Source organism: Chitinophaga sp. GbtcB8 (assembly GCF_019091455.1).
In the GTDB taxonomy this organism is placed as follows: domain Bacteria; phylum Bacteroidota; class Bacteroidia; order Chitinophagales; family Chitinophagaceae; genus Chitinophaga.
Map to the genome: position 1 here is coordinate 1 of NZ_JAGXJN010000047.1, position 51689 is coordinate 51689.

The following is a 51689-nucleotide window of genomic DNA, read 5'->3' on the forward strand; positions in this document are numbered from 1 at the left end:
ACAAACACTACTATCAGCGCGCCTTCCAGAAGGTTGCGCTCTACAGTGCCGATGGCGTTCTCCACCATTTTGGTACGGTCCAGGAAAGGATCTATGATCACACCTTCCGGTAAGGTTTGCTGGATCTGTTTAACCCGCTCTTTGATGTTGCGGATCACGGCATTACTATTGGCGCCTTTTAACATCATTACCACGGCGCCGGCAACCTCACGTTCACCATTATACGTCATAGCGCCGTAACGGGTAGCATGGCCCAAACGTACTTCTGCCACATCCCTTACCAGCAGCGGCGTACCGTTGACGGTATGTTTGATCACGATCTTACTGATATCGTCCGGGCTTCCTACCAGGCCTTCACTGCGGATGTACAGGGCAACAGGCCCTTTTTCAATATAGGCGCCGCCGGTGTTCTGGTTATTGTTTTCCACGGCGGTAAACACATCATTGATGGTAATACCCTGTGCACTGAGCTTTTCCGGCACTACTGCTATTTCATATTGTTTCAGGTAACCGCCAAAGCTGCTCACATCCGCCACACCTTTTACGCCCAGCAATTGCCGGCGTACTATCCAGTCCTGTATGGTACGCAGCTGCATGGGATCATATTTATCCTCATATCCTTTTTTGGCCCGTACCGTGTACTGGTATATTTCTCCCAGGCCGGTTGTAACGGGCGCCAGCTCCGGCATGCCCAGCCCCTGCGGGATCTGCGCCTGTACATGCTGCAGGCGCTCTGTTACCTGCTGGCGTACCCAGTAAATATCTACATCATCCTCAAATACAATGGTTACTACGGATAAGCCGAAGCGGGAAAAGCTGCGCATTTTTTTCAGGCCGGGAATGTTGCTGGTGGCCTGCTCTATGGGAAATGAGATGAGGCGTTCCACATCCGGCGCGCCCAGCGAAGGGCTTACCGTAATTACCTGTACCTGATTATCTGTAATATCCGGCACCGCATCAATGGGCAGCCGGGTTACTTCATAAACGCCATACCCAATAAGGGCCAGCATACAAATACCCACGATCAGTTTATGACGGATCGAAAAACGAATAATATGGTTAAGCATGATTGTTCGATATGCAAATATGCAGATATGCAACTGTGCAAATGAGTATACTGTAGCGCTCATTTGCGGTTTGCAAATTCAGTAATAGAAAATGGATACAATGGGAATGTGCTAACAGCTATGTGCGTACAGCGTGTATTACACCTGCACATTTGCCTATTTGCACATTAGCACACTGGCTTCGGAGGCTGGAAAATATCAGGATGGTAAATAAGCGGGTGAAAGCGGTTGATATAAGCGGGATATACCACTACTACCTGGCGGTGTGTGGCTATTGTTAATTGTGGTTGTGAGGGGGGCGGCGGTACCGGGCTGGCATTGGTTACATGCTCATGTGATTTGAAGGGCAGCTCCATATCACGCTCCCAGTCTTTGTCTTTAACATCGCCGCTGAAATAGTGCTCTACTACAAAGCCCCATACGGAAGTGCCGGGTTTTTCGGCCCGGTGCTCATTTAAGTGTGCAAAGAACACAGGGATCTTGACGAGCTCGATCAATTCCGTCGTGTTACACAAGTAAATGGTGAGTAGTAATATGCTGATAGCGCGATGCACCGGGCAAAAGTAAGTAAAAAAGCAGAAAGCGGAAAGGATAAAGCAGAAAGCCGGGGAGTACTGAGTAGCTTAAAGCGCAAAGCAGAAAGCAGAAAGCCAGGGAGTACTGCACCTGGGAAAGCGAACAGGTTAAGGAAAAGGTGAAAGCGGAAAGCATAAAGCTTAAAGCGAAATTTTGCGCGGGGATAATGACTAATTAAAAAGCAAAAAGCATTGAGGCAGCTGGGCTTTCTCCCTTCTCCTTTATGCTTTATGCTTTATGCTTTGCGCTTTATGCTTTGCGCTTTAATCTTATTTAACAGCTTCCCTCCACGCGGTAGCCATTAAGCTGGCGCCGGCTACGCTGGGGTGTACGCCGTCGCCGGTCCAGTAGGAACCGGGGGCTACTTTCTGTGCTTTATCAAAAATGCTTTGATAAGGTATGAATACGGCGCCAAAGCTGTCGGCTATTTCGCGGGCGGCCTTACGGTAATCATTAAATGCCGGGAACCATTTATCATCAACAGCTTTTACACCATTTACGGCAAAGGGCTCACCGATCACGAACTTCACATTGGGCAGCTTTTCCCGGGTGCGGGTCAGCAATGCTTTATAATCATCGCTATATTTCTGTACGGTGCCGGTATAACCGCCGGTAAGGGTATGCCAGTAATCATTTACGCCTATCAGGATGCTCAGCACATCGGGTTTAAGGTCCAGGCAATCAGCATCCCAGCGTTCTGCCAGCTGGTATACCTTATTACCGCTGATCCCTTTATTATAGATCTGCAGGGTTTTATCCGCATGTTTTTCCAGTAAAGCGCCGGCTGCCAGGAAAGCGTACCCATGGCCCAAAGCGCCGGCATCATTTGCATTCGTGCTATCGCGCTTACGGCCTACATCGGTAATAGAATCACCCTGGAAAAGAATAACGGCATTTTTCTTCAGCTCAATTTTAGCGGCAGCAGGTGCATTACGGCGTTCCGCAGCCATTGCGGATGTTACAATTTCCTGTAAGCTCATGGCCATTACACTGCCTAAAGCGGCTTTCTTCAAAAAATTTCTGCGATCAGATTGTGGAATCATATGATTTCGGATTTACGATTTTACAGTTTAGATTTGGATCGTGGCGAATGCGTATCCCGGTTATAAATCTAAAATCTAAAATCGTAAATCTAAAATTAATGGGCGCTTTTCTCAAAAACTACGGCAATATTATATGGCTATTGGCGGGTATTATTGCCGGCAGTGTACTGGGATTGGTGCTGGGGCCGCGGGTAACCGTGCTAAAGCCTATTGGCGATATTTTCCTGAACCTGTTATTCACCGCGGTGATACCGCTGGTGTTCTTTGCCATTTCATCGGCCATTGCCAATGTAGACCGTACCCAGAAACTGGGCCGCGTAATGTCCGTGATGGTAATGGTGTTTGTGGGTACGGTGCTGGTAGCGGCTTTCCTGACCATTGTGGCCATCTGGATCTTTCCTATTCACCAGCAGGTAAGCGCGCAGCCAGGTGTTACGGAAAATATACAGGCGTTAAGCTTAGGGGAGCAGATCACCGCCCTGTTAACCACCAACGAATTCTTTGAGCTGCTATCGCGCAAAAGCATGCTGCCACTGATCATATTTTCTGTAATGATAGGTTTTGCCGTGTTAAGGGCCGGCGATGCGGGTGAACCTTTCCGCCGTTTCCTGAACAGCGGTAACGAGGTAATGAAAAGCCTTATTATTCTTATCATGAAGCTGGGACCTATTGGCCTGGGCGCTTATTTTGCCTACCAGGTGGGCATCCTGGGTCCGCAGCTTTTTGGATTATATGCGCGGTCTATGGCGCTGTATTACGGCTTTTGCCTGTTCTATTTTGTGGTGCTGTTCAGCGTATATGCGTTTATTGCAGGTGGTATAGGGGGTATTAAAAGATACTGGAAAAATAACGTGGTGCCTTCCCTTACAGCGGTGGGCACCTGCAGCAGCATAGCCACCATTCCGGCTAACCTGGATGCTGCTAAAAAAATGGGAGTGCCGGACCATATCAGCAATATTGTGATACCGCTGGGCGGCACGCTTCATAAGGATGGATCCAGCGTTTCCTCCATTGTAAAAATCGCAGTGGTGTTTGCCATGTTCGGCCGCTCACTGAACGGAGCAGATACTATACTTTTAGCATTAGGTATTACCGTTATAGTAAGCATGGTAGAAGGCGGCGTACCTAACGGCGCATATATTGGCGAGCTGTTAATGGTATCTGTTTACGGATTTCCACCGGAAGCCTTACCCCCGGCCATGATCATAGGCACGCTGGTAGACCCGATGGCCACCTTGCTGAATGCTACCGGCGATACGGTGGCGGCTATGATGGTGACGCGCTTTGTGAAGCGAAAAGCAGAAAGCGGAAAGCAGAAAGCTATCGAAGCGGTTGTTTGACCCGCTGCATTGCATTGAGCGTTCAGCGTTAGGCATTGAGCGTTTCGCTTACTTAGCCAGCTTCTTCCCTCCCCTCCATACTTCCACTATTTTACGGGTATTGCGGATGTCCTGCGATGGGTCGCCGCTGAGTACAATGAAGTCGGCCTTTTTGCCGGGCTGCAGGGTACCATAGTCGCTGTCAATGTGCAGCATTTGCGCACCATTACGGGTGGCGGCGGTAAGCACTTTCAAAGGAGTCATGCCCGCTTCTGTCATGAGCTGCAGCTCCAGGTGTTCGGAAAAGCCCTGGGCGCGCACAGGTTGTGCGCCGGAGTCGGTACCCATTACGATCTTTACGCCTGCGCTGTCCAGCTTGTGCAGGTTACGCTGCGCAGTATGAAAGGCATTTATTTTCTTTTGCCGGTTAGGATCATCCTGCTGCTGTTTTTTATAATCGGCGCTAATCAGCATTTCCCACACGCCGGGTTCCAGGGAGGCTTTAAACAAAGAATCGTTTAGCCATTCGGGTTGGTCGGCATACGCGAAGTTAAAATCATCAATGCAGAGGGTGGGTATGTAATAAGTGCCTTTGGCCTTAATATCGTTTATGATAGCTGCGTCTACTTCCTTGTCGCGGATGCTGTGTGCCAGCACGTCCACACCAGCTGCTACCAGGCGGCGGGCATCTTCCAGATAATATACGTGTGCGGCTACACGTAAACCTTGCTTATGCGCTTCTGCAATGGCAGCTTCATATACAGCGGGCTGCAGCCTGGGCTGGGTGCTGTCCCCATCTACCCACATCTTCACAAAATCCACCTTCAGGGCGGCCAGCTGCTGAATGGCTTTTACTGCTTCTTCCGGCGTTTGCGGGCGTAAAGCTTTGTCGGCAAAAGCGGCGGGCGGGGTACCGTCTTTAGCGGCTAAGCCATAACCTGCGGTATAAAAAGTAGCGCCGGGCAGCTGTCCATGCTGTGAGGCATTACGCAGCGGAAAAATGATCTCCCTGTCTGTACCCAGGCTTAATACCTGGCTAATGCCAAAGGATTCATATTTCTTTAGCTGGCGGATAATATTGCTCTGTGAATAATTCTCCGGCCCTGCCTTGTTGCCTTTAAGCAGGCCCAGGTGCCCATGCCCGTTCACCATAGACGGCATCACCGTTTTACCGGTGCCATCTATTACCCGCGCATTGGCCGGGGCCGGGGCGCCGGGAGCTAAGATCTTTTTTATACGGTCGCCTTCCAGCACCAGGCTTACCTTCTTTTTAGGAGCAGCGCCGGTGCCATCTATTAATGTAATGTTCTTCAGCACTATACTGCGTGTGGTGGCAGCAGGCGCCTGCTGCGCATTCACATGGTATACAATAACTAACAGGAGTATCAATACTAAATAGCGGCGTAGGTTCATAAGATGTTACTTGTTGATAACACCGAAGGTAGCTTTTTCTCTGCGCTTTTAAAAGCCTGCTCAAGGTCGGTTATAAGGTCATCTGATTCTTCCAGGCCTACGGACAGGCGGATCAGGCTATCCGCTACACCGGCGGCGCGGCGTTTTTCGTCCGGGATGGATTTATGCGTCATGCTGGCGGGATGGCATAACAGGCTTTTAATACCGCCCAGGCTTTCGGCCAGCTTAAAGTAATGAGTGCTGGTTACAAAGGCCTGTGCCGCTTCGTCCGTATCTTCTTTTAACGTAAAGGATACAATGCCGCCAAAACCTTTCTGTTGTTTTTTTGCCAGCGCATGGCCGGGGTGGGATGAAAGGCCGGGGTAAAATACTTTATCTACCGCAGGGTGCTGCTCCAGGTACTGCGCTATGGCCAGGGCATTGGCGCAATGCTGTTTTACGCGCAGGTGAAGGGTTTCAATACCCCGTATCAGCAGGAAGCTGTCGAACGGTGAAAGGATGGCTCCGCAGGCATTCTGATAGAACTTAATTTCTGCACCCAGGGTTTTATTACGCGTTACCACCACACCGGCAATCAGGTCGCTATGTCCGCCTAAATATTTGGTGGCGCTGTGCACTACTATATCTGCACCCTGTAACAGCGGTTGCTGCAGCACTGGTGAGGCAAAGGTATTATCCACACATAACCAGCATTGATGCGCTTTTGCGATGGCGGCTATGGCGCTGATGTCGGAGATCTTTAATGTTGGATTGGTGGGCGTTTCCAGCCATATTAAACGGGTGGCGGGTGTAATGGCATTTACTACGGCCTGTAGATCAGCGGTATCTACATAATGCACCTTAATACCAAACTTCTCATACACCTTGCTGAATAAACGGAAAGCACCGCCGTAAATATCGTCTACCGCTACAATCTCGTCGCCTGCCTGCAGCAGCTTTAAGATAGCGTCAATGGCTGCCAGGCCGCTGGAAAATGCAATACCGGTTTCCCCGCCTTCCAGCTGTGCTACAATGTTTTCCAGTGTTTGGCGCGTAGGGTTGTTGGTACGGGCGTAGTCAAAGCCTTTGTTCACGCCGGGTGCTTCCTGCACGAAGGTGGAGGTTTGGTAGATAGGTACGGCGATAGCGCCGGTTAATTCGTCTACGGGGATTGAGTGGATTAGTTGTGTGATTGTGCTCATATTCTTTTTTTAGTTTAAAATTTTCTTTTGTTCCTTTTTCTTTGTTCCTTTTTGCTTCCCCAAAAAGGAACGCAAAAAGGGGACCGCAACCGGTTACCGCCCGGTTGCGGGGTGGTACGTTGATTGGGCTGTGTGCTACTGTGGTGCCAAGCGTTTGTGCCTTGATACCAACGCGGATCAGGCGAAGACCATAAGATATCAACGCGATGGGCAGGCAATGCTATACGCTGAGCTATAGCGGTGCCGGGCATTTGTGCCTTGATAGCAATGCAATGGATCAGGCAAAGGCCATACGCTGTTCGGTAGCACAGAACGTAGCTAATACTTTTTAATACTTATTTAATCCTTATCAGAAAGGTGAGCAAGACAGGTGGGTGCCAGTTTACGGGAGGCCGGTTTATGGATTGCCATAAAACAAAAAAACTCACCTGATAGCCAGGTGAGTTTCTCTTTATTGTACAAAACCTTAAAGTAAACTTAGTACTGGGCTTATCTTTCCCGGTATTACCGGGATGGATGTAGCACCTTGCTCACCGCGTAAACGGTGGCTGGTTGCTAAGGCTTCGCAGGGCCATTTCCCTCTGCCTTTCTTGATAAGTGATCGTAAAGAACTGGTGCAAAGATACAGGCGGGATTGAAATCTCCAAAAAAAATTTTGGCCACTCCCCTCCCGTTAACATCTGATTAGGGCCTTAATACCGCTAACAATCGTAATCTTGCGCCACAACAAATTGTAGTGTAAATTCTAGGCAAAGTTATAAAACCGCCCATTCCTGGGTGGTTTTTTTATTATTGCTTGGCTGCGGCGATAGTAGCTTCAATCCCTTTTTCGTAGGTGCTTGGCTGATAGTTAAAATAAGCATTGAACTTGGTTGAATCAAAGATGTACGGGTGATTATTCTGGTACAGCATTTCATGCAGCTCGCCAATAGTAGTATTAAAAAGGCCGGCCATCTTCACCATAAAGCCACCCAGTTTTGAATAAGCCGGTTTTACCTGCAGCTGCTCCGCTATCAGCGCGGCATACTGTTTACCGGTAAGGGCGGGATTATAAGTGGGCAAATGCCATACCTGGTTATCGCTGGCCAGTGTTTGTCCCAGCAGGTACATGCCTTTGCCGGCATCCGGCGTGTAGGTGTAACTGTGAGGCAGCTCGTCATTACCCAGCCACATTCCTTTTTTACCTTTTAGCATATTGTTGATGAGCAGGTTGTTAAGAATGCCCGTGGTATCAGCGCCAGGGCCATAAAAATCCGCTGATCTTGCAATGCTGGCCTGCAGGTTGCCTGCTTTTACTTCGTTCATTAAGCGGGTGGCTATCTGCGCGCGGATCTCGCCCTTTTTGCTGATGGGGTTATACGGTGTATCCTCTGTCATAGGCCCGTTCACCAGGCCATACATATATACATTATCAAAGAAGATGAGGCGGGCATTGGCAGCTTTGCAGGCGTCTATGGCATTCTGCATCACCTTAGGCCAGGAGGCGGCCCACACCTTGCGGTCATACACCAGACCGGCGCACAGGTACACCACGTTTGATCCGCTTATGGCAGCTTTGGTTTGTTCATAATTGGTAAGGTCTGCTGCGGCTATATCTGTTTTTGCAGAAAGGGCTTTGGGCTGACGGCTTACCAGCTTTACTGATTGTCCGTTCTTTAGCAGCTCTTTTGTTAACTCTGTGGCAATGACGCCGCCGGCGCCCAGGATGGTGTGTGTCATAGTGGTTAGTTTCCTTTATTATTGATAGTTGAATGGCCTGACGGTTTAAAGACGAATGAAGATAAATATTATTGTATGAAAATTTATTTGGATTACTGAACACTGTTCAGTAAGTTTGCATCGTAAACAAATTAACATGGGCATCGCAGACAGAAAGGAAAGGGAAAAGCTGGAAATGAAACGGCTGATCATGGAGGCATCTATGCGCATGTTCCTGGAAGTAGGTTATGAAAAAACCTCCATCCGCAACATTGCTGAAAAAATAGAGTATAGTCCTGCTACCATATACCTGTATTATAAAGATAAGGACGAGCTGTTGTACGATCTGCAGGCACAGGCTTTTGAACAGCTGTTTGAGGTATTCAAGGAAAAAGCCACCAGCAGAAGCCCGATGAAAAAACTAGAGCAGATTGCCAAGGCATATGTGCAGTTCGGCCTGGAAAAGCCGGACCTGTATGACCTGATGTTCATTATCCGCTCACCCATGAAAAAATTGGAAAGGGAAGATGGCAGTGAAGCCTGGGATAACGGAGCTAGTTGTTTCAACTTTTTACTGGAGGTGATACAGCAGGCCATTGACCAGAAACTGCTGAAATTTAAGGATAGATCTGTGGCTGCGCTGTCTATATGGGCTATGGTACATGGCCTGGTATCGCTGAATGTGCGCTGCCGTTTGAAAGTGATGGACATGGAAGAGGATGGGATTGTTGGTGCAATTGATGTTACCATTGATGAATATTTAAAAATGATAAAAATCTAAAGGGGAATTGGCTTCCCTTTTTTTTGCCCAAATACTAAACAGTGTTCATTATGTCAACGAAGGTAAAAAGATTATTAACAGTCATATTAATTGTGCTGGTTAGTGTGGCTGCTTCTCCCGCGAAAGCCCAATCAGGGCCGCTGGAGCAGTATATCCAGGATGCTTTTGCTCATAACCAGGCCTTACAGCAACGGAACTTTCAGCTGGAAAGATCATTGTACGCCCTGCAGGAAGCCAGGGGCATGTACCTGCCGCAGGTAAGCCTGCTGGGTACTTACACCAAAGCCAGTGGCGGCCGTACCATTGACATTCCTACCGGCGACCTGATGAACCCTGTGTATGCCACGCTGAACCAGCTTACCAATTCGCAGAAATTTCCCAACATCGAAAACACATCCGTACAGCTAAGCCCGGATAACTTTTACGATGCCAAACTGCGCACCTCCCTCCCACTGATCAACTCAGAAATATGGTATGCCAATAAGATCCGGCAGGAGGATATTACCCGGCAGCAGGCAGCAGTAAATGTGTACAAACGCCAGCTGGTGAAAGACATTAAATCAGCTTACTATCAATACTTCCAGGCAGTACGCGCGGTGGACATTTATAACAATGCATTGCTGCTGGTACAGGAAAACATCCGCGTAAATCAGAGCATGTTACGCAACGGTGTACGTAACAGCACAGCGCTTACCCGCTCGCAAACAGAACAGGAGAAAACCCTGGCCGCCATTACCGCTGCCCGTAACAACCAGCAGAATGCACGCGCTTATTTTAACTTTTTACTGAACCGGCCCTTAACAGATAGTGTAGTAATAGACAGCGCGGCGCTGGCCGTAACAGAACGTGCATCCGTTAACGTGAATACTGATATCAGCGGCCGGGAAGAGCTGCTGCAAATAGATAAAACCCGCAGCATGGCCCTGTTACAGCAAAAAATGCAGCAAAGCACTTTAGTGCCCAAGCTCAGCACCTTTCTGGACCTGGGCTCACAGGCTTATAACTTTAACTTCAACAGCGCATCGCGCTATTATATCTGGGGGCTTGACCTGCAGTGGAACATTTTTACCGGCGGGCAACGGCGTAACCGCGCCAAACAATCGGCCATGGACGCCGCTACTGCCAAGGCTGCGTATGATGAAACTGCACAGTCGTTACAGCTGGAGCTGAACACTGCCTCCAATAACTACCGCACTGCACAAAGCAATTATAACAGCGCACAGATCCAGCTGCAATTAGCTGAAAAATATTACCGCGATCAGCTGAAGGTGTATAAAGAAGGACAGCTCCTGTACATAGAGCTGCTGGATGCGCAGCAGCAGCTAACCAATTCCCGCCTGGAATCTTTACAGGCATATGCAGGGGTGCAGGTGGCGCAGGCGGAGATTGAGAGAGCGGAGGCCAGTTACCCGTTGAGGAATTAATAATGAATGATTAAGCATTAATAACGATACCATTCTAACAATAAACTTTACTGATATGAAACCGCTCCATGCCATACTGCTGCTGATAACCGGTGCTGCACTGTTCAGCTCCTGTGGCAGTCCAACTACTGCTTCTGAAATACCTAACACCACGGTGATACCGGTGGAGCTGCAGCCACTGAATGCAGAGGCTCGCGCCATTAACATCCCGGTATCCGGGCAGTTCACTACAGATGATGAAGTGCTGCTATCTTTTAAAACCGACGGTATTATACAACGCATCCTGGTAAAAGAAGGAGATGCCATCCGCCAGGGGCAAACCGTAGCTACGCTGAATCCTACTGAAATTGATGCACAGGTACAACAGGCGCAGCTGGCATATGAAAAGGCCCAGCGCGATCACCAACGCGCCAATAACCTGTACAAGGACAGTGTAGCCACCCTGGAACAATTGCAGAATGCCAAAACAGCTTTGGACATTGCACAGCAACAGCTGCGCACAGCACAGTTCAACCGCAGCCATTCAGTAATTACCGCACCGCGTAATGGTTATGTGCTGCGCAAGCTGGCCAGTGAAGGACAACAGGTAAAATCCGGCACCGCAGTGCTGCAAACCAACGGCGCACAATCCGGTAACTGGATGCTGCGGGTATCTGTAAGCAATAAGGAATGGGCGGCTATCCATTTACAGGACAGCGCTGCTGTAGAAGTAGAATCCGTACCCGGTAAAACCTTTCATGGTATGGTATCCCGTAAGGGCGAAGGTATAGACCCTGCCACCAGCTCGTTCCAGATAGATATTCATTTAACGGGCGAGAAGCCGACAGCTATTGCCTTTGGCATGTTCGGCAAAGCTGTGATACACCCGCATAACAGCGGTAACACCAGCGCCAGCGGCCCCTGGGCCATCCCCTATGACGCCCTGCTGGACGGCGATGGCGGCAGCGGGTATGTATTTATAACCAACGACGGCAAAACTGCTAAAAAAGTAAAGGTAAACATCGCCGGTATGGAAAAAGATAAAGTGATCATTAGCGAAGGGCTGGAAGGCGCGCAGAGCCTGATCATTTCAGGGAGCGCTTATTTAACAGATGGAAGCAGCATCCGTGTTGCGAAGTAAAAAGCTTTCTGCTCAATCAATTTAATTCTTCAAACTACCAACATGAAAATATCAGATTATGCGGTAAAAAATTACCAGTTCACGCTGGTGATCTTTATCATGATCATTGTGCTGGGTGTGGTTACCCTGCTGAACATGCCCCGCTCAGAAGACCCGGAAATGCACTCCCCTGCCTATACCGTAATAGTGGTGTATCCCGGCACCAGTCCTAAAGATATGGAGGAGCTGGTGGTAGATCCCCTGGAAAAAGAAATATACGGGCTGGAAGATATTAAACGCATCCGCTCCACCATCAGCGATGGATTAGCTGTGCTGCGTGTTGAATATAAATACAGCAGCAACGTGGATAATAAGTACCAGGAAATTGTGCGTACGGTGAACAATAAACGCCGTGACCTGCCGCAGGACAATATCAGCATTGACATTCAAAAGCAGCAACCCTCTGATGTAAACATTGTGCAGTTAGCGCTGATCTCTGAAAATGCTCCCCGCGACAAGCTGAAATACTATGCAGAAAACCTGCAGGATGAGCTGGAAAAACTGCAGCCGCTGAAGAACGTAGAGATCTTTGGCCTGCCGGAACAGCAGGTACGTGTGGAGCTGGACCTGGAAAAGCTGGCGCAGCTGAACCTTCCTATTGCCAATGTGATCAACAGCCTGCAGAATGAAACCATCAACATTCCTGGTGGCAGCATTGATGCCGGTAACCGCATCTTTAACATTAAAACCAGCGGTAATTATCATACCATGGAAGAAGTGAAGAACACCATTGTGTACACTTCCAACGGGCGTAACCTTTTCCTAAAAGATATTGCCAATGTGTACTATGGTTATGAAGATGCTACCTATCAAACGCGCCTGAACGGCTTCCGCTGCATATTTGTAACAGCTGCACAAAAGGAAGGTGAGAACATCAGCAAAACGCAAACCGTTTATAAACCGGTTATAGAAAAGTTCAAAAAAACACTGCCTAAGAATATAGACCTGGTACAGAACTTTGACCAGGCCAGTAATGTAAACCGGCGTTTGAGCAGCCTGGGAGGGGATTTCCTCATCGCTATTTTACTGGTGGCCATAACCTTACTGCCATTGGGTTTCCGGCCCTCGCTGATCGTAATGATCTCTATCCCGTTATCGCTGGCCATAGGTGTTATTTTGCTGCAATTGTTCGGTTATAACCTGAACCAGCTAAGTATTGTGGGCCTGGTAGTGGCGCTGGGGCTTTTGGTGGATGATAGCATTGTGGTGGTGGAAAACATTGAACGCTGGCTGTTGGAAGGGCATACGGCGCTGGAAGCTACGTTAATGGCCACCAAACAGATAGGCATGGCCGTAGCCGGATGTACGGCAGCGCTGATCATTGCCTTTATGCCGCTGGTATTTATGCCGGAAGGTTCCGGCGATTTTATCCGCAGCCTGCCGCTTGCAGTAATATTCAGCGTACTGGCGTCTATGTTAGTATCGCTTACGATCATTCCTTTCCTGGCCAGCAAGCTGCTGCGCAAACATACCGGCCACCCGGACGGCAACATTTTCATGCGTGGCCTGAAACGCCTGATACATGGCAGCTACGCCCGTTTCCTGGATAAAGCCCTGCAACGGCCCGTGCTTACCATTGTGATCACAGTCATCATTTTTGGCGGCTCTGTTATGCTGTTTGGCGTAGTAGGCTTTGGCCTGTTCCCTGCATCGGAAAAACCACAGTTCCTGATCAATATTACCGCTCCGCCGCAGTCCAACCTGCAGTACACCAATAATGTAGCAAAGGATATTGAAGCTGTGCTGCGCAAGGAACCGGCTGTGAAATACTTTGCCACCAATGTTGGAAAAGGCAATCCGCGTATATACTATAACGTGATACAGGAAAATGAGCATACTGACTTTGCAGAGATCTTTGTGCAGCTGGATGAGCATACCAACCCCTCAGATAAGCTGGCGCTGATAGAAAAGCTGCGTCACCAATGGACGCCCTACCCCGGCGCCAAAGTGGAAGTAAAGAACTTTGAGCAGGGCCCGCCGGTAGCGGCTCCTGTGGAGGTGCGCCTGTTTGGCGAGAACCTGGATACCCTGCGTGCACTGGCCGGCAAAGTGGAAATGATGCTGCAACGCACTCCCGGCACCATGTATGTTGATAACCCGGTAAGCCTGTTAAAAAGCGATATCCGTGTAGCTATACAACCTGAAAAAGCGCAGCTGCTGGGCATTCCCTCTGTGAACATTGACCGTACCGTGCGGCTGGCCGTATCCGGCCTGAATGTAGGCAAGTACACCGATAATAATGATAACGACTATGACATACTGCTTACCCGTGCACATGAAGGCCGCCCCACGCTGGACGTATTCCGTAACCTGTACGTGAGCAATATGCAGGGCAAACCTTTCCCGCTGGGACAAGTAGCGGAGCTTACGCTGGAAACCTCGCCGGTGAACATTAACCACCAGGAAAAACGGCGCGTGGTATCTGTAAAAGCCTTTGTACAAAAAGGTTTCCTGGTAGACCGGGTCATTACAGACGTAATAGGAAAAATGGATAAACTGGTTCTGCCGGCCAGCTACAGCTACGAGATGGGCGGCGAGGTAGAATCGCGGAATAACTCCTTCGGCGGTTTTATGAGCATTATTATTGTTACCATCTTCCTGTTCATAGCAGTACTGATCCTGGAATTCCGCACGTTCAAAAGTACGCTCATTGTACTGTCGGTGATACCCCTTGGAATGGTGGGCGCTGCTGTGGCACTGTGGCTCACCGGCAACTCGCTTTCTTTTGTGGCCATTATTGGTATGATAGCCCTGGCAGGTATTGAGGTGAAGAACACCATATTGCTGGTAGACTTCACCAACCAGCTGCGGGAGCAGGGCAAATCGCTGGAAACCGCCATCCGCGAGGCCGGCGAGGTACGCTTCTTACCCATTGTATTAACTTCTTTAACGGCCATTGGCGGTTTAATACCCATTGCCATTTCCAGTAACCCGCTGATTGCGCCGCTGGCCATTGTATTAATTGGTGGATTGATCAGCTCCACCCTGCTTTCGAGAGTTGTAACACCAGTGGTGTATAAGCTGATGCCACCGAAGGTGTAGCCATGTAAATGTGCTGATGGAAAAATGTGCTGATGTGCCAGTTATATTTACCAGCCCATCAGCACATTTTTTTTGTATTTTGGCGTACGGATGGCATTTCATTTGCACATACATTCCTGCACATCCGCACATTAATTTTTTATGATCTTCCGGAAACTATTACTCTGCTGCGCCCTGGCTGGGGCAATGCCGGCAGCGCTGCAGGCACAGAACCAACCGTCTTTTGACCCTGCTTACCAGTTTGTACAAAGCGGCAACCTGGTGCAAGACAAAAACTTTTACCTGCTTACCCTGCTGGAGCAGGAACCTACCCTGCACAAGGCCGTGGAACGTAATAAGATCTTACAGCAGGTTTATAAGCAACAGCTGAAGGAGGTGGATAAAATAACAGACAGCTGTAAGAATGCCGCCTGTTTTGCCACTCCCCTGCTGTTTGACGGCAATGAGATCAAAGCAATTGGCAACGCGTTGGAACAGGTGTATAAAACGCAGCCCGCTTTCCGCGCCACCTTGCAGCAACACCTGAAACCCAGCGGCGCTTTTATGCGTTATGAATCCCTGCCGGATGTAAAGATCCTGGAAGAGCGCTGGCGGGAAGAAGCCAATGGGCTGAACTACATCCTGGTTGCCTATACCCGGAACACCGGCCTGCGCTACCCGCGCATAGATTCCGCCATGTACAATGTGCACAGCGATATGTATACCAGCGCGGTCAGGAACATACTGGTAACTTACAAACAACACCCGGAAGCATCCGGCTTGTTCTTTACCCCTACCCTGCATTTAGCTATGGACCTGCTGCAGCTGAATAAAAAAGATCATGCAGCCCGGCATGAACCCATGGCCCTTACCAATCAGAAAACGCTGGCACAGCTAAGCAGCGTGCAGTGGGATAAATTTGATTATTCGGCCATCCTGGTACTGGGTGCAGGCCCGGATGATGATGCGCCGATCAGTGTAATGAACAAACTGCGCTGCCGCACTGCTGCGGATGTTTACCAGAAAAATAAAGCGCCGTTTGTGATCGTATCCGGTGGGTACGTGCATCCGTTTGGAACAAAATACAGTGAAGCCATAGAAATGAAACGTTTCCTGGCAGATAGCTGTGATGTGCCCGAAACGGCCATCCTGGTGGATCCGCATGCACGGCATACCACTACCAACCTGCGGAATGCCAACCGCATATTATTGCGCAACGGTTTCCCAACAGATAAAAAAGTATTGTGCACCAGCAGCAAGGCACACCTGATCTATGTGGCCAGCGTGTTCTTTGAAAAGGTATGTCTTAAAGATATGGGCTACCTGCCCTACCGCAAGCTGCGGCAGGTGGATGATCTGAGCATTGAGTATTACCCGGTGGCGGAGAGCCTGCATGAAGATCCGCTGGATCCGTTGGATCCGTGATGATGTGAAGATTATTTTTTGCTGGTATAAACCAGGTATTCAAAAGTGTTAAGGCTGTTGTTTGGACTGGGATTAAGGACCTTTATTTTTACCTGGTGTTTTTTGTCAGGCAATTGGTAATTCCAGCACAGGTCATTACTGCGGCTTTGAAAGCTGGTGGGCAGCGCTATGGTAGCGGTTTTGCTGCCATCAATATATACTTCCATGGTAATGCTGCTATCCGGCACGTTGGGCCCTTGCTTACGGGCATCTCCCTTTAAAACAAAACCCGTTCCTTCAAAATCAAAGGAGAGCTCCTGTACATGGTCTTTGTAAAGCGGTATACGGTCTACCGGATGCAGGCCTTCAAAACTTTGTTCCAGGCGCACAGGCTGGGGAGTTTGCACGGCAATGGTCACCTGCTCATTTGCTACCTTACCGCCGTTACGGCGTATCATTTCCAGGGCATGTTTATAGCTGGTGTTATATACTTTATTGAGGGAGGTGCCGGTGTATTTAAAATCCAGTTCTTCTGCTGCCTTTAACCCCATTTTCCAGTAAGCAGGTATACGTTTATATCCCAGCATAGCACCCAGGATACCGCCGGCAGATGAGGGGTTACAATCTGCATCCTGCCCCGCCCTGGTGGTTATGTCCAGGGTTTTAGTGAAATCTCCGTTGCCATATAATAATCCCAGCACAACATAAGCTGCATTGACCTTGGCATCTATATCAAAGGCATTAAACACGCCATCGGGGCAACCATTTTCGCTGGACCATTTCTGCTGGATCTCGTACCAGCTGCGGTGCCAGTCGTCCGGGTACTGCTGGTGCCAGCGGATCACGTCTTCAATACACTGGCGGAATGTACTTTTTGCCGGTACGGTTTTCAGCGCTTCCGTAACAATGTATTGCATATCATCGGCAATAAACGCCAGCGAGTACATGGCGCCTATGTATACACCGCCATACCAGCCATCCCCATAGTTCATAATATGGCCTACCTTATCGCTGATGGCCGATGCTGTGTTAGGCATACCCGGGCTCATTAAACCGGCAAAATCCGACTCTATCTGGTAATCAATATCATCTGCATGAGGGTTGTTGGTCCAGTGGCCGGACGCGGGTGCTTTAATACCCTGCAGGATATTATAACGGGCCGACTGGTTGGCATGCCACAGCATATAACCGGCACGGGCAAACGCCTGCGCAAAAGAATCTACCGGGGCATCCAGCCCGGCGCGGTCCAGCACTTCCACAAAGGTGAGGTCCATGTAAATATCATCGTACAGGCCGGGATTTTCCAGCATGGTCTTTTTCAGATAACCGTCATACCAGCGCAGGGGCTGATAGTCCTGTATGAAGGTGCCATTGAAACGGAATTCGTAAGGCCCGCCAAAAGTAACGCCAATAGTTTGCCCTGCCCAGCCGCCCATGATCTTATCTCTGAGCGCCTGTTGGGAAAGCGTTATGGTAGAAGATTGCCGTGTTGTGCAATGAAACGAAAGGCAGGCAAATGCGATCCATACTATGGAGTATCTCATTCCGTGGAATTTAGGAGGTTTAACTATGGATAATTTAAGGAAAAAACATCAGATCATCCATAAATTTCCCCTTATGGTGGGGGTAAACGGCCGGATCATCTATTAAGTGTTACATAGTGTGCTGTGGTACCCCATATTTGTATCTCTATTTTGCATATCTATGATCAAGAAACTATTTACAGCTATTACCGGCCTGTTATTGGTGGCGGGTGTTTCCTATGGACAAAAGCTTCATTACGGGTTAAAGGCCGATCTGCAATTCACCAGTCTTAATGGTAAGGGAATGCAGGGCAGCTTTAATCCCGGGTATGATGCGGGTATTTTCCTGGAGTATAATATTACTTCCAAATGGGGTATTCAGCCGGAGGTATTGTTCTCTCAGTTCAATAATAAAAAGGATGATGATTTCCTGACGTATTATGTGAACTCCGGTAACAGCAGCGCTAAATCTTCTATAAAGCTGAGCTACGTAAGCATACCCGTGCTGCTGGCCTACAAAGTGAACGACCTGTTCACCCTGAATGTGGGGCCGCAATTCAGCGTGCTGGTATATGATAATGAAGATATATTACTGAAAGATAAAGCTGCTTTTAAGAACACCGATTATGGCGTGGCGGCAGGCTTAACCCTGCATGTATCGCAGGTGCGTTTCTATGGCCGTTACACACTGGGCCTGGGGAATATTAATAATATTGATGACCGCTATAAATGGCATAGCCAACAGATACAGTTGGGATTGGGAGTAGCTATTAAATAGCGTAAAGCTGAAAGGATAAAGCAAAAAGCTATTGGAGCGGACAAGGGATTTATGGCAAGCACCCATCCGCTTCAATAGCTTTTTGCTTTCTGCTTTATCCTTTATGCTTTGAGCTTATTTCCAGCGCCTTTGTAGTAGTATAATATTTAGCGATCATGCCCGGTACTTCCCAATCCGGCAGGCTGCCGCCTTTCAGGTACTCCATATAACGCTGCAGCACCTGCGCAAAATGCGCTTCGTGGCCTACCTTATATTTAGCAGGGATCACGATCTTGAAACCCTGTTTACTTTTTTCCAGCGATAGGCCGGGGTACTTGCTTTCCAGCTGCTTTAAAGCTGCCTGCAGGTGCTGTTCCAGGTCTGCGGCCTTGGTTTTACCTACCGCCTCTACGTATAAAGTTGGTTCAAACTTTTCATCCTTTCCCTGGCGGATCACCAGGTTGCTGTTAGTGCCGCGCAGCATGGAATAATGCGTGTCACCGCTGCCTTCAGGGCCTGCATATTGCCATAGGGCGGTTACTTTTACATGCACGCCTTTAAGCGTGTAACGGGCTTCACCGTTAGCATGTACGTTCAGCACCGTGTCTTTGGCAAATGGCTGCAGAAAATCCGGGAAGCTATCCAGGCCGGTGATGGTGCGGAACTGGGATAAGGTGATGGGCGTAGGCCAATGACGGGCGCCCTGTAGCTGGATATCTTTTTTATAATCCAATACTACTGCGGGAAAACATTCCCATTGCACCAGGTCAACCAGATGGGTGCCTACATCCACAATGGCATCGCCCTGCTGTGCAGGATCAAAGAACCAGGCCGGCCGGGTAAGGGCTTTGCCGGATACATATTTGTAGAAATTGTGCACGCTTTCCATTACCACGCCGGGCTCTTTATCCGTGCCCTGCTGTTGCTCACCAAAAACGTCGTGTATGCGCGACAGTTCGCCCTGCAGGGTGTTGGTGATCTCTGAGCGCTCCGTCATAATATCATAGAGCAATACCTTTTTTGCTTTGGCATCCTCAAACGTTTTTTGCAGCGTGGCAAAACCTTCGGAGCTAATGGCCATGGGCTTATCGGCCAGTACGTTCATACCGGCTGCCACGGCCTGCTGTATGTATTCTGTTTTGCGATGGTTGTTACCTGCCATTACCACTACATTCCCTTTCTTTTCCTGCACCATTTTTTCCAGGAAATCCGGGCCTTTGTACACATCCTCCTGCCAGTGGGTAGGCGCTTCCGTACGGGTGTTGTACTGATCAATGAAACGCAATTGTTCTTTCAGCTCCGGACCGTCCGGTGCATATACATGCACTACAGAATCTATACCTGGGCTCATAGATTTTTGCACCAGCGCCGCGTGAAAGTGGCCGGGATCCAGCGTTATGAGCTTAATGTCCGCTTCACTTGTGGCAGCAGTTTCCTTTTCTTTTTCCTTTTGTCCGGTGTTGCAGGCATTGTTCATCATGCTTAACACTAATAGTGATGTTACGATCTGTTTTTTATTCATGGTTCGTCTGATTGCTTTATAATGTATAAGGCCAGCGCTGCGGGCGGGTGAGCATTGCATTGGCGGCATCGTCGTTCTTAAAACGTTCATTCACCGGGTCCCAGTACAGCTTGCGCTGCAGCTTCATGGCAGCATGGTTCAGCAGGCAAATGGTACAGGCGCGGTGGCCTACTTCTATGGGCGTGATGGGCGCTTGGCGGGTAGCTATACTATCCAGCCAGTTACCGTGATGGTCTTTGGTATCGTATAAATGCACCCCGCTTGCCGGTATCACGGTACTGAGTATACGCGGATCGCTTGCTTCCAGCGCTTTCGTATTCTGGCCCTTTGCTACCGGATCGCTGGAAGTAGCGGCGTAGTTGCCACGGGTAACAAAGATCCATCCTTCTGAGCCTACAAATTTTACCCCGTTTGGGTAATCATTACTGGCCAGCACCTTTACCCCATTGGCAAAGATAGTTTCTGATTTAAAAGGGCCATGCACATCCCATAAATTACCGGCAGGCGGAAACTGGGCGGTGGCACTTATTTCCACGGGACCGGTATATTCCGTATCCAATCCCCAGTTTACAATATCAAAATGGTGAGCGCCCCAGCCGGTGATCATACCTGCGCCAAACTGCTCGCAGCGCAGCCAGCCGGGACGTGAAAAATCGGCCTGCGGGTGCACCCGTTTTTCTGTGTAAGGCACATAGGGCGTTTCACCCAGCCATTTCTCATATAACAAGTTGGCGGGCAGCGGCATTTCTTTTTCCACCGTGCTTTCTTTGGGATCGTCAATGGGAAGGCCTACATATACCGTATGCACTTTACCAATGGCGCCATTACGCACCAGCTCACAGGCCTTTTTAAACTGCGGCATAGACCGTTGCTGGCTGCCTACCTGCAGTATGCGGCCGCTGCGGTGCACTTCGTCGCTAAGCAGCCGCCCTTCTGCAATGGTTAAAGAGGCCGGCTTTTGCATATATACGTCCTTACCGGAGCGTACAGCATGTATGGCGGGCATTACATGCCAGTGATCCGGTGTGCTGATAAGCACTGCATCCACATCTTTATTGTTTAACAGCTCCTGGTAATCTTCGTAGGTTTTCACACCATCGTAGGGTTTACCGGTTTTCTTGCTGTAATAATCGTTCACCAGTTTTTGCGCGGCTGTTACGCGGTTGCTGTCCAGGTCACAAACAGCTATGATCCTTGCCTGGTCGTACTTCCATACACCGGGCATATCATGCCCACGGGATATGCGGCCGTTACCAATGGCGCCAATGTTAATACGGTTGCTGGGGGCATATTTGCCTAATACATGGGCGGGCACAATAGTAGGAAAATTGATAAGGGCCAGTGCGCCGGCGCCTTTTACAGCGTTTTTCAGAAAACGCCTGCGTGTGGAATGATGGTTTTCCTGTTTTTCCATGGGTTATTGTTTTAGGATGCAGTGAGAACTGCTTTTCATACGTGGTTTGATCACTAGCGGGGGAGAAAATACAACATTTATGGGAAAGGTGGTAATGAGGGGTGAGAGTAGGCTCTGACCAGGGATGTACACGAGTGGGACATGGACCGGACATGAGAGGGACATGGATGGAGTGCGCTTTTACCCAGGGTTAAATGAGAGTGTAACATGGGAAGGACACGGGAGAGCAGCGCATAAAAGTAGGGAAGGATATGTAAGTGAGATAGTATGGAGTAGGAAAGATGGAGCGCTCAAAATGTGCATTTTCGTTCAAAATGTTCATTTTCGCTCAAATGTGATCAAAACGTTCACTTCATTTGGGTAGTTCTGTGAGGGCCTTTATTTTTGCCGGGTACACCAAAATTATATCGTTATGGCAAAACAAGTTGGTCCTGTTTTCCTGACAGGCACTGTAGGTAATATTACCTATTACAAAATGGACGGGCAATATTATGCACGGTCCAAAAGTTCATTAAGCCGCAAGCGGGTAAAGCGTTTCCGCAGTTTTAAGCGCACCATGGAATATGCGGACTGGCTGGCACAGGCGTCTAAGATAGCAGCGGCTATTTACCGGTTATTTCCCCGTAAAACAAGGCAGCATGATGATTACCGGACCATTACCGGTCAGGCTATGCAGCTGTTGAAATCAGGTGTGGAAAAGGCAGTTGTACAAGAGCTGCTGGAAAAGGAGTACCGGCATAAATTTGATCCGGAATTAGCTGGATATATTGATCTGGATCAAGAAACGGGGAAGGGTGAATTACAAAATGCTGTGGATATGCCCATACAACAAACAGCTGGCGCCGGCATGCCTTCGCCCAAAACAAGCAGGCGTTTGCAATACTACAATATAAGGGGCGAGAAAATACAGCGGAGACAAGGCGGATGGACAGTTATACCAGAAACATGCGAAACACTGCCTGCATCCGCGATTCAGCCAAACGGTCAACTGATATATGCTGAAGACACGGCACTTACACCTCCATCAGGTAAAACGGGCATTTGTAACCTTCACGCACCAGCACCGGTTTAGATACATTAAATACTTTTACACCACCCGGCGCTTCCCCAGCCAGGGTGCCCATATGCGCATGCCCGTGAAAAGCGGCCAGCACTCCCCTCCTGCTTAAAGGTTCTGCCAGGCGGGATGAGCCCAGGAACGGGAAGATCTGCTCCGGTTCGCCCATTACTGTGGCTTTTATAGGCGAGTAATGCATAACAGCTATCTTCTTTATATCTGCATGCTCCTGGTCCAGGCGGGCCAGGGCGCGGTCCAGGTGAAGGGTTTCATCTACTGTTTCCTGCACAAAGGCTTTCATAGCGCCTTCGCCAAAAAATGACAGCATATGGTTATCAAACCCGCCGCCAAAACCTTTGATACCGGCAAAACCCACGTTTTGGATCACCACGGCTTCCCCATCCAGCATCGTTACATTATGGTGCTGCAGCATGATCTGCCGGATCAGCTTATGACGGCCTTTTTCATGATCATGATTGCCTAACACGGCTACCACGGGAATGGTGCAGGCTTTCAGCTCTTCTACCAGCACCTGTGCTTCAGATTCATCGCCGGTATCCGTAAGGTCGCCGCATAAAAGCAGCACATCGGCCTTTTGGGATACTTCCTGGAAGAATGGGATCCAATTCCCTTTGTCTGATTCACGAACATGAATATCGCCTACTGCTGCAATGCGTGTTTTTCCGGATGCTACTGCCATGCTATACGGTTTTAATGGTGTATGATCTATAGTCCCAGTCTTTCACATCTACCTGGTATTGCGTTTGGTCTATCATAGGCCCGCGGCAAACGCGTTCTAGGGGAGCGGGCAATTCGTATTGTTCCTGCGTTCTCTGGATCAGCTCATCCAGCAGCCATTTGGGAACAATGTCGCGGTGATCTGCCGGGTACACGAACTGGAAATTGATCAGCTGTGATAACAGTAAATGCCAGTGCTGATCCAGGCGGGTAAGCAGGCGTTGCCAGTTCAGCTCCTTCCCGTATTTGAGTATGACGTGATTGATATCTGCCCCATCAAAACGCTCCCGGTTCTGCACATAACTCTTACAATAGATCAGCTCTTCCGGCGGTAATAATTTCACCTTTACGCCGGTAAATTCTGCTTCTGGCGCGTATTCAAACCAGCTATCATCTACATGGAATATGTTGGCGGGGGAAGCAAAGATGATGTCAACAAAATATTCGCCTTTGAACACTTTTGCCAGCCAGCGAACATCTGTTAACTCTGTGCGGTAACCTTCCTTAGCTGCAAAAAGCTTCAGGATGGCCGGGTAATCGGCGGGCGCACAAAAAATATCCAGGTCCTTGGTATCCCGGTAAATGCCGGTGTAATGGAACATGGCAAAGGCGCCGCCCAGCATAAAGGGCACGCCGCTCCCCTGCAGGTGCAGTAAAGCTTCTTTATAAAATACGTGCGAGGTATTGTTTTGGTGCTCTTTTGGAATCATATATGGGGAATGCTTCAACAATCATTCCACCACAAACGTGCCCGGCTGTAGTGTTAATCTTCCCAGCTGCTCCATTCCTTTGATTGGAGGTTGATCCGGATAATAACACCTGCAATGAGGATGCAGGCGATGGATAAGATGATGAGGATGATGGCGATCATAGGTGTAAAACGATTTGCAGATAAACACTGTAAAGATGCGAAAATATTTGCAGCCATGAACATAACATGCTGCATCTACAACTTTTCACACATAATTATTACATTTAGCGGTAACGGACCACGGATCATTCAACAACAGCTATGAAAAAATTATTAACCTATAGTTTTTTCCTGCTTGCTTTAGCACCAGGAACTTTTGCGCAAACAAAAACCGCTTACACTGCCCCTATTTACCAGGAGCTGCCGCTGGGCGCTATACAGCCATCAGGATGGCTGCGTAACCAGCTGGTCGTTATGCGGAACGGTACTTCAGGCCACCTGGATGAGGTATATAAAAAAGTGAAACAGGATAACGGCTGGCTGGGCGGAAAGGGCGATGGATGGGAGGAGACACCCTACTGGCTGGATGGCGCGCTGCCCCTGGCCTACCTGCTGGATGATAAGACCCTGCAGGAAAAGGTGTTACGTTATGTAAACTGGACACTGGACCATCAGCGCCCTTCCGGTTATTTTGGCCCGCTTACAACAGCAGAACGGGAACAGCATATTACCATTGATGCGCAACATGCCGCTGATGGTGAAGACTGGTGGCCTAAAATGGTAATGTTAAAAGTGCTGCAGCAATATTACACTGCCACAAAAGACCCGCGGGTACTGCCTTTTATGACCCGGTATTTCCACTACCAGCTGCAGGCATTAAAAACAGCACCGCTGGGTAAATGGACGGAATGGGCTACCTCCCGCGGTATTGAGAATGTGATGATAGCGCAATGGCTGTACACCAAAACACACGATGCAAAACTGCTGCAGCTGGCAGAGCTGCTGGAATCGCAATCCTTTGCCTGGACTACCTGGATGGGTAACCGGGATTGGATGATCAGCACCACTACTTACAGCCATATGGACGACTGGATGAAACGCCATGCCGTAAATGTGGCCATGGGCCTGAAAGCGCCGGCCATTAACTACCAGCGCACCGGCAATAAAACCTACCTGCACAACCTGCAAACCGGCTGGCATGACCTTATGACCGTGCATGGCCTGCCCATGGGTATTTTTTCCGGCGATGAAGACCTCAACGGTAACGACCCTACGCAGGGTGTAGAATTATGCGCTGTAGTAGAAGCCATGTATTCCCTGGAAAACATTATTGGCATTACCGGGGAAGTACCATATATGGATGCGCTGGAAAAAATGGCGTTTAATGCCCTGCCCACGCAAACCACAGATGATTATAATAACAAACAGTATTTCCAGGTGGCTAACCAGGTACAGATCAGCAGGGGCGTTTTTGATTTCTCCCTGCCCTTTAACCGGGAAATGTGTAATGTGCTGGGCATGCGCAGCGGGTACACCTGCTGCCTGGCAAATATGCACCAGGGCTGGACAAAATTCACCCAGCACCTGTGGTATACCACGGCTGGCAATGGTATAGCGGCATTAACGTATGCCCCTAACCGTTTGACGGCTAAAGTGGGTAAAGACAGCACCGCTGTTACCATTAACGAAATAACAAGCTACCCTTTTGAAGACCAGGTACGTTTTGAGCTAACTATGCCCAAAGCAGCTGCCTTTCCTTTTCAGCTGCGCATTCCCGGCTGGTGCAAAGAAGCTGCCTTACTATTGAACGGGCAACCCTTGCAACATGCCAAAGGCGGAGAAATAACTACCATAAACCGTACCTGGAAAAGCGGCGACCAGCTTAGCTTACAGCTGCCTATGGAAATAACCACCACAGTATGGGGACGTAATTCCCGCTCAGTAGAAAGAGGGCCGCTGGTATATGCATTAAAGCTCAATGAAAAATGGGAAAAGGGAACAGATGCGGAAGAGGGCGATTACCTGAGCGTGTATCCTGAGGGAGCATGGAACTTTGCATTACAACGGGCAGCAGTGGAAAAACCGGCCACACAATTACAGTTCAGCAAAGTAAAACCTGCGGGCGATGATTTTGTATGGAACCTGGAACATGCTCCCCTGCAGATCACGGCGCCGGCTAAACGCCTGCCGGGCTGGGAAGCGGTGAACGGGGTGGCTTACCAGCCGGTAACAGACCGCAACGGTTTTTATAAAGGCAAAACAGATAGTACCATACAGAAAATCACCCTGGTGCCATATGGATGCACCAAGGTGAGGATCGTAGCGTTCCCGGTAGCGGAATGAAAGTAGCTATTAGCTGTTAGCAATTAGCTTTTAGCTGTTTGGTGTTTTGCTAATAGCTAACAGCTAAATGTTAACAGCTACTTTCCGGCCGCCCCTTATTTATATTATTTCAATCCACGGCTCTTTAACAGCGGCCCTATCTCCGGATCGTGCCCGCGGAAATCCCTGAACATTTTACCATAGTCCAGCGTATTACCGCGCGACAGGATCATATCCCGGAAGCGCTGCCCGTTGGCGCGTGTTAAACCTCCATTCTCTTCAAACCAGGAGAAAGCATCATGGGCCAGCATTTCCGTCCAGGCGTAGGCGTAGTATGCGGATGCATACCCGTTGGACCAGATATGTAAAAAGTAGCTGGAACGATAGCGGGGCGGCACTTGTGTCAGATCCAGCCCGGCGTTGTGTAAAGCGGTGGCTTCAAAAGCATCTACATCTTTGGGCCATGTGCTGGAATCTGCAGGCAATGTATGCCAGGCCATATCAATGGCGTCTGCTGCCAACGCTTCTGTTAAGGAATACCCCTGGTTAAAGGTGGCTGCTTTTTTAATTTTATCTACCAGCTGCTGCGGCATTGCTGCGCCGGTTTTATAATGTTTTGCATAATTGCTGAACACCTTTGGATCCATAGCCCAATGCTCATTGAACTGGGAGGGGAACTCCACAAAATCGCGGGCGGTTTGCGCACCGGAGATTGCGGGGTATTGCTGTGATGCAAAAAAGCCATGCAGCGCATGTCCGAATTCATGGAACATGGTTCTTGCTTCTGTAAAGCTAAGGAGCGCAGGCTGGCCCGCTGCTGGTTTGGTAAAGTTGCATACGTTGTAAATAACCGGTTGCTTACCCAGTAATTTAGATTGCCCTACCAGGTTGTTACACCATGCACCGCCGGATTTATTATCGCGTTTAAAATAATCACAGTAAAAAAGACCGATCTGTTTTCCATCCTGGTCTATTACATCAAACACGCGTACGTCTTTATGGTACACGGGCAGATCATGCCGTTCCTTGAAATCCAGCCCGTATAATAAATGCGCGGCATAAAACACGCCATTGGTAAGCACGGAGTTTATTTCAAAGTAAGGTTTGATCTCGTTATCGTCCAGGTTGTACTGCGCTTTGCGTACCTGCTCTGCATAATAGTTCCAGTCCCAGGGAGCCAGCTGTATGCCTTTAGCTTTCTGGTCGATCAGCGCCTGGATGGTAGCGGCCTCCTGTTTGGCTTTGGCTGTGGCGGCAGGTCCCAGCTTTTCCAGGAAAGCGGTTACTGCTTCGGGAGTTTTAGCCATCTGGTCCTGCAGGTTATAGGCTGCATAGTTCTTAAAGTGCAGCAGCTGTGCTTTTTGTGCACGGATGCCTGCCAAACGGATAATGAGCTGGCGGGTATCATTGGAATCTCCTTTCTCGTTACGTGTCCAGGAGGCGTTAAAGAGCGCCTGCCGTGTAGGCCGGTCTGTTATAGATTGCAGGGAGGGCTGCTGAGTGGTGTTCTGTAATGGCAGCAGCCATTTACCATCCAGCTTGCGGTCTTTGGCTGCCTGCGCGGCGTTGGCCAGCGCATCGTCCGTTAAACCGGCCAATGCTGCTTTATCACTTACCACCAATGCCCCGGCTTTGGTGCCGGCCATTACCTTAGCATTAAAGGCTACACTGAGTGAGGCCCTTTCCTGGTTCAGCTTTTTTACAATTGCTTTATCTGCATCGGATAAATTAGCGCCGGCCATTTCAAATTGCTGGTTGTAGTATTCTACCAGGCGTTTGGATTCTGCATCCAGGTTCAGTTTGTCGCGCTCCTGGTAAAGGGTGTGCACGCGTTTGAAAAGTTTTGTGTTCAGGTAAATGGCATCATCATTGGCGGCCAGTGCTGCGGCTTCGTCCTCTCTTACCTTATCCAGTGTGTCGTTGGTATTGGCATCTGCCAGCATGTCAAATACGTTCCTGACGCGGGTTAATAAAGCCCCGCTTTTTTCCAGCGCCACCAGTGTATTTTCAAAGGTGGGCGCAGCGGTATCTTCTGCAATGGCCTGTATTTCCGCCTGCTGCTGTTTAATACCTTCTTCTATGGCAGGTTTAAAGTCGGCATCTTTGATCTTTGTAAAGTCCGGCGCTTCAAAGGGCAGGCTGCTTTTTACAAAAAAGGGATTGGCGCCTGTGGAATCTTTGCCGCTGGTGGATGTGTGATCACCGTTACAGGCAGCCAGCGCGCCTAACAGTAATATGCTGAATGGTAATTGAGTAACTTTCATAGATAAGCATTTTTTGGGTATTGCTAAGGTATCTACAAATTACCAATCCTGATGGAATTAATGTGACCACCGGTTATTGAACAATGTAATCGTTAATGATCTTCTGGAAGATGTGTACAAACAGTACTGCCACATAGGGCAGAATGAAGCTTTCCTTTGCGTGTTTTACAATCAGCACATCGGCCCACAGATCATATTCAAATACATATTCCTGCAGGCGGCCTACATAGTGTGAAGCGTCTATTTTATCCAGACCCAGCGAATGCACCAGGTAAGGCTCGGAAATGGGTACGGGCACGGCTTCCAGGTATGCTACCCCATTGAGGTTGGTGGTAAGAATGCGGGAATGCTCGTCTGTGGTGGTCAGCAGGTCGTAGGTGAAAATAACATCTTTGCCTTTTACACGGATCAGTGATCCGTTGGTGATCTCAGATAAAGCTAACACAGGAGCGCCTGATTTTTTTGCAATATAGTTATTATAATGTTCAAGCGCCCCTGTGCCTTATTTTTTGGCAGTGCTGTAACACCAGTTAGCCATGGTAAATACGGTTCCCGGCGGGGCCTGGTCCGCGGCTTTTTCTGCGCTAAGGAATGAGGATGCCTGCGCTGGCTTGGATACATCAAATACAAATCTTGCACCCAAACCCGGTAACCGGCCTTGCGCCATTGTTCCCTTGTCCTCACGAAAAAAGCTCCGTTCTATATATGTAGGGTCTGGGCTTGTAGCAACCCAGTCACCGGTTGTATCTCCATGAGTCCCTGCTCCTGCATATACGTGGGCGCCCGGATTTTTCCGTTCCAGATGCTCCAGTACTAATCTAACACCATATGCGTCTGTTACTGAATCAAAGGTGATATTATTTCCTTTGAAACAGGCAGCAATAGGTGGAGCTCCACCGGGAGGATTCCCGTAGAAAATGCGGGTACCGCCGATGTCTACTGCAGATTTCAGGTCTTTTATATCATCCGTGGGAGCGGGGCCGGTGGCGCCGGCAGTGGTGTTAGCGGAAGTGGGGTTCGGGGGAGACGACGGGCGCTGGCCGGATGATGACGGCGCTACCAGATCACGTGCCTTTGCCTCGGCCTTCTGCTGTTGTTCCTGCCGGGCATTATCCCTCACCTTTGTTGCAATACCCGTGGCCAGGGGCAGCCCTGCGCCTTCTATTGCTGCGCCCAAACCGGCAGCGCCGGCAATTTTTTCCGGATCGTCAGTAAAGATCCTGGCAACACCGGAAGCTATCCCCGCAAATACAGAACCGGTCACATATTCGTAGCCCCTTACGTTGGCCTGCCATATTGCCTCTTTCTGTTCTTTTGCTTTTGCGGCCTTATCATCAGGAAGGCTTACGAAAGATGCATTGCCCGTGTATGCTGAATCATACCGGCGTATAGCACTGATCACGCTTTTTTGCAATCCCATCTGGGTATGCCAGTCATCCCCATCAAACCCATAATGCAGCAATACTTTATCATCTCCAAATTTTGCAAGAATGTCTTTGATCTGGCTTTTACGGTAATAAATATGCCCGTCAAGGATCTGCAACAGCCCTATGAGCCGCTCATGCCGGGTCTTATTTTCTTCTGCACTTTTTGCCCACTGGAACTGGCTGTCATCTGTTCCCAGCACATCCATTCTTATTACGGGGTTATTACTGCAATAGCGGTACAGGTTCATACCGCCGTTCACGCCAATGGGGTCTGCGCTCAGCCACCTGGCCAGCCAGGGTAAATAGTAACGTGCACCATGATATTGCAAACCGGTTTCCTCATCCCTTTCCATACCGGTATAACGGTAACGCTTATGCGCAGCGTTGATGGCGGCGTTCATGGCCTGGTAGGCTGTAGTGCCGTAAGGGTGATACTCTTCATAAGAAATAACCGTTGCATTTTCATCCAGCTCCAGCGCTGCAGATCCCAGGTGATTGCTGTACTGGTACCGGGTTAATTGCTGGGATGCTGCGGCGCCGGCTATCACAGTTCTTGTTTCCACCATGGCCAAACGCGCACCACTGTCCATTATATGCAGGGTGGATGTGCTTTCCTGCACTTTATTGGCATTATCCGTTCTTTGAAACAGCTCAATAACACCCAGGTATAAGCGCTGCTCTTTTATACCGCCCTGCCGCTCAATTACTTTGCGGATGCGCTGCCCGCTGCTGTCATATACGTAATAGGCGGTGCCTCCCCCACCCAGGCTCACCTGTCTTAATTCATCCTTATCATCCCAGGTTAATGAAGGCAAATGCGCCAGGGCTGTAATGTTGCCATGTTCATCATAGGTAAATGTTTCTGTACTGCTGCCGGTTGTTTGGCTATGTAAACGGTTATTGCGGGTTTCATAATTATAGGTTCTTGTCCAGCTGCCGGCGCCTGCTGCGTGGATCATTTGCAGGATATTGCCTACTGCATCATAGGCATAACTTTGATTGTAATTACGCAGGGCTGCGCCATCGCCGGGTTGCGGCAAATTAATACGGCTTTCATCAAAAGGCGATGAGGGCTGGTTTTGCCCTATGTGTTCCCTGCCGCTTGCTTTACTGAGCCGGTATACCGCATCATAGGTATAATCGCAGGCAGGGCTTACTACATTGTTGTTGAAGAAAATGGTTTGCTGTGCATTGTCTTTGATCGTGGTAATATTGCCCACCGGATCGTAGGTGTATAACAGCTTTTGCAGCAGGTCTGTTCCGTTCTTAGCGGTGGTTTGGATCTGCGTGATACGCAGTGTACGGGGATCGTACTTATAAGCAGTGGCGGTATTGTTGCCATAGGCAATACTTTCCCGCAGCCCTTTGGCATTGTAAGTAACAGTTTTTATAAACGTTGTTTTTACTGCTGCTCCCTGCAGCTGTACTTCCAGCTTACTTAGCTGACCGGTTTCATTGAAAGACGGCATAAGAATGCTTTGATCCGGGGCCGTTACTTTTATGGCGCGGTTCAGCGCATCAAACACAGTGACATAGGTATATGTTGCGGGTTCCAGCGCTGCATTGGTATTCCAGTTTATATTGGTTTTATACTCATTACACAACTGGCGGGCAGATTGTAACAAGTTGCCTTTAAAGTCAAAGGTTATATTCGTAACCATACCTGCGCTGTCAAAATGCTGGTAGGGTTTACCGCGCAGGTTTAAAGCTTTATCATCCGGCAGGCCTTCGCCATAAAGGGTTTTCTCTGTACATATTTCTGCTGCTGTATCTGTTTGCAAAAATGTTTTTAGGGGGCGGTGCAGGGTATCGTATTCATAACGGAACTGGTGGCCGCGGCTGTCCAGGTTCTTTAAGGCCTTACCCATTACATCGTTAATGGTCCAACGCTCACCGGCATCCATGCTTAGCTGGTACAGCTGTGCACCCAGCATATCGCATTTATACTGCATTACTACATTACCACGGGCGTCTGTAATGCTGCGTATATTGCCTGCCAGGTCTTTTAAACTGGTGGTTTTATATTTTCCATCTGTACCATTATCGGCTATTGTGATGAAGGTAACGCCCTGTGCATCCAGGTGAGTGGTACCGGGTGTATTGGCATGTGCGGCGGTTTTATTGGCGGCAGCTATCTCTTCCGGAGTAGCAATGGCGGGCACCGGCGTGGTGATGCGGTCTTTATACCACTGGCTTTCCAACACGGTATCATTACGGTCAAAGCTGCGCTCCATCCAGGGATCAAACTCCACTTTTGAAAAGGTACCATCCGGCTGCTCTGTACGGACTAAACGCCCGGCAGAATCATAATACAGGATGGGTGATACCCCTCTTTCTACCAGCTCTTTATTATCTTCAAATTCAAAAGTTGTGCTGAAGTAAGGCTCATATTGTTTTACCGGCAAACCCTTATTATTTATGATAGTACGGCCGTTGCCTATCCAGCGCAGGTCGGGAGCCTGGATCTTTTGCATCAGCGTTTGCCCGCTGCCGTTAACGTAGGCATAAGCGGTTTGGGTAATGGATTGAGGACTGTCGTGAAAATGTGTTTCGCGGGCTGTAGTTTTTGCATAGTTGGGTTTAGCATTATCCTGGTAATTGGTCAGGTCATATGTTATGGATACGGAGGGCTGGTCATTGGCGGAGGCTTCTGCAGTAGTGGTATCCATCTCATCTCCCTTGTTCTCATTTTCCTTCCCCATTACAAAGCTGCTCAGCACCAGGCCCAGCTCGTCCGTGCGTACGCCGGTACGGTTGCCGTTTATGTCCAGCATCAGGTAAGGCGATAAGGTGCGGTAGTTAAAACCGGCTACTTCACTTTTGCCGCCCAGCATATCGCTGGTCTGCTGCACAAAAAAACGATAGGCCGCATCGTAACCTATTTGTGTTTTATACCCGAAAGGGTCCGTTAAGGTAGTGGCCTGGTAAAAGTGTGCAGGGTCAAGGGTTTGGGTGCCGCCGGGGATCCAGTAGTTATCATCATCCAGATGCACGTATTTCCCCTGCTGTAACAGCAGATCGTCATTTACCTTATCTCCAAAAATAAGATCGCGCAGCGCGGGTGTTAAAGACAATTTGTAGGTTTCATACGGCAATGCCAGGGATTCCATTACACCTAAAGGCAGCGGCCCGCTCCCGTCGTTTTTCATTAACAGGGAACGGGTAAACACCATCAGCCGCTTTTCTGTTTTCCCCGGTGTTGGCAGGGCATGGAAAGGGATACTAGCGGCGGCTGTAAAGGCATTCTTTATTTCGTTGATGGCAAAGTAATTACCGGCCGCAGGTTGCAGACCGGTAATTTCCCAGGTTAATGCTTCACAGGGTAATGGTAAATGATAATCTGTTATTGTATCAATTTTATTAGTGACCTTATTATCTGAAAACACGATGAGTGTTTTGCTTTGTGCGGCCTGCTCTGTGGCTGTGAGATCAGCATTCGTAGTTTTTCTGCCATAGCTGATGGCGGCTGCTTTGAGCACGTTGCCCGTTTCATCCACTTCCAGCGTCATGCTGTGGGTAATACGCGGGTCAGCGGGGTTTCGTTCATAGGTGTACGTGAGCACCTCGCTTTCCTGTACTTTAAATACTGCATACTGGTTTTGCAGGCGGGGTTGTAAAAATTGAATGAAGCAGCTGTGAAAGGAGGTGGTATACGGCACATCCTGCTGCGCGCTGCCATCCGGCGTATATACTTCTGTACGAAGTGGCATGCCCCTGCAGGCGCGCAGGGCTTCCCGCCATTCATCCAGCGTAAGGTTAGCGGGTAAAGCAGGGTCCTGTAAAGTATGCTCCTCTACACTATTGTTCTGATAATATTCACCCGCAAACTGGTTGAATATTTTTTCCTTATCTAAAAAGGCGCCGGTATGGTACCAGGTTTTAGTGAGCACCGGTGGCTGGTGAAAGCTGGCATCCACCAACTGTACATTGCCATTGGGGTTAGCAAGTTTTTTGTACTGCTCGAAATCTTCCGTATCTACCTGGTCTACCCGGCCAAAACCGCGGAACTCCCGTTCCGCATGATCGTAATAACCATGATGGTAGGTATACTGACTGGTAAAGCGTGTTCTTTGCACCTGGTCCATTACTTCTACCTTACTTACACATTGCACGGGGAAAGGCAGCTGCGTGATCCAGGGCGTGCCCGCTTTTTTATCCTGCAAATAAAAGTAAGTAGAGGACATATAATGAATAGCTACCTCCTTGCCCATATTATTTTTATAGGCTGTCATTACATGCGGCTTCCTGCCTGCCATCAGGTCAATATAACGCAGGGTACCAGCGTACTGCGGCAACGGCGATGACCATACTATACACCCGGTGCCCTTGCCCAGCAGATCTACGATTGTTACCGGGCAATAGGCATCCATGGGTGAAAACGGTAAGGGCTCAACGCCGTTTATGATATTTGCATCGCTCCAGCTATTGCCGCTTTGATTAAAATAAACTTTAAAGGTGTGATGACCGATATAGACTATGTCTGTGGTGCCGGATCCATCTATATCCGCCAGCTTTACATATTGGGGGTTAAAATCTTCGTTCGTATCAAATACCGGCGCATTGCCCATGCTTACCTTTGCGCCAAACTTTCCGTAACCAAGGTTAGGCCAGTACACTATGCTGCTGTTGCGGATGCGCACTATATCCATCAGGCCATCCCCGCTCATATCTGCCAGCACAACAGACTGGGTGCTGTCTGCAAAAATGATGTTGGGCCCTTTTTCTTCATCAAATGGTTTGGGTGCAGTGTGGTTCCTTTCATAACCTTCTTTGCCTTTTGAGGCGTACCAGGTAAATACTCTTTCTTCTGAGATAAGGATGTCCGGGCGGCCGTCGCCATTGAGGTCCAGCAGCTTCAGGTTAGGATCCTGCAGGTTAATGTTGGGTATTTCATTGAAGCTCTTAAAGGGCATCCATTCCTTATTATCATCCAGCTCATAATATCCCTGCAGCCCGTTGCTTACCAGGAATTGCTGCCCCCTTGCTTCCAGGTCCTGGAAATGTATCGCGCCTTCCAATAAGCCATTCAGCGAAGGTTTGGGCGCTACCAGTTTGATGGCGTCAAAATTCCCATCACCTAAATTACTTTTGTAATACCAGGCGCTGGCCTGTTCGGTGAGAACACCGGCTATCCCTTCATTGTAGAGATCTATCCATTGGTAATAACCATCGTTGATATCTGCAGGTATATTATCAATGCTCAGGGTCCTGACCGTTGGATCCCAGGCCAGGGGCTCGTAGGAAAAAGCTATGGGCGGCACAGCTTTTTCCGAATAAGTACCATCTGCCTTACGGATATATCCTTTTTGCGTTACTGATTGCAGGAAAGTGAAAGTAGTGCTGGTATTATACTCCATATGCATGGCGCTTACCAGGCAAGGTCTTGGGCCCAGCTCCGTAAAATGGTGGAACATAAGCAACCGGCTGCAAAGGCGGCAGGTCCTTATCTCAAAACCGGCGCGGTAATCTGAAAAGGGATCCTGCCGACATAACCAGCCTTTATCATCATTGGGTTGGGGGTCGGTTATGTCGTGCTCCCCGTAATCCAATACCAGCTCTAATAAATACTCAATACTGTTCAGGAAGCTGTCCCAATTGGCGAGGTTAATGCTGCTCCTGTTGAAGTGTACCTTATTGCCGTACCTGATACGTTTCAGGTACACATTAGTGCAGGCGGCAGTATCATTCAGCCGGTTGCGTTCCTGTATTTGCGGGTGCACATTTGTTTTATCTTCCTGTTTATAGGCAAACTGGAAACAGTTGCCTTTATCATCATAACTAAATTCCAGCAACCATTTAAAAATCATGGCAGGACCGGCGGGGTTGTACAGCTGTGCTGATTTACTTTTTCCAAAGATCAGCACACTATTATCGCCGGTGGTAGCTTTCCAATATACGTTGCCGTTAGCTTCCGTGATCTTTTCTATACGTGCATAACCGCCTTCTACCCTTGGCCGGTAACGGGCTATGGTAGCGCCGTCTATAATTTGCTCATCTTTTACCCAATTGCCTGCTTCCTCTTCTTTATATACCGGCACCAGGTCTTCTGCGCCGGAGAAGATAAAAACATCTTCCTCATCATTGTACCGGGGCAGCTGTTTATCTGTTCTGCGGGCAATAGCTACCGGCGCGGCATCCCAGCCCAATCCAAAAACACTGTTACCGCTGCCGGAATTATAACCCAGCGACATAACAGGTACAAAACCATTCCGGGATGGGGAAAAAGGAAAAGGGAAGCTGTAACCGGCAGTGCCATTGGCGGCATTTACGGCAAATTTATCGTCAATGGACTTTATTCCCCCGCCGCTTTTGGGTAAGCTGATCTGCGGAACGGATAACGTGGTATAACCACCTTTGCTTTTTTCGTTGCTGGTAGCAGCAGGCGTTACCGGCTGTTTGTTCACCCGGGATGTAGCAATCTCTTTTTCCATTGGAAAACAGAAGGGGTTTAACTGTCAATAATTTGGGGCCATTATGTAATCTGAACATTTCCATACTAATAGCAGGAAACAAGAGCAAGTAAATAAAAAAGCAGCGTACAAACAGGGGTATCTAACAGGTGGCGGCGCGGGGATGATCAAAGGCAGGAGCGGGTTTACAAACGGCCAAATATTAATCCAGCACAAAGCGGTATCCTACCCCTTTGATAGTGAGGATCTGGAGGTTTTCATCCTCTTTCAGATGCACCCGCAGGCGGGTGATGTACACGTCCAGGTTGCGGCTATTGAAAAAGGAATCGTGGCCCCAGAGCAGATCCAGGATATTTTTCCGGTTAATGATGCCGTTGCGGTTCTCATACAGGATACGCAGCAGCTCACTTTCCCGGTACGACAGCTTTTTTTCCTCCAGGCCATTGGACAGCAACTGCCGGTTGGTATAAAAACGGAACTTGCCCATGCGGATGGGGTCATTGGAAGGAACGGGCGCATTTTCTGTTTTGCGCAATACATTTTTTATACGTGCGATCAGCTCTTCCATGCTGAAAGGTTTACGGATATAATCGTTACCGCCGAGCGTAAAACCCTTTACCAGGTCGTCTGTTTGCGTTTTGGCCGTGAGGAATAAAATGGGTACTTCTGTATCGATGGCACGGATCTCTTCTGCAATCTCAAAACCATCTTTATTGGGCAGCATTACATCCAGCACACATACGGTGGGCTTCACTTCTTTGAACAGCGACAGCGCATTGGCGCCATCCCGCTCCATAATAACCTCAAAGCCGCGCCGCTGCAGGCTTTCCTTTACGATCTTTCCCAGTGATATTTCGTCTTCAACGTATAAGATCTTTATACTCATTTTACATTATTTTTTTCCGATGCGATACGGCGGTTCCTGTCATAATGAATAACCGGCGCCTCTATAAAAGGTATCTTTACAGAGAATGTGCTGCCTTTATGCAGCTCACTTTCCACCTCTATAAAACCCATATGGCTCATTACAATATGGGCTACATAACTTAATCCCAACCCATAACCTTTTATATTATGCCGGTTACCACTGGGTATACGGAAGAACTTTTCAAAGATGCGGTTCTTATATTCTTTGGCTATGCCTATACCGTTGTCGGTTACACGTATTTCCAGGTAATTCTTATGATCAATAATGTGGATCAGGATCTCCGGATCTTTGGTGCTGTATTTTAAGGCATTATCCAGCAGGTTGTATAATACGCTGGTCATATGCAGCTTATCGGCAGTAATAATAAAGTTGGTACCGGTAGCTTTTAATGTAGTAGTGGCCTGTTGTTTTTCAAACTGCAGCTTCATGGATACCATCACGCTGCGTGCCAGCTCCCTGATATCAAACTGTTCTTTGTTCAGAGCAATTTCCCTGTTCTCAAACATTGACAGCTTCAGCACTTTATCAACAAGCAAAGCCAGGCGCTGCATTTCATTGGCAGATATATCCAGGTATTCCTGGGTGGTTTGCGGATCATCCAGCGCATCAAAATTGCGCAGGGCTTCAATGGCTACGCTTACAGTGGCAATGGGCGTTTTCAGCTCATGCGTCATGTTGCTGATAAAATCATTCTTCAGCTGCGCCAGCTTTTGCTGTTGTTTAAGATTACGGTATAACAGCAAAAAAGATAATACCGTTACTCCCAGCAGCAGGCATGAAATACTGATAGGCTGGCTGATACGTTTTAACAGGTACCAGGTATTGTCTTCAAACACCAGCTGGTAGGTAACAGGTTTTGTAAAACCAATGGTTACGGAATTGGCGTCCAGCTCATCGGGGAACGGGCTGAAATCCCTTTTTGTAGTATCCACCGGTATTTCAAGAACGCTAAAGGGTACGTTGATCTGTTCCCTTGCCAGCACTCTGCTATATTGCCTGGCAACATCCTTTATTGTAATGGAATCGCTCAGGGAATCTACACCAGACAGGAACTCAACGGTCCTTTTACCGGGAGGGCCCGGAGGACCGGGGCTGGCCAGCCTGTACTGCACATTCACGGAATCACTCCCGCTGACAATTCCGTCTTTCACGGCTACCACCATGGCACGCCGCAAGCCAGGCATTCTTCCCACTATCATATCCCTGTCCCTTTCATCCAATACACGGGAAATGCTGATCATGCCCTGCCGCTCATGAATGCGTATATTATTGGGATTGGCTTTCAGTTTAGTAGCCTGCAGGCGGAAAATGGTTTCGCGGAACAGCACATTGGTGCGGGCAGTGAACAGCTGCCGCTCTTCACGGTAATTCTTCCTGAGCCAATACACCTGGAAGGCTGTAATAACCAGGATGGTAAAGACTATCAGGACAGCAGTAACCGGTATGGAGATCTTATATCGCAACAGCAATGTGTTTATAAGCGCAAAATACATCAAATGTATTACTTCCCTTTTCCAACCGGCCGAACATTAACCTAAATTAACATTAAAGCAAGGCATGTTAACCTGCGTTGCAACAGGAACGGCCTAGCTTAGTTCCATAAAATATATTACATGAAAAAGATAATCCTTACCTTTTCTACGGGCCTGTTGATACTGGCTGCACATGGGCAGCAAACACAAGGCCGGGTAGTGTATGAGCGTACCATACAGTTGAAGATGGACTTCCAGGGAATGGGTGATGAGGCCACACATGCCATGCCCAGTACTCATAAAGAAAAGCTGGAAGTATTGTTTGGCAATAATCAGTCGCTACGCCGCGCAGTGGAAGAAGAAACCCCGGATGAAATGGCGGAAAGTGCAGGCGGCGGCCTGCATATACGCATGGATGTAGCCGGCGACAACGACATCATCTATAATAATTTTAGTACCGGCCAATCCGTGGAGCAACGCGAGTTTGGCCCGAAGAATTATATTATTTCAGACAGCATTGCACACCTGCACTGGAAGCTGACGGGCGAAACTACTACTATCCTCAATTATCCCTGCCAGCAGGCCATTACACAACGTATCAGTAAACATATGATGACCTCTATGGAAAATGGTGAAATGAAAAACCGGGAAGTAGCTGATACCGCCAATATTATTGCCTGGTTTACGCCGGCTATTCCTGTACCGGCCGGGCCGGAGCTCCAGGGACAATTACCAGGGCTGATACTGGGCCTTGATATTCATGATGGGCGTGTGATGTATAAAGCTGTAGAAGTAGCTCCGCAAGCGGATCTGGGCGCGGTGAAAGCGCCATCCAGGGGGAAGAAGGTAACGGCAAGTGAGTTTGAAGCGGAAAGGGAGAAGATGATGGCGGAGATGCAGAAGAATGCTGGAAAAGGGAGGAATATGATTAGGATTGGAGGATAAATTAAAGTACCTTAATTAAGATGGCTAATGCCTGAAAGGGATCTTTTAAGGTGAAACGATCTTTGGGAGGTGTTGGCGAAAAGAAGTTGTTAAGCCGGTAAATCAAAAGTTTCCATTGGCAAGTGTGCAAAGCAAATTATTCAAGGTTCTGTTAAGACTGATCAATAAAAAGGGCAATGTAGGTACAATTGCACTGACAAAGACCCGTTTTTATGATTGCCCGGAGCCGCCTCCAAGCGTGAAGAAGGCCTGTTATGTCCGGAAGTCGCAGATACAGGGGCATAATGTGTTTACATTAGAACCTAAAGGAGTAGATAGCGCCAAACATGTACTTTATTTACACGGAGGCGCCTATACGCAAAATTTCCTGGTACTCCATTGGTGGTTCCTGGCAAAATTGGCCCGGAAAGCTCATTGTATTATTACCGCACCCGATTATCCACTGGCTCCGAAACATACTTATACTGACACCTTTGAGATGGTATCCACTCTCTACAGACAGCTGATCACGATGGCAGCCCATTCCCAGCTAACTATTATGGGTGATTCGGCCGGCGGGGGCCTTGCGTTGGCATTGGCTCAAAAAATGAAGGTTGAGCAGGTATGCCCACCCGGCCAGATCATCCTTCTTTCTCCCTGGTTGGATATTACCCTTGCCAACCCGGCTATCTCTGAGATAGAAGCCGAAGATCTTTTCCTGAATAAAGAACGGCTTCAACGGGCCGGTCTGCTCTATGCCGGTGGCGCCCAACCCGATCACTATTTACTCAGCCCCATCAACGGCCCTTTGGATGGGTTGGGTATAATATCTGTTTTTGTGGGTTCAAATGAAATTCTCGTGGCCGATACCCGACGGCTACGATCACTGGCCGGCTCAATGGGGATCAAATTCAATTATTATGAATACGCCGGTATGATGCATGATTGGATGTTGCTTAACTTCCCTGAGTCAAAGCAGGCGGCCCGGCAAATTGTTGATCTGCTGAATCCAATTCAGGTATGAAATATCCGCTTAAAAAGGGAGACCAGATTCCAGTTAAACGGTCTTTTCCGTAGCTTTTCCTTTTTTCTCTCAGCCGGTGATGCTATTTCTTCCTTTTGCAGGTTGCCATATTGCCGGAAACCAACGGATATCCCTTGCTGCTCTAAAATTTCCAAGAATTGCTGCTCCACTTTATCGGAGGCGGTAATGTTGGAAAAGCCCAGCAATAGTTTATTGTCAAAGCCAACCACTCCGCAGTTGACTTTGAGTGTTTTATTAGGCGGAGGGGGTATAAAAACAAAATGATCGATAAACCTGTTGAGGTTCGATGGAAGATCGATCCTTCCCAGGTTGGTGACCACGCCGCTGTAACGGCTTGTTCCGAAAGAATAGAGTTTTGCAAACAACAACGATTTAATAAATAAGGGTATGGATTTTACAAACGGATTCTTTTCTCCGCCCACATTGCGGGAAAGAATCTTAGCTATTAGCTTTTGATCTGTCTCCAACCGCATCAGGTGATAAACTGTTTTAATGATCTCTTCAAAACTGTAATGCCCCAGCCGGAGATCGATCTCCGGCAGTACATATAGCGAGAAATTCCGCATGGACCTGGTAGGATATATCTTCCGAAGGTTGACAGGTACTTCTATCCTGAATATTTTACGACTGGTCCGTTTTCTCAACGCGGGTAACGATTCGTAGATGTTTTGTAACGCTAAAAGATATACAGAAATTAGGTACTCCGTCAGGCTGACGCCGTATCCCTTTGCTTTCTTCGATATTTTGTCAACAGGCATCTCCATGATGGATATGTGGAGGTGCGGAGGTCTTTGTACAGGAAACGGCAGATGGAAGGCTGAACGAAAAGTCATCGGGGCAGAAACGGTTTTCCTGAAATAACGTTTATAAGCATCTTCATACTCTTCTTCCGCGGGTATTTCCCCCGGACGCAGGTAGGATAGCCCTGCAGGAAGCGGAACGTCCACATTTTCAAAATAGACCAGCAAAAGCGATTTGAGGAACTCAAATGCGCCGGAAGCATCTGTTAATATATGGGAGAACTCAACATTAATGGAATAGTCCCCTGCCAGCACCCTGAACATCAGGTCTTTTTTATGAAAGGACCGGCAGGGATAACCGGTATCAGCTTCCACGCGCAGCGGTAGCTCATAATGCTGCAGATAAAACCAGAAAAAACCGGCTTTTAGTTTTACTTTATAATAGGGAAACCTGTCTTCAAAGGCGTGCGCGGCCTTTAGCAGCTGTTCCCGGTTCACCTTTTCTTTCAGGACCACACTAAGACGGAAAACGGATGTCAGCTCCCGGGTCCGGATGGCCGGGTAGATCTTTGCTGCGTTATCGAGGCGTAGCCAGAATTCGTCATGCATTGTGGGCCGTCGTTCCTTCATAAAGAATATTGTTAAATGCCTGCATCAAATATTTTACCAATTTGTAATAGCTACAGTTATGCAATAGCACAATATTTGCAGAAGTTACTATATATATTTTAAAATGCACCTAAATGGGATCCGGAAAGTTGAATATCGTTCGCTTTGCTCCCCGGGGAGAAAATAGCTTTATAGAAACGCTGAACAGCAGGGTCAAATCATACTTTGCCACCCATCATATTTCTCCTTACGCCAATGCGGGCATGTGGATAAAAACAATCACCATGCTTCTTTTGTACTTCGTGCCTTACCTTTTAATAGTAATGGGTTTGGGTGCAGAAAACCGCTGGATATTTATGGGCCTTTGGTTCATTATGAGCTGGGGAATGTCTGGCATTGGCACGGCTGTTATGCATGATGCGAACCATGGCACTTATTCACCCAGTAAAAAGGTGAACCGGTTCATTGGGCACATATTGGAGATCATTGGAGGGTATACGGTGACCTGGAAGATCCAGCACAATGTGCTGCATCATACCTACACGAACATTGCAGGGCTGGACGATGATATTGACAGCATTATATTATTGCGCTTCTCCCCAAGGCAAAAGTGGCATTGGTTCCACCGGTATCAATATTTATATGCCTGGTTCTTTTATATGGTGATGACCCTATTCTGGATGACCGCTAAAGACTATTTACAGGTAGTCCGGTATAAGCAGCATGACCTGCTGGTGAAGCAAAAAGTTTCCTTAAAACAGGCCCTGCTCCGGATCACCGTTTACAAATTGGTTTATTATGCCTACATACTTGTACTGCCCATATTATTTTCCGGGCAGCCCTGGTATTGGGTGCTGGCTGGGTTCTTACTGATGCATTTCACTGCCGGACTTTTCCTTTCCTGCGTTTTTCAACCGTCTCATGTGATGGAGACTTCCGCCTATTCCTTACCCGTTGGCACGGACGGTAACCGGCAAATGGAAGATTCCTGGGCGATCCATGAGCTGGCTAATACCACCGATTTTGCACCGCGCAGCCGTTTTCTATCCTGGTTCATTGGCGGTCTTAACTACCAGATAGAACATCATTTATTCACGGGCATTTGCCACGTGCATTACAAGCGGATCGCTCCTATTGTGCGGAGAACAGCTGCTGATTTTGGGCTGCCCTATCATATGCAGCCTACTTTCTTCCATGCGCTTGCAGCGCACGCCAACATGCTGAAAGCGCTGGGAAAACCGGATAAATAAAATCTTAAGTAAGATCTGTTATCATCTGCTCATCATCCCCCAATCATCCTCATCCCTCCAACCTTCTTCCCTGCAGAAAGCCCATTTTTATTAAGGCTATACGTAAAACTTAACTGAAAAAACCGCTGCAGGTTCTTAATACGGCTATCTTCAATATAATTCTGGTTGCTGGTACGGCTGATGCCTACATTCTGATTCAGCAGATCATACACACTCAGCTTCAGCTCTCCCCTATTGAAATGCAGGAACTGCCGGCTAAAGGAGGCATTCCATAAAGGCACACTGGCATTAAAGCCACTGGCACGCTGGCTGTTTATGGTGTAAGTAAAGCTGGTATTGAAATAAAACTGTGCAGGCAGCTGCCAGTTGAACTCTCCCTCATATTGCTGTGAAAAATAAGTGGTGTTCAATGCGGACTGCAATGAATAGCTGGTTTTATAATAATTGAACCCGCCGCTAAGCGACAGATCTATTTCATCAGATGGGTTCAGATCCAGGCGTAGTGATGGCCCCAGGGTAAAAGTATTGATATTGTTTTGCACTGCGTTAATGAACTGTTTTGTTTTGCTGTAACCCATATTGCTGCTGCAATTAATAGTGCCTTTCAGGATGCGGAGCGGCAGCCCCAGGTTAATGTTGCCGGTCATGTTATACACGCCATTCACATTTACCGGGCGGGTATGCTTAATACCCAGGCTATCCAGCACATCGTAATTCACGATCTTATTCTGCGTTTCCTGCAGATTAAAGAACCCGAACAGGTTCTTATTCTTAAAAGGATTCACGGATACAAAATGCAGCTGTACGGCATGGGTAAATTCCTGCTTCAGATCAGGATTACCTTCGCGGATATTGAGCGGATCGGAAATATCGGGCACCGGCTGCAGCTGCGACATATTGGGCTGGTTGGTAATAGCCGCGTAATCGATATTAAGGTGACGGTAACGGGTAAAGTCGTACTTAAACCGCAGGGATGGCAGCAGGTTGTAGAATGTTTTGCTGATCACGGAATCCGTAGTACCGGCAATGACCTTGCCTTCTAATGCGGCCCGCTGCCAGTTAAGCCCCGCTGCAAGGCTGAACTTTTTTTGCTGCGTGCGCAGGCGTAAGCCGGCGTTCGTATAACCGTAACTGTTTTCAAAGTTATTGGTAAGGTCCTCGTTCAGCTGATCGAACTTGCCGTTTAGCTTGTTGTAGTCATAGGTTATTTTTTCGGATGTGCTGTTGGTATTACTGCGGCTCAGGCTAAATTCCAGCAGGGAGCGTTTGAAGATGGGCTCTGTATATACTGCCCGTACGTTATAGCTATTCAGGCTTCCGGATACGGTATTGTGCTGGTTAATAGAATCGTACGATGCGCTGTTGTTGTAAAAATGATTCACGGATAACAGGCTGCCATCGCTTTCACTGTTATTAAAACTGGTTTGCAGGTTCAGTGAAAGAGTTCTGCCCTTACGGTGGAATTTTTTCCTGAATAACAGCTCATTACGGAAGTTGGCGCCATGCCCCTCCGTAGCATTATTGCTGAAACCCTGGTTGGCCAGCTGTTTATCTTCCGAAAATGTTTCGTAACTGTTGTAGCTATTGTTGCGCGTTTCCTGGTACCCGAAGGAAGGCGATATTTTAATGGAATGGAAAGAATCGATGCGGATATCTGCGCTCAGGTTTAACCGGTGCGAATTATTCAGGTTATCGCTGACAGCATGCTGGTTATAGAAATAAGAAGAATCCGGTAAAAAATACTGGCGCTGTACATTGCTTTCCTGGTAAGGGTTGTAGCTGTTGTAAAAATAATTGCTGGTAAAATCGGTTTTAGTGCCGATCATATTATTATAGTTTAAACCTCCGCCCCTGACGGTTTTAATACCGTTGCTGTTACCATTACCTATGAGCGCTGTCATGGGATCATCTGCATTCAGGGTAAGGTTGACGTTACCATTACCGCTTTGCCGCATGCGGTTCAGCTCACCGGTAAAATCCATGAGGTCCATAAATGAAAAACCTTCTGCATTGGTATTGTTGGCCATACCGATGGCGGAAAACTGGCGCGCACCTTTAAAAGAGTTCATATTAAAACGGCCTTCATACCGGTCATTGGTGCCTGCGCCTGCCATGGCTTTGCCGAACAGGCCTTTCTTTTTATCCTGCTTTAATTTGAGGTTGATGGTTTTTTCGCTGTTGCCATCGTCAAAACCGGTTAGCTGGGCGGCATCACTGAGGCGGTCGTACACCTGCACTTTGTCTACCGCATCGGCAGGCAGGTTCTTGGTGGCGATCTTGGGATCAGTGCCAAAAAACTCCTTACCGTCAACGAGCACACGATTTACTTTTTCCCCCTGGGCTTTTACGGTACCGTCCTTATCAACCTTAACGCCGGGCAGTTTTTTCAGCAGCGCCTCTACGCTGGCATTGGGCTGGGTTTTAAAGGAGCCTGCGTTATACTGAATGGTATCCCCCACCAGGGTAACGGGGGGCGCTTCGGCGGTGACTTCCACTTCATTGAGGGTGCGGCTCAGATCATGCAGCACAATATTGTTAAGGTTACTATTAGGGGCAGATGCGCTGATGGTAACCGGCCGGCTGGTGCTGTGGTAATTAACATGGGTTATCAGCAGGCGGTATTCTCCGGCGGCAAGGCCTGTGAGCTCAAAAGCGCCCTTGTTGTCCGTCATGGTGAAGCTGACCAGCGAGGAATCCTTTTTTTGCAAAAGGGTGATGGTGGCCGAAGGCACGGGCTGTTTTTTGGCGGTATCCGATACCGTACCTTTGATAATGCCATTTTTTTGCGCATGGGCTGCGAGCACGCAACAGCAGGTAATCAGGAGTAAGCAGATCTTTTGCATGGGAGTGATTTACAGGCCGCAAAGTAGCCTTACCACCTGCAAAAGCCGGTTAACGAGCCTTGCATTAATGTTAAGAAAGGTTAATAAAACGGTCCCGGACATTCAGAAAAAAATGTTAATATTCCGGTTGTCCTTGATTATGTTTAGAACCTGTCCTAGATTTCGGATGAAATGAACTTTACCAGACGTTTACAAATATTCATAATCTTCATGCTACTGGGTACGGCCACCTACGGACAGGTGCATATACAGGGTACTGTGTATGAGCGTACCGGGCGTTTGGGGATGGAAGGCGTAAGCGTAAGGAGCAACTCCGGCGCGGGAACGGTAACAGATTCATCCGGCCACTACAGCATCCGGCTGCCATATGGGGATTCCATTAGTTTCTCGTACCAGGGAAAATCTACCCAGAAATTTGCTATCAGGGAAATTCCCTGGAACCATGCATTTGACATGAAAATACATGTGGACATTCAAATGCTGCCCATGGTGGAGGTCAAAGAAAAGAGCTATCACCTGGATTCTATAGAAACCCGCAATGAATACCATAAAATATTTGACTTTTCGCCCGAATACCTGACCAGCGGGAACGGCGGCGCCGGTGTGAACCTGGATGCATTGCTCAGTTTAAGGAAGATCAAACGGATGCAGGTTTTTCAACGGCGGCTGGAAGAGTATGAGCAGGAGAAATATGTGACCCACCGGTTTAGCAAAACCCTGGTAGCGAAGATCACGGGGTTAAAATCACCGGATCTGGAAAGTTATATGGTTGAATACCGGCCTAATTTTCAGATGCTGATGAGTTTTGAGAATGAGTACGATTATTATAGGTATATTTTGGAAACGAGCCGGTATTACAGGGACGATCATGGGGTGAGAAGGTGAGGGTCTATTTTTTGTTCCAGGTCGGCAACCCTTTGCAGCTCTGTGCTGAATTTATCCGGCTGGCGCTCTATATCCGGGCTTTTACGGACCTGCTCCAAAAGTAAAACAGCCTTAGCCTGATCTCCCTGCGCAATGGCAAGATCTGCCCGCAGGATCATTACTTTATAAAGATTGCGGCAGTGATTGCCTTTATCTTTTTCAATTGCTTTGTCGAGTACTGCGGATACTTTTTCCAGCTCACCTTCTTCATCTTCGCTTTTGTAAGCAAAATCCAGTGCCAGCGAAAGCCTTTTACTGGCGGCTTCTACCTCCTTGCTGTAGATCTCCTCTTCCTGTATAGCTATCTTTCTTCCGATCCTGATACAGTTTCCTGCAACATCTGAAAACATAAATTCACGAACGCCGTATTTTTTGTCCCTGATCTCGCTGATCCTCGGCAGACCGCGGGTGGGGAGTTTTCCATAATGGCTACGGAGCGCGCTGGTAAAAACCTCATACAATTCATCTGCTTCATCTGTCAGTATGTAACAAGTATGATAACACTGGTTGGGAACATGTTGTTTGGTACCGTAAAAATCGAGCCTTAGCCAGCCTTTTTCCAATATAGCATAAGGGTTGGGGCTTTTCTGGTGATAGGTAACTTCAAAGCCAAGCACCCGGTAAAAATCAATTAGTTCATCCAGGGATCTGCAGGGGAAAATGGGCGTGATAATGTTCATTTGCAATTTTTCTGTATTGCAAAGCTAGATACCCGGCGGCATCTAAAATTGTAAGTTTTCGACATTCAGCAGCTGGGAACAGGCAGCCTGTCAATGACCTTCAGGTAAGTATTCGGCTTTAGCCCGGTAAATTCCATGAAATCATGATTAAAATGCGCCTGGTCAAAGTAACCAGCCTCCAATGCAATTTCCGCAAAGGAAGCCTTTCTCCTGAAATCATTTACCGCAGCTTCAAACCGCGCGATCCTTGTATACAGCTTGGGTGAAAATCCAGTAATTGCTTTGAAGAGCCGCTCAAATTGCCTTTGGGATAAGGGAACATTTTTAAGAATTGTATCCATATCTACCAGCCCCTTTAGTTTGTCAATGTTCTGAACGGCATTAACAATGTGCGGATTTACCGGTCTTTTTACAAGGGATTCCAGGAAACCGGTGACTATATGCAATCTTTCCTGGTTTGTGGATGCTGAGAATATTCTTTCTTCCAGCTCCTTTCCTTTGCTGCCACAAAAGGATACGATATCAATATACTGATTGGTTAATGCCGATGCAGACATTGAAAATAGTACAGGGATGGCGTATGGGAAAAATTCAACCCCGAGAATGCCTACATTTTCCGGTGATATAAACCGGGCATGCGTTTTTGATTGCCCTTGTATGCCTGAAGTAAAAGAGCTGGTAAGCTGTCCGGTTGCAGCTACTTCACTGAATTTTCCTTTATAATGAAAAATAAGTTTGGGAGCGCTGGTGGCGATGGAGATGTGTGTGAAACGGTTTTCTGTGGATGCAGGAGCTTCGCCGATCCAGAAGAATTTTACGTAAGGGGAGAGTGTTGGGGAGGGTGGCATTTGGTAGTATTTCATAAATGTGTTCTACAAGATAGTCATTATCTAAAATGCAAAGGCCAAATTTCCATGATCCGTTTATTATACGATATACCTTACCGTACAAGGTAACACCTTATACTTGCATACAATATTACCAGAACCAATAGACATCTACGATAAGACAGGCAATACCTACAACAATTGCCGCTTCGGTTATCAAATCAATAAGTTTAAGCATACTCGAATACTATTCTCTAGGATTGTCCGGTAGGAATTCAGGAAAACTTATATAGAAAGCCTTTTTTTTCTCCTCTATCCATTTATCAAGTTTAAAATTTTCAACATCTTTCATAAATCTTTCAAATTCCTCTTTTACATTAGACCCATCAAATAATTTAAAAGGAACATTATGCAATAGATGAGATTTCCAATATAATGGCTTATCATCCGTTTCCATACCTTGCGCCCGAAATTCTACAAGTGTAGAATATAAAATATATGCTAAAAAATATTGCTCAAACATATTTCATTTCTGCTTTTAATGTTTTTATACCAGTTGGCAATGAGTTAGTTATTCCTGAAGCAATAACGGCATACGTTTATAGAGCGGTTTGCTACTACTTATCAAGATTAACTAGCTACCTATTCCAATAACAGAATATGGATCATCCTATAATTTTGAAAAGAAAGTTTCAAATGACAAAAGGGATTTCAATCAGACTGATTGCCCAAAACTCAATACGTACAATTTATAGCATTCTTTCAAAATTTCCAATAACCAGAAACTAGCTTGAAAACCAAAATCACCAAAACAAAGCAATGAGCCACAGTGCTTATATAGGGTAAATTCAATCCACTTTCATACGTTTTCTTATGCTATGTAGCGGATAAAGCTCTACCATGTCAACTTTATTAGAATACCTATTCACATTCAAATAGAACTCTTTTATTTCTTAAGGTTTAATATGATTTTGCATTTCAAACGAAAGCACATCATCAATAATAGTAGAAAGAGTATTGACGTTAACTCCTAACCTAGTCAAGGCATCCATTTCCTTTTTGTACTTCATTATGGTTTGGGTTTGAGAATGAGCAATAAATTACACATTTCCATCGTGGCTATTATACCAGATTATAAATCCTTTTTTTTCCACTCGTAATGAATGCCAAACCTGCTCCAAAGCATTGGTGATATTACCTTCTAACACCTCATCTATCCTATCACAATCGGGTTCAAAAACTACTACCCACTTGTCCTCATGGCCTATTAAGGCATTTTATAAATCTGACAAAATAACGGCATCAATTACTGTCTTGCTATTAACATCCGGTATGCGATTACTAAATTCAACCAGTCCTTCAACTACCGATATACATTGCCATTTACATTCTTGCAATGCAACTGGCAAAAATGATGCAATATGATCTGGAACTGTTGATTTTCTTAATTTGAAGTACTCAAAAAAAGCTTCCTCAGGACCTTGGGGATACAATCCCCCATCCCATTCATAACCAGGTTGATTAAACCGGACTTTGGATATTTCCGATTGGATCGGGATTAAAATTTCAAAGCATACATTCATGTTATTTGCCCTTTTATTAACGGCCAAGTTCTCCCAGAGGATCGCTTAACAATTTCATAAAAATCAATTGGAACAGACATATACCCACTCTTTCAAATGTGCCTATATCTGTCCCAATATCTTACGATTATTATTTGTTACTGCTCTTCCTCTATAATCAAGGCATTTATATAAGAAAAGTCACCATAAGTTGTGTTAAGTGATGCATATACCGCTATGCCTATTTTGCCAGTGGCATCGGGAGCCGCACCGGTAACTACTGTTTGAACGGCTGTATTACCCAGCGCATTTTGCTGTAGTTCTGCTCCACCGTTGATACGCCATACACCGTACCGGGCATCCGACACACCTGTTTTACGGGAACCCACGAGTTTCAATGTGTAAGTCTTAGCTGCATTCAGCCCTGTAACAAGCAAGTTGTCTGTTGTAGTATATTTCGTACTATAATTAAACCAGAAGCTTTTTAACACCTGGTCAGGTACAATGCCGCTATCGTCTCCTGTAATTTGCCCGGAATCATCGTTGCCATTAGAGCCGCCGAAGGCAGTCCAGTAAGTGCCCGTAGCGCCACCGTTGTCTATTGTCCAGCCAGTGGTGGGATCTGTAGCTGTAATGTGGTTATTTGTAACCGGCCTATACACATTAAACCAGCCTGGCACTGCGGGTGCCTGTGTATTGGAGAAATTAATACGTAGTATTTTAGGACCGCCTGCCGGGTATACCTGCACAGTAGCATCATCACTTACCTGCTGACCACCGGCAGTGGTAACCGTTAAACGGAAAGTATAGGTACCGCTTATTAATCCGGTAATAGTGCAGGTTTGGGTAGCCGCATTTGTTATGGTAGATGTATTAGGGCCTGTAAGCTGGCTCCATTGATAGCTGCTGATTGTATTACCGTTAGGAGTGATTAAGCCGGAGAGCTGCAATCCGCTGTTGGGTAATGTAATGCTGGTATCCCGTACTACAACCGTCGGTATTCCGGCTGATAGTTGGAAATTAAGGCTTATACCGAATAGTGATTCAATATAGATCCGGTCTGCCTGTGCTAATGCAGGATAAAACCGGATACGGCCGTTTACACTGTCTACCATTATGCCATCAGTAGTATCGCGGTATTGGAATAAACCGTTACGCCAGACTTTTATGTTTGCATATCGTAGACCGGCATTGGTATAGCTGGTATCGCCGGCATTGGACGCACCAGCGCCCCCTACCTTGAACTGCAGGCTTTTACCGATGTTAGCGCTTTTATAAGTGATAGTATCCTGGCCAACAATAGCCAATGCAGTGTCGTCAAGGTTCACCAGTTCCAGGCGTTTGAATTGCGTACGACCGTTACCGGTGTTATAGAGGAAGCCTAGCGTATCGCGGGTTTTGTTCTCTATTGCGAATTCGGCTTTTTTTACTATTACGGTGTCTTTCTTTACCTGCAGGGTTGATTGGGAGAATGCGGTAAAGGTGAGTAACAGGAACAGGGATGTTACTAGTGTTTTACACATGACGGTTTGTTTGGTATTGGGATGTATGTACTTTGTTTATTATTCCTTCATTATAAATAAGACGATTATAGCATTTGAGACTATTACAAAAAGTGTGTCAGTAAAAAGTTGATTAACTTTAAACTGACCATATGGAAAAGCAAAACTTTGA

General features: G+C 47.7%; 36 protein-coding genes and 1 riboswitch. Of the genes, 13 read left to right on the forward strand and 23 right to left on the reverse strand.

The window, feature by feature from the left end; all coding sequences use genetic code 11:
- From KVT36_RS28195 to KVT36_RS28205, 3 genes are all read right to left on the reverse strand, one after another.
- The coding region (locus KVT36_RS28195; RefSeq protein ID WP_217606783.1) for an efflux RND transporter permease subunit at positions 1-1067 on the reverse strand (1067 nt) is incomplete at its 3' end.
- 167 nt (positions 1068-1234) lie between these two features.
- Positions 1235-1564: a hypothetical protein gene (locus KVT36_RS28200; RefSeq protein ID WP_217606784.1), complete on the reverse strand. Its 330-nt coding sequence runs from the start codon at positions 1562-1564 to the stop codon at positions 1235-1237.
- Positions 1565-1912: 348 nt separating this feature from the next.
- Positions 1913-2686, reverse strand: coding sequence for an SGNH/GDSL hydrolase family protein (locus tag KVT36_RS28205; RefSeq protein ID WP_217606785.1), 774 nt, complete (start codon positions 2684-2686; stop codon positions 1913-1915).
- Between the two features lie 98 nt (positions 2687-2784).
- On the opposite strand from KVT36_RS28205, the gene KVT36_RS28210 reads away from it, so the two are divergent.
- The gene (locus KVT36_RS28210) at positions 2785-4026 is read left to right on the forward strand and encodes a dicarboxylate/amino acid:cation symporter (RefSeq protein ID WP_217606786.1); all 1242 of its coding nucleotides are present in this window, start codon (positions 2785-2787) and stop codon (positions 4024-4026) included.
- Between the two features lie 48 nt (positions 4027-4074).
- Here the strand turns inward: KVT36_RS28210 and KVT36_RS28215 are convergent, their stop codons facing one another.
- The 3 genes from KVT36_RS28215 to KVT36_RS28225 form a co-directional block, all read right to left on the reverse strand.
- Entirely contained in the window at positions 4075-5418 is a 1344-nt protein-coding gene (locus KVT36_RS28215) for an amidohydrolase family protein (protein WP_217606787.1), read from the reverse strand.
- On the reverse strand, positions 5415-6599 hold the full coding sequence (locus KVT36_RS28220) for a PLP-dependent aspartate aminotransferase family protein (protein WP_217606788.1): 1185 nt from the start codon (positions 6597-6599) through the stop codon (positions 5415-5417). Before KVT36_RS28220 ends, KVT36_RS28215 begins: the two co-directional genes overlap by 4 nt.
- Before the next feature lie 486 nt (positions 6600-7085).
- A riboswitch (SAM riboswitch) is annotated at positions 7086-7199 on the reverse strand.
- A 189-nt stretch (positions 7200-7388) separates the two neighbouring features.
- Positions 7389-8318: an NAD-dependent epimerase/dehydratase family protein gene (locus tag KVT36_RS28225; protein WP_217606789.1), complete on the reverse strand. Its 930-nt coding sequence runs from the start codon at positions 8316-8318 to the stop codon at positions 7389-7391.
- Between the two features lie 136 nt (positions 8319-8454).
- Between KVT36_RS28225 and KVT36_RS28230 the strand changes: the two genes are divergently transcribed.
- From KVT36_RS28230 to KVT36_RS28250, 5 genes are all read left to right on the forward strand, one after another.
- Positions 8455-9078 (forward strand): TetR/AcrR family transcriptional regulator, encoded by a 624-nt coding sequence (locus KVT36_RS28230; protein WP_217606790.1) that lies wholly within the window; start codon positions 8455-8457, stop codon positions 9076-9078.
- A gap of 50 nt (positions 9079-9128) precedes the next feature.
- The gene (locus KVT36_RS28235; protein ID WP_217606791.1) at positions 9129-10502 is read left to right on the forward strand and encodes a TolC family protein; all 1374 of its coding nucleotides are present in this window, start codon (positions 9129-9131) and stop codon (positions 10500-10502) included.
- A 55-nt stretch (positions 10503-10557) separates the two neighbouring features.
- Complete coding sequence (locus tag KVT36_RS28240) at positions 10558-11622, forward strand: efflux RND transporter periplasmic adaptor subunit (RefSeq protein ID WP_217606792.1); 1065 nt, start codon at positions 10558-10560, stop codon at positions 11620-11622.
- A gap of 42 nt (positions 11623-11664) precedes the next feature.
- Positions 11665-14703 carry an efflux RND transporter permease subunit gene (locus tag KVT36_RS28245; protein ID WP_217606793.1) on the forward strand — a complete coding sequence of 1013 codons (3039 nt, stop codon included), beginning with the start codon at positions 11665-11667 and terminating at the stop codon, positions 14701-14703.
- 141 nt (positions 14704-14844) lie between these two features.
- A complete protein-coding gene (locus KVT36_RS28250; RefSeq protein ID WP_217606794.1) occupies positions 14845-16107 on the forward strand; it encodes a YdcF family protein in 1263 nt (420 codons plus the stop codon).
- A gap of 11 nt (positions 16108-16118) precedes the next feature.
- On the opposite strand, the gene KVT36_RS28255 is transcribed toward KVT36_RS28250, so the two are convergent.
- Positions 16119-17630 carry an ADP-ribosylglycohydrolase family protein gene (locus KVT36_RS28255; RefSeq protein WP_217606795.1) on the reverse strand — a complete coding sequence of 504 codons (1512 nt, stop codon included), beginning with the start codon at positions 17628-17630 and terminating at the stop codon, positions 16119-16121.
- A gap of 160 nt (positions 17631-17790) precedes the next feature.
- On the opposite strand from KVT36_RS28255, the gene KVT36_RS28260 reads away from it, so the two are divergent.
- Complete coding sequence (locus KVT36_RS28260; protein WP_217606796.1) at positions 17791-18387, forward strand: porin family protein; 597 nt, start codon at positions 17791-17793, stop codon at positions 18385-18387.
- Positions 18388-18481: 94 nt separating this feature from the next.
- Here KVT36_RS28260 and KVT36_RS28265 read toward each other — a convergent pair whose 3' ends face one another.
- Positions 18482-19888, reverse strand: coding sequence for a putative oxidoreductase C-terminal domain-containing protein (locus KVT36_RS28265; protein WP_217606797.1), 1407 nt, complete (start codon positions 19886-19888; stop codon positions 18482-18484).
- 16 nt (positions 19889-19904) lie between these two features.
- Positions 19905-21302, reverse strand: coding sequence for a Gfo/Idh/MocA family protein (locus KVT36_RS28270; RefSeq protein WP_217606798.1), 1398 nt, complete (start codon positions 21300-21302; stop codon positions 19905-19907).
- Between the two features lie 412 nt (positions 21303-21714).
- Here KVT36_RS28270 and KVT36_RS28275 point away from each other — a divergent pair, with 412 nt between their 5' ends.
- Positions 21715-22374, forward strand: a complete 660-nt coding sequence (locus tag KVT36_RS28275) for a hypothetical protein (protein WP_217606799.1) — start codon at positions 21715-21717, stop codon at positions 22372-22374.
- On the opposite strand, the gene KVT36_RS28280 is transcribed toward KVT36_RS28275, so the two are convergent.
- Together KVT36_RS28280 and KVT36_RS28285 are read right to left on the reverse strand one after the other, a co-directional pair.
- Positions 22316-23059 carry a metallophosphoesterase gene (locus KVT36_RS28280; RefSeq protein WP_217606800.1) on the reverse strand — a complete coding sequence of 248 codons (744 nt, stop codon included), beginning with the start codon at positions 23057-23059 and terminating at the stop codon, positions 22316-22318. The two genes, KVT36_RS28275 and KVT36_RS28280, sit on opposite strands and share 59 nt — an antisense overlap.
- A 1-nt stretch (position 23060) precedes the next feature.
- On the reverse strand, positions 23061-23807 hold the full coding sequence (locus KVT36_RS28285; RefSeq protein WP_217606801.1) for a nucleotidyltransferase: 747 nt from the start codon (positions 23805-23807) through the stop codon (positions 23061-23063).
- A 302-nt stretch (positions 23808-24109) separates the two neighbouring features.
- Here KVT36_RS28285 and KVT36_RS28290 point away from each other — a divergent pair, with 302 nt between their 5' ends.
- A complete protein-coding gene (locus tag KVT36_RS28290) occupies positions 24110-26131 on the forward strand; it encodes a beta-L-arabinofuranosidase domain-containing protein (RefSeq protein ID WP_217606802.1) in 2022 nt (673 codons plus the stop codon).
- Positions 26132-26235: 104 nt separating this feature from the next.
- Here KVT36_RS28290 and dcp read toward each other — a convergent pair whose 3' ends face one another.
- The 5 genes from dcp to KVT36_RS28315 form a co-directional block, all read right to left on the reverse strand.
- Positions 26236-28374 (reverse strand): peptidyl-dipeptidase Dcp, encoded by a 2139-nt coding sequence (gene dcp / locus KVT36_RS28295; RefSeq protein WP_217606803.1) that lies wholly within the window; start codon positions 28372-28374, stop codon positions 26236-26238.
- Between the two features lie 73 nt (positions 28375-28447).
- Positions 28448-28819, reverse strand: a complete 372-nt coding sequence (locus KVT36_RS28300) for a hypothetical protein (protein WP_143081148.1) — start codon at positions 28817-28819, stop codon at positions 28448-28450.
- Between the two features lie 57 nt (positions 28820-28876).
- Complete coding sequence (locus KVT36_RS28305; RefSeq protein ID WP_217606804.1) at positions 28877-36232, reverse strand: SpvB/TcaC N-terminal domain-containing protein; 7356 nt, start codon at positions 36230-36232, stop codon at positions 28877-28879.
- A gap of 181 nt (positions 36233-36413) precedes the next feature.
- Positions 36414-37097 (reverse strand): response regulator transcription factor, encoded by a 684-nt coding sequence (locus KVT36_RS28310; protein ID WP_217606805.1) that lies wholly within the window; start codon positions 37095-37097, stop codon positions 36414-36416.
- The gene (locus tag KVT36_RS28315) at positions 37094-38602 is read right to left on the reverse strand and encodes a cell wall metabolism sensor histidine kinase WalK (protein ID WP_217606806.1); all 1509 of its coding nucleotides are present in this window, start codon (positions 38600-38602) and stop codon (positions 37094-37096) included. The genes KVT36_RS28310 and KVT36_RS28315 overlap by 4 nt, the downstream gene beginning before the upstream one ends.
- 150 nt (positions 38603-38752) lie before the next feature.
- Here KVT36_RS28315 and KVT36_RS28320 point away from each other — a divergent pair, with 150 nt between their 5' ends.
- Both KVT36_RS28320 and KVT36_RS28325 read left to right on the forward strand, forming a co-directional pair.
- Positions 38753-39556, forward strand: coding sequence for a GLPGLI family protein (locus KVT36_RS28320; RefSeq protein WP_217606807.1), 804 nt, complete (start codon positions 38753-38755; stop codon positions 39554-39556).
- Positions 39557-39680: 124 nt separating this feature from the next.
- Complete coding sequence (locus KVT36_RS28325) at positions 39681-40559, forward strand: alpha/beta hydrolase fold domain-containing protein (RefSeq protein WP_368670056.1); 879 nt, start codon at positions 39681-39683, stop codon at positions 40557-40559.
- On the opposite strand, the gene KVT36_RS28330 is transcribed toward KVT36_RS28325, so the two are convergent.
- Positions 40550-41818 (reverse strand): hypothetical protein, encoded by a 1269-nt coding sequence (locus tag KVT36_RS28330; RefSeq protein ID WP_217606809.1) that lies wholly within the window; start codon positions 41816-41818, stop codon positions 40550-40552. The two genes, KVT36_RS28325 and KVT36_RS28330, sit on opposite strands and share 10 nt — an antisense overlap.
- Positions 41819-42063: 245 nt before the next feature.
- Here KVT36_RS28330 and KVT36_RS28335 point away from each other — a divergent pair, with 245 nt between their 5' ends.
- Positions 42064-43179 (forward strand): acyl-CoA desaturase, encoded by a 1116-nt coding sequence (locus KVT36_RS28335; RefSeq protein WP_217606810.1) that lies wholly within the window; start codon positions 42064-42066, stop codon positions 43177-43179.
- A 32-nt stretch (positions 43180-43211) separates the two neighbouring features.
- On the opposite strand, the gene KVT36_RS28340 is transcribed toward KVT36_RS28335, so the two are convergent.
- On the reverse strand, positions 43212-46022 hold the full coding sequence (locus tag KVT36_RS28340) for an outer membrane beta-barrel protein (protein ID WP_217606811.1): 2811 nt from the start codon (positions 46020-46022) through the stop codon (positions 43212-43214).
- 210 nt (positions 46023-46232) lie between these two features.
- Here KVT36_RS28340 and KVT36_RS28345 point away from each other — a divergent pair, with 210 nt between their 5' ends.
- On the forward strand, positions 46233-46907 hold the full coding sequence (locus KVT36_RS28345; RefSeq protein ID WP_217606812.1) for a carboxypeptidase-like regulatory domain-containing protein: 675 nt from the start codon (positions 46233-46235) through the stop codon (positions 46905-46907).
- On the opposite strand, the gene KVT36_RS28350 is transcribed toward KVT36_RS28345, so the two are convergent.
- The 5 genes from KVT36_RS28350 to KVT36_RS28370 all read right to left on the reverse strand — a co-directional run bounded on the left by KVT36_RS28350 (position 46889) and on the right by KVT36_RS28370 (position 51538).
- Complete coding sequence (locus KVT36_RS28350; RefSeq protein WP_217606813.1) at positions 46889-47626, reverse strand: VOC family protein; 738 nt, start codon at positions 47624-47626, stop codon at positions 46889-46891. The two genes, KVT36_RS28345 and KVT36_RS28350, sit on opposite strands and share 19 nt — an antisense overlap.
- 65 nt (positions 47627-47691) lie before the next feature.
- Positions 47692-48489, reverse strand: coding sequence for a helix-turn-helix domain-containing protein (locus KVT36_RS28355; RefSeq protein ID WP_217606814.1), 798 nt, complete (start codon positions 48487-48489; stop codon positions 47692-47694).
- A gap of 211 nt (positions 48490-48700) precedes the next feature.
- Positions 48701-48976: a hypothetical protein gene (locus tag KVT36_RS28360; RefSeq protein ID WP_217606815.1), complete on the reverse strand. Its 276-nt coding sequence runs from the start codon at positions 48974-48976 to the stop codon at positions 48701-48703.
- 754 nt (positions 48977-49730) lie between these two features.
- Positions 49731-50036, reverse strand: a complete 306-nt coding sequence (locus KVT36_RS28365; protein ID WP_217606816.1) for a hypothetical protein — start codon at positions 50034-50036, stop codon at positions 49731-49733.
- A gap of 137 nt (positions 50037-50173) precedes the next feature.
- Complete coding sequence (locus tag KVT36_RS28370; protein ID WP_217606817.1) at positions 50174-51538, reverse strand: hypothetical protein; 1365 nt, start codon at positions 51536-51538, stop codon at positions 50174-50176.
- Between the last annotated feature and the right edge of the window lie 151 nt (positions 51539-51689).

Coding starts and splice junctions, on each gene's coding strand:
- KVT36_RS28205 (WP_217606785.1), bottom strand. CDS start 2,686: ATGATTCCACAATCTGATCGCAGAAATTTTTTGAAGAAAGCCGCTTTA.
- KVT36_RS28210 (WP_217606786.1), top strand. CDS start 2,785: ATGGGCGCTTTTCTCAAAAACTACGGCAATATTATATGGCTATTGGCG.
- KVT36_RS28215 (WP_217606787.1), bottom strand. CDS start 5,418: ATGAACCTACGCCGCTATTTAGTATTGATACTCCTGTTAGTTATTGTA.
- KVT36_RS28220 (WP_217606788.1), bottom strand. CDS start 6,599: ATGAGCACAATCACACAACTAATCCACTCAATCCCCGTAGACGAATTA.
- KVT36_RS28225 (WP_217606789.1), bottom strand. CDS start 8,318: ATGACACACACCATCCTGGGCGCCGGCGGCGTCATTGCCACAGAGTTA.
- KVT36_RS28230 (WP_217606790.1), top strand. CDS start 8,455: ATGGGCATCGCAGACAGAAAGGAAAGGGAAAAGCTGGAAATGAAACGG.
- KVT36_RS28235 (WP_217606791.1), top strand. CDS start 9,129: ATGTCAACGAAGGTAAAAAGATTATTAACAGTCATATTAATTGTGCTG.
- KVT36_RS28240 (WP_217606792.1), top strand. CDS start 10,558: ATGAAACCGCTCCATGCCATACTGCTGCTGATAACCGGTGCTGCACTG.
- KVT36_RS28245 (WP_217606793.1), top strand. CDS start 11,665: ATGAAAATATCAGATTATGCGGTAAAAAATTACCAGTTCACGCTGGTG.
- KVT36_RS28250 (WP_217606794.1), top strand. CDS start 14,845: ATGATCTTCCGGAAACTATTACTCTGCTGCGCCCTGGCTGGGGCAATG.
- KVT36_RS28255 (WP_217606795.1), bottom strand. CDS start 17,630: ATGAGATACTCCATAGTATGGATCGCATTTGCCTGCCTTTCGTTTCAT.
- KVT36_RS28260 (WP_217606796.1), top strand. CDS start 17,791: ATGATCAAGAAACTATTTACAGCTATTACCGGCCTGTTATTGGTGGCG.
- KVT36_RS28265 (WP_217606797.1), bottom strand. CDS start 19,888: ATGAATAAAAAACAGATCGTAACATCACTATTAGTGTTAAGCATGATG.
- KVT36_RS28270 (WP_217606798.1), bottom strand. CDS start 21,302: ATGGAAAAACAGGAAAACCATCATTCCACACGCAGGCGTTTTCTGAAA.
- KVT36_RS28275 (WP_217606799.1), top strand. CDS start 21,715: ATGGCAAAACAAGTTGGTCCTGTTTTCCTGACAGGCACTGTAGGTAAT.
- KVT36_RS28280 (WP_217606800.1), bottom strand. CDS start 23,059: ATGGCAGTAGCATCCGGAAAAACACGCATTGCAGCAGTAGGCGATATT.
- KVT36_RS28285 (WP_217606801.1), bottom strand. CDS start 23,807: ATGATTCCAAAAGAGCACCAAAACAATACCTCGCACGTATTTTATAAA.
- KVT36_RS28290 (WP_217606802.1), top strand. CDS start 24,110: ATGAAAAAATTATTAACCTATAGTTTTTTCCTGCTTGCTTTAGCACCA.
- dcp (WP_217606803.1), bottom strand. CDS start 28,374: ATGAAAGTTACTCAATTACCATTCAGCATATTACTGTTAGGCGCGCTG.
- KVT36_RS28305 (WP_217606804.1), bottom strand. CDS start 36,232: ATGGAAAAAGAGATTGCTACATCCCGGGTGAACAAACAGCCGGTAACG.
- KVT36_RS28310 (WP_217606805.1), bottom strand. CDS start 37,097: ATGAGTATAAAGATCTTATACGTTGAAGACGAAATATCACTGGGAAAG.
- KVT36_RS28320 (WP_217606807.1), top strand. CDS start 38,753: ATGAAAAAGATAATCCTTACCTTTTCTACGGGCCTGTTGATACTGGCT.
- KVT36_RS28335 (WP_217606810.1), top strand. CDS start 42,064: ATGGGATCCGGAAAGTTGAATATCGTTCGCTTTGCTCCCCGGGGAGAA.
- KVT36_RS28340 (WP_217606811.1), bottom strand. CDS start 46,022: ATGCAAAAGATCTGCTTACTCCTGATTACCTGCTGTTGCGTGCTCGCA.
- KVT36_RS28345 (WP_217606812.1), top strand. CDS start 46,233: ATGCTACTGGGTACGGCCACCTACGGACAGGTGCATATACAGGGTACT.
- KVT36_RS28350 (WP_217606813.1), bottom strand. CDS start 47,626: ATGAACATTATCACGCCCATTTTCCCCTGCAGATCCCTGGATGAACTA.
- KVT36_RS28355 (WP_217606814.1), bottom strand. CDS start 48,489: ATGAAATACTACCAAATGCCACCCTCCCCAACACTCTCCCCTTACGTA.
- KVT36_RS28360 (WP_217606815.1), bottom strand. CDS start 48,976: ATGTTTGAGCAATATTTTTTAGCATATATTTTATATTCTACACTTGTA.
- KVT36_RS28365 (WP_217606816.1), bottom strand. CDS start 50,036: ATGAATGTATGCTTTGAAATTTTAATCCCGATCCAATCGGAAATATCC.
- KVT36_RS28370 (WP_217606817.1), bottom strand. CDS start 51,538: ATGTGTAAAACACTAGTAACATCCCTGTTCCTGTTACTCACCTTTACC.